The sequence below is a fragment of the Streptomyces albus subsp. albus genome, from assembly GCF_000719865.1.
GTDB classification, from domain to species: Bacteria; Actinomycetota; Actinomycetes; order Streptomycetales; family Streptomycetaceae; genus Streptomyces; species Streptomyces albus_E.
In genome coordinates this window covers 1-56,291 of record NZ_JOID01000023.1, presented here as the reverse complement: position 1 = coordinate 56,291, position 56,291 = coordinate 1, and the positions used below count along the sequence as shown (strand labels likewise).

The following is a 56,291-nucleotide window of genomic DNA, read 5'->3' as shown; positions in this document are numbered from 1 at the left end:
GCGTCCGCTCCGGGGTTGTGGTGTCCGCCGTCCCGGTGGCGGTCGACGGCGTCGTGGTCTTCTCGTCCCCGCCGTCGTCGCCGGAACCGCACGCGGCCGCGAACAGGAGAGCCGCGGCTGCCAGGAGCGCGGCCGGTCCCCGTGCCGCAGAAGTCATGATCGCCACCTTCCGGTTCCGCTTCTGGATGGGCCTACCCCTCGCCGGACGGCTCATTACCGTTCCGTGGGAGGGCAGTTGAACGCGGAACCGGACGGGCCGCGTTCGACGGAAGAGGCACGCTACCCGCCGCCCCGGGCAGCGACCCGGAACCGCGCCGGTCAGCACACTTCTCTCACCGGTCCTGCCCTCCCCGGCCGGGTCCACCGCCGCCGGCCCCCCGCCGCGTCCGGCGCGTCCCGGCGTGCGCGGCTCCGCCAACCGAGGCAGAACCGGCCGGGCCACTCCCGGCGGCCGGTGGAACGGGGTACGAAGGGGGGCGAGGCACAGCAGCGCCTCCCGTCACTCCCTGGAGGATGGTCATGGCTCCCTTCCCCGGCACCCGGCCGAGCCCCCCGCGCTTCCCCGGCACCCGGCCGGACCCCCGCGCGGGCGAAGCGGCGGCGGCCCCGGTCCGCGCCGGGGTCCGCGTCCACCGGGCCGTCCGCCGGGCCGTCCACCGGGCCTGAGCGATGACCGCGAAAGCCCGCAGCATCTCCCCGGGTGGTGACGGCGCCCCGGGCGCCCCGGAGGCGGCCGGCCCCGCCCTGGAGGCCCTGCCGCCCGCCGAGGTCTACGACGCCCTGGACTCCTCCCCGCGGGGCCTCTCCCCGGCCGCCGCCGAGGAGCGCCGGGCCCGGTACGGCGCCAACGAGCTGCCGCGCGCGGCCCGGGCGGGCCTGGGGCGGCAGGCGCTGGCGCAGCTCACCGACCTCTTCGCCGTCGTCCTGCTCATCGCGTCGGCGATCACCTTCCTCGCCTACTGGCTGAGCGAGCCCCGGGACGCGGGCCGGCTCCAGCTGGCCGTGGCCATCCTGTGCGTGGTGGCGCTCAACGCCGTCATCGGCTTCACCCAGGAGTACTCGGCGGAGCGCACGGCGGAGTCGCTGCAGGCCATGGTTCCGCACGTCTGCGGGGTCCTGCGGGACGGCAGACGGCAGGAGCTGCCGGCGCAGGAGCTGGTCCCGGGGGACGTGGTGGTGCTGGAGGCCGGTGACGCCGTACCCGCGGACTGCCGGCTCGTCGAGGCGCACGAGCTGTCCGTCAACAACGCGTCGCTGACCGGGGAGAGCGATCCGGTGCGCCGTGACAGCGCCCCGATGGCGGTCCCCGGTCCGCTGACGGACGCGCGCAACTGCGTCTTCATGGGTACCGACACGGTGGCCGGCGCGGGGAAGGCCGTGGTGTTCGCGACCGGGGCGGCCACCGAGTTCGGCCGCATCTACCGGCTGACCGCCTCCGCGTCCCGGCAGCGGACCCCGCTGCAACTCCAGGTCGCGGCCATGGCGCGGCGCGTGGCGGGGACCGCGCTGGCCATCGGCGCGCTGCTGTTCGCCGTCCGGCTCCCCGGCGACGACACGGTCGAGGCCTTCGTCTTCGCCCTCGGGGTGATGGTGGCCCTCGTCCCGGAGGGGCTGCCCGCGACGCTCTCGGTGTCGCTGGCGATCGGCGTGCGGCGGATGGCCCGCCGCAACGCCCTGGTGAAGCGGCTGCTGGCGGTGGAGGCGCTGGGCTCGACCACCGTGGTGCTGACCGACAAGACCGGGACGCTGACGCAGGCGGAGATGACCGTCACCCGGGTGTGGGCCGACGGGGCGCTCCACCCGGTGTCCGGCGTCGGCTACGCCCCGGAGGGAGAGGTGGCGGACCCGGCGCCGCAGGTACGGGAGCTGCTGCGGGTGGCGGCGCTCTGCTGCAACGCCAAGCTCGTGCCGCCGGGTGGCGGCGGAGACGGAGGAGGTACCGGGGGCGGCCGCGGGCGGGGCGGGCGGGACGGGAACTGGCGGGTGCTCGGCGACACCACCGAGGGGGCGCTGCTCGTGGCGGCGGCCAAGGCCGGGCTCGATCCGGCCGCCGAGGAGGCCGCCTCCCCGCGGGTCGCGGAGCATCCGTTCGACCCGGGCCGCAAGCTCATGAGCACCGTGCACCGCGCGCCGGGCGGCGGCTTCCTCGTCCACGCCAAGGGGGCCCCGCAGGAGTTGCTGGCCCGCTGTACGCACATCGGCCGGGCGGACGGGGCGCTGCCGCTCACCGAGGAGTCCCGGGCCGGTGTCGTCGCCGTCAACGACGAGCTGGCCGCTCAGGGGCTGCGGGTCCTCGCGGTCGCCGTCCGGCGGGCGGAGGGGCCCGGCGAGGACCGCGACACCGCCGAGTCCGGGCTGACCCTGCTCGGCCTCACCGGCATGCTCGACCCGCCACGGCCCGAGGTCAGCGAGGCCGTGGACGCCTGCCGACGAGCGGGCATCCGCATCGTCATGGCGACCGGCGACCATCCGCTCACCGCGGAGGCCGTGGCGCGCAAGGTGGGGATCGTCCGCGGGCGCGAGCCGGTCGTCGTCACCGGCAAGCGGCTGGACGCCCTCGGCGACGCGGCGCTGGACGAGCTGATGGCCGGCGTGCCGGAGCTGCTGCTGTGCCGGGTCAGCCCCGAGCACAAGACGCGGGCCGTGACCGCCCTTCGGCGGCGCGGCGAGGTCGTGGCCGTCACCGGCGACGGCGCGAACGACGCCCCGGCGCTGAAGCACGCCGACATCGGGGTGGCGATGGGCGCATCCGGCACCGACGTGGCCCGGGAGGCCGCGGTCATGGTGCTGCTGGACGACTCCTTCGCCTCCATCGCGACCGCCGTGCGGCTGGGCCGCTCCGTCTACCAGAACATCCGCAAGTTCCTGGTCTACGTCTTCAGCAGCAACATCGGCGAGCTGGGCCCCATCGTCGCGGCGACGTTCACCGGCTTCCCGCTCGTCCCGATCAGCGCGGTGCAGATCCTGGCCATCGACCTCGGCTCGGACGTGCTGCCGGCCCTGGCGCTCGGGGCGGAGCCGCCGGAGTCCGACGTCATGGACCGGCCGCCGCGCGCCCGCCGGGAACGCCTGTTCTCGCTGGTGGTGATGCGCCGGATCCTCTTCCTCGGCGGCATCCAGGCGCTGGGCGTGACCGGTGTCTTCTTCTGGCACATCCACGCCTCCGGCATCCCGTTCGCCGAGTTCACCGAGGACCACCCGGTGTACCGGGAGGCGGTGACGATGGTGCAGGCGGGCATCGTGCTCAGCCAGTTCTTCGTGGGCCTGGCCGTGCGCACCGACCGGCAGAGCCTGCTCCGGGCGGGCCTGTTCTCCAATCCGTGGCTGCTGGGCGCCGGTGCCGTCGGCATCGCCCTGATGGCCTGCGTCAGCTATGTGCCCGTGCTCCAGGGGGTGTTCAACACCGCACCGCTCGCGGCGGCCGACTGGGCGGTGCTGACCGGGCTCGGGGTGCTGCCGCTGGCCGCCGACGAGCTCCGCAAGGCGTGGCTGCGTCGCCGCCGTCCGGAGAGCGGCGAGCGGGCCGCCCGGGGCGGCGGGCGCGCGGACGGCGGCGGGCCGGCCGGACGCCGCGAGCCGGCGGACGGCGGGGTGGCCACCGCCCGGACTCCAGGAAGAGAAGAGGACCGATGAGAGTGATCATCGCGGGCTGCGGGCGGACGGGTTCCACCCTCGCCGCCCAGCTCGCCGCCGAGGGCCACGACGTACGGATCATCGATCCGCTGCCCGCGGCCCGGCGGCTGCTGCCGGCCGGCTTCTCCGGCGCCTTCCACACCGGCAGCGGCTTCGGCCGCCCCGCCCTGGAGGCCGCCGGGATCGAGCACGCCGACGCGTTCGTGGCCCTGACCTCCGGCGACAACCGCAATCTCGTCGCCGCCCGCACGGCCAAGGAGACCTACCGGGTCCCCATGGTCGTCGCCCGCATCCACGACCCGCGCCGCAAGGAGCTCTACCGGGCTTTCGGCATTCCCACGGTGGCCGGTGTCCGGTGGACCGTCCAGCAGATCCACCGCACCCTGCTCCACCGCCACCTCGACCCCGAACTGACCTTCGGCAACGGGGAGACGCTGCTCGTCCGCTCCGAGCTGCCCGGCTACCTCACGGGGCGGCGGCTGGCGGAGTTCGACGTGGACGGGGAGATCCGGGTCGTGGAGGTGACCCGGGGCGGCCACTCCCTCGTCCCGGCGCACAACACCGCGGCGGAACCGTCCGACATCGTCACGTTCGCCGTCGCCGCCACCGCCCTCGGCACGCTGCGCGGCTTCCTCGGCAAGGAGCTCGGAACATGAGAGCGATCATCGCGGGCGCCGGCCGGATGGGCGGGCGGATCGCGCGCGTCCTCGCCACCGAGCACGACGTCACCCTCGTCGACCTCGACGAACGCCGGCCGGCCGGCCCGGCGGACGGGGCGGGCCCCGGCGTCGTCCTGGGAGACGCGTGCGAGCCGGCCGTGCTCGAGCACGCCGGGGTCCACACCGCCGACGTCCTCATCGCCGCCACCGACCGGGACGAGGACAACCTCGTCATCAGCCATCTCGCCAAGAACCGGTTCGCCGTCCCCCGGGTCGCCGCCCGGGTCAACGACCCCGAGAACACCTGGCTGTTCGACGAGCACTGGGGCGTGGACATCGCGGTGCCCGCCGACATGCCGCTGGTCGCCCTGGTCGAGGAGGTCGCCGGCGCGGTGGACACCGTGTCCCTGCTCCGGCTGGGGCAGACGGGGGTGGGTGTCGTCGAGACCCTCGTCTCCGCCGGTTCCCGCGCGGACGGCCGCCGGATCGACGACCTGCGGCTGCCCGCCGGCACGCTCGTCGCCGCCGTCATCCGCGAGGGCGAACCCGTGTTCCCCACCCGTGATCTGCCGCTGCGGCCGGGGGACATCCTCTTCCTCGTCTCCCACACCGCCACCGAGCAGGAGATCCGCTCGGCCGTCCAGTGACGTCCCCGGGCCGGTCCCGCCGGCGGCGTCCCGCTGGCGGACGGTGCGGCGCGGTGCTGTTCTGGTACCGGGCCCCGGCCCCGGAGGGGACGGGCGGACGCGCGAGAGGAGCGGGACGGTGCGCCATCGCACGGTCGGAGAATTGATGACCCGGGACGTCGTGTCCGCCCGGCCGGACACCTCGTTCAAGGAACTCGCCGGGCTCCTGGCCGCCCACGGGGTCGCGGCCGTGCCGGTCGTCGACGCCACGGGCCGCCCCATCGGCGTCGTCTCCGAGAACGACCTGCTGCGGAAGGCCACCGACCGGCCGGAGACCGGGGACGGTCCTTCCCCCATGCCGCACCTGGAGGCCTGGGAGCGCGCCAAGGCCGAGGGGGCCCGGGCCGAGGAGATCATGTCGGCGCCGGCCGTGTGCGTCCGCCCGGAGTGGACGGTCGTGGAGGCCGCCCGGCTGATGGAGATCCACGGGGTCAAGCGGCTGCCCGTCGTGGACGCGGCCGACCGGCTGCTGGGCATCGTCAGCCGCCGCGACCTGCTGCGGGTCTTCCTCCGCACGGACGAGGCGATCCGCGAGGAGATCCGCCGGGACCTCCTGGCGGAGACCTTCGGGGACGCCGCCCGGGAGGTGACGGTCGAGGTGACGGACGGGCAGGTCCGGCTGGAGGGCGCGGTGGCGTCCCGGCGGCTGGTGCCCGTCCTCGTCCGGCTGTGCCGGAGCGTGGACGGTGTCGTGGACGTGCGCGAGCACCTCGCCCACGACGACGCGGGGCCGGTCCGCGAGGGCCCCGACATCTGACGGGGCCGGCACGGCGCGGGCACCGCCCGCCCGGCACGCGCCTCTCGTGCGGCGTGCCCGGCCGGGCCTCCGGCTCAGCGGCCCGCCCGTGCCCGGCTCTCCGTGGCCCCGGACGTCCCCGGAGTTCCGGAAGCCGAAGGGGCGTTCGGGGCCCCCGGGCCGGCCGCCCGCTCCCCGCCGGCCGACAGCCGCGTCTGCAGGCGCATCGCGGCGTAGCCGACCGCCGAGAGGGCGCAGCCGATGGCCAGGTCACCCGCGCTCAGCGCCTCCGTGCCGAGCAGCTTCTGCAGCGGCGGCAGATAGACGCCCGCGATCTGCAGCGCCAGCGCGACGGCGATCCCGACGAGCAGGAACGGGTTGGTGAAGGTGCCCGGCCGCGCCCGCGAGGCCAGGCCCACCCCGAGCTGGGTGGCGCCCAGCACCAGGAAGATCATGGTCTGCCACGGCCGTCCGGTCTCGTGGGCCCAGACGCCGGCTCCCAGCGAGGCCGCGGTGATCACCAGGCCCATGGCGAGGATGCGCGGCCACAGTCCCGCGCCGAGCACGCTCTCCTCCGGCGGCCTCGGCGGCTGCCGCATGGTGTCGGGGGCCACCGGCTCGGCGCCGAGGGCCACGCCCGGAAGGCCGTGGGTCAGCAGGTTGATCCAGAGGATCTGGGCGGGCAGCAGCGGCAGCGGCATGCCGAGGAGCGGGCCGGTCAGCATCACCAGGATCTCCGCCGTGCCGCCGGCCAGCCCGTACAGCAGGAACCGCCGCACGTTGGCGTAGACGCGGCGGCCCTCCTCGACGGCGGCGACCACGGTACCGAGATCGTCGTCGGCCAGCACCAGGTCCGCGGCCTGCCGGGCCACCTCGGTACCGCGGCGGCCCATGGCGACACCGATGTCGGCGCGGTGCAGCGCCGGCCCGTCGTTGACGCCGTCGCCCGTCATGGCGACGACGTGCCCGGCACCGCGCCAGGCCTGCACGATGTCGAGCTTCTGCTCGGGGCTGGTGCGGGCGAAGACCCGCGGCTTGGTGAGGTCGCCGGCGGAGCCGTCGCGGATGCGGTCTCCGGTGGTCACCTCCTCCGCCTCCTCCCCGGCCTCCACGATGCCGAGGCGCCGCGCCACCACCCCGGCCGTCAGCGGGTGGTCGCCGGTGATGAGGACCGGGATGATCCCGGCCCGGCGGCAGGCCGCCACGGTCACGGCCGCCGCCTCCCGCGGCGGGTCGAGGATGCCGATGAGCCCCAGCAGATTCAGCCCGGACTCCCAGTCCTCGCCGTCCTCCGGCGGTTCCGCACGGTCCGCTACGGCGACGGCCAGCACCCGGTAGCCCTCCGCGGCCAGCTCCCCGGCGGCCTCCGCGGCCTCGGCGAGCGCCCCGGCGCCGTCGGCCAGCACCTCAGGGACGAGCACCACCTCGGGCGCGCCCTTGCAGATGACGCGCAGCCCGCCGCCGGGGCGGCGGTGGACGGTGGTCATCCGCGCCCGGTCGCTGGTGAACGGGATCTCCTCCGTCCGGGGCCACTGCCGGGCCAGCGCCTCCCGGTCGAGGCCCAGCCGGGCCCCGGCGGTGAGCAGGGCGGCCTCCGTCGGGTCGCCCAGGGCGTGCCAGTCGGCCTCGTCCCCCTGGGCGCTCGAACGGGCCTCGTCGCCCCGGCCCTCCGCGCCCCGGCCGTCCTGCTCGTCGGGGGCCTGGAGCGCGGCGTCGTTGCAGAGCACGGCGGCGGTGAGCAGCTCCGTGACGTCCGGTGCCGTGTCCGGCCGCAGTTCGGTGTCCGCGCGCTCCACCCGCCCCTCGGGGGCGTAGCCGGTGCCCGAGACCGCGGCCGTGCCGTGCCGGGTCCACAGCCGCTGGGCCGACATCCGGCCCTCGGTCAGGGTGCCGGTCTTGTCGGTGGCGATGACGGTGACCGAGCCCAGGGTCTCCACGGCCGGCAGCCGCCGCACGATCGCGTTGCGCTCCGCCATGCGCCGGGCGCCCAGCGCCAGCCCGAGCGTGACCACGGCCGGCAGCGACTCGGGCACGGCGGCGACCACCAGGCTGATCGCCGTGACCGCCATCAGCTCCGCGTCCTGCCCCCGCAGCAGCCCGATGACCAGCACCACGAGGCAGAGCGCCACGGCGACGGCGGCCAGGACCCGGCCGAACGCGGCGAGCCGTCGCTGCAGCGGCGTCGCCGAGGGCCTCGTCGTCATCAGCGCCGCGATCCGGCCGGTGGCGCTGTCCGCGCCGGTCGCGGTGACGACGAAGCGGGCCCGGCCCCGGACGACGACGGTGCCCGCCGACACGACGGGCCGCGGCTCCCCGTCCGCGGGCAGCGGCTTGCCCACCGGCTCCGCCTCGCCCGTCAGCGAGGACTCGTCGACGAGCAGCGCGGCCTCCTCCAGCAGCTCCCCGTCGGCGGGCACGATGTCGCCCTCGCCGAGCAGCACCAGATCCCCCGGCACCACCTCCGAGGACGGCACATGGCGCTCCTCGCCGCCCCGCACCACCCGGGCGCCGGGCGCGCTCAGCGCGCGCAGCGCCATGACGGCCCGCTCCGCGCGGACCTCCTGGACCACGCCCACGGCCGAGTTGACCACGACGACGAAGGAGATGATCGCAGTGTCGAGGTAGTCGCCGGTCGCGACGGTCAGCGCGATGGCCACCAGCAGGACCAGGATCAGCGGATCGCGCAACTGCGCGGCGATCCGGTGCCACAGCGGCGTGGGGCGGGCCGCGCTGACGATGTTCGGACCGTACCGCTCCAGCCGCGCGGCGGCCTCCCCCGCGGACAGACCGGCCGCGGGCGGTGCCGCCACCGGAGCCTCCTCATCCCTCACCATGCTCGCAGCCTTCCCGCAACGCCCGGGCCCTGCAACAGGGCCCGCGGGGTACGGGCGGGGCCGGTGGGCCCTTGCGCGGCACCGGCCGTCGGGCCCGCTGCCCGGTTCACCCGCGCGGTTGCCGCCGGGGAGGCGGGGCCGCATCGTGGAGAGTGGCCCCGCACGGCGCGGGCAGGCGCGGGCAGGCGCGGGGCCGGGCGGGCTCCGGCTCACGGGTCCGTACGGACCCGCCTCGATCCCCCCGCGGACCACCGAGCGGCCGGTCCGCGGGGGCCGGAGCGGCGGCGGTGTGGGGCGGCGGCGGACGTCGTGTCACGTGATGCCCCGGTACCGGACGCCTCGCCATGTGATGTGTCGTTACGAGACAACTGCCGTACGGTGCCCGGCTGTACGTCCGGCGCCGCCCGGCCGTGCGTCCGCAACGGCCGTCCGGGGGCCGTCGGCCCGGCTCCCCGCTGCCGTGCGTTCCCGGCGCGGAGCCGGGCCGGCGGCCCCGTCGGCGCGGGACCGCGGGACCGCGGGACCGCGGGTCCGTCCGCCACACGTCAGGGCCGGTGGGCCCCGCCAAGTGGCCCGCCGGGCCCTGCTGTCCGGGCACCGGCGGTGGTGTGCTGGGAGGAGACCGGGACACCTGCCCGGTGACGAGGGCACGGCGTCCGGCCCGCGTCGCGCCGCCTCCGGCCCGCCGGAGCGGCACGGCCGTCCGGCCCGGCGGAGGTCCCCCGGTTTCCGTAACCGGCCCGGGGACGATGCGAGTGGAGAGGTGACCGGTGATGGCGAGGAACGGTCCTGTGGTGGTGGGCGTGGACGGATCACCGTCCGGTCTGGAGGCTGTCGAGGTCGCGGCCCGCGAGGCGGGGTACCGCAACCGCCCGCTGCGGGTGGTGCACGCCTTCGTCTGGCCCTCGACGCACATGCCGCTGGGGGCGGTCGAGGGCGACCTGCGGTACGAGGCGAACCGGATCGTGGCCGAGGCCGAGGAACGGGCCCGGGCGACCGCCCCGGACGCGGAGATCTCGGGCGAGGTCGTCACCGGCGAGGCGCTCACCGTCCTGGAGGAGCGGTCCCGCGAGGCCGCCCTGGTGGTGGTCGGCAGCCGGGGCCTGGGCGGTTTCGCCCGGCTGCTGATCGGCTCGGTAGCGGGGCAGCTGGCGGCGCACGGCCACTGCCCGGTGCTGGTGGTCCGCGGCCGGACGGACGGCACCGGACCGGTGCTCGTCGGCGTCGACGGCTCCCCGGCGGGCGAGGCGGCGATCGGCTTCGCCTTCGAGGCGGCGGCGGCCCAGGAGACGGGGGTGGTCGCCCTGCACGCCTGGTCGGAGTGGAGCGTGCCGGTGCCGCCGCCCGAGGACAAGTCGGCCCCGTACGCCTACGAGCCCGGCATGCTCAAGGCCGACGAGGAGCGGCTGCTGGCCGAGTCGCTGGCCGGCTGGCGCGATCGGTACCCCGACGTGCCGGTCGAGCACCGGCTGGTGCGGGGGCGTGCCCGGGAGGCCCTGGTGGAGGCGAGTGAGGAGGCCCGGCTGCTGGTCGTCGGCGCGCGGGGCCGCGGCGGCTTCGCCGGGCTGCTGCTCGGCTCGGTCAGCCAGGCCGCCACCCAGCACGCCGGCTGCCCCGTGGCGGTCGTCCGCGAGGAGTGACGGTTGCGGGGCGGCACCGGACGTTCCGGGGCGGCACCGGACAGTTCCGGGGGCGGCACCACCCCATCGGTGCCGCCCCGGCGGGCCCGGCACGGCCGGCCGCCGCCCGGCGCGGTCCGGCACAGCACCGCCCGTCCAGTCCGGCCGGCACGGCACAGCCCGACGCGGTCCGGCACAGCACGGCCCGGCAAGTCCAGCCGGAACGGCCAGCACGGCCCGGGCTCAGCACAGCCAGGCAGGAACCGGCCCGGCACGGCTCGGACCGGAAGGGCGCGGCACAGTCCGGCAAGGGCACGGGCACGGTCCGGCCTGGCACGTTCCGGCGGTTCCGGCCCGGCACGGCCGCCCGCCCGTGCCGGAGCACAGCCGGCGGGTCGTCGGCCGAGCGCGTCCACACCCGCTCCGGTCCCCGTTCCCGTGCCGGCCGGAAGGCGGCCCGTACGGCCCCGCGGGACCGGGACGAACGTGATCAGCGGCAGGTCTCACGGCCCTCCGGGCGGGGCCGATGGGCCCTGGGTCCGGTGCGGCCCCGGCTGAAGACTGAAGTCGTCAGGAAGAGCGACGAGGGAGTGGTCCGAATGACAGCCAGGGAAACCGGAGTCCGCGGCACCGAGGCCGTGCGGGTGCGGGCCGAGGGCAAGGTCGACGAGGGGGTGCTGGAGTACCTCCGGGCGAAGATCGGCGCGGTGCTGGACCGGCAGGGGCTGCCTCCCGTGACCGGCGGGGTGCGGATCGCCAGGGCGAACGCCCACCACGCCGAGCACCCCTGGACCGCGGCGGCCGAACTGCGGATCGGCCCGGACCTCGTGGTCGCCCACGCCCGGGAGGCCACCAGCCAGGAGGCCACCGACCGCCTGCAGGACCGGCTGCGCCGCCAGGTGGAGCGGGCCCTCGACAGCCGGCAGACCGCGCGCCGTTCGGCCGCTCCGCCGCCGTGGCGCGGCGGAGCGGAGGGGGACGGCCCGCGCGCCGCGGCGGCACCCGCCGAGGGCCGGACGGCCTGACCCCGCGGGTCCGCCCGGTGCCCGGCGGCGCCACCGCCGCACACGCCCCCGGGGCACCGGGCGGACCCGGCTCCCTCGGCCGCGTCCGCCGGCCGGCACCACGGCCGGCGGACGCGGCCCCCGCGCGGCGGCCCGGACCCACCGCGGACCGGGCCCAGAGCGGGGCAGAACTCACCGCGGGCCGGACCCAGAGCAGGCCGGACCCACAGCGGGCCTGGCCCACCGCGTGCCGCACGGAGCGGCACGCCGCGTCCGGACCGGTCGCGGCGTGGGGCGCGCCGGGCCGTTCCCGGCCGTGCGACCCGTCATCGTCCCGGTCGACCACGACGGGCGGCGGTCCCCGGACACACGGCGCCCGCGCCGGGCGGCCGTCCCGGACAGGCGAGCGGCGGCGTACCGGGCCAACCTGGTGACGCGGGACCTGGCGACGGGGACCCCGAGCCGTGAAGGAAGGAAGCGTGGCCGTGTCGGAGAACGCTAAGGCCCACCGGACCCCGGAGCCCGGTGACATCGGGCGCCGCATCACCCTCCAGCGCGAGCGGCTCGGGCTCAGCCGCGAGGAGGCCGCGGCCCGGGCCGGTATGGCGCCGGGTTATCTGGCGTATCTGGAGGAGCACTCCGCCGATCCCAGCGCACCCGGCCTCGTCAGACTGGCCGGCGCGCTCGGGACGTCCGCCGACGCGCTGCGCGGTGTCGGCGCGGAGAGACCGCCCGGCCGGGGCAGGGCCGCGGCGCACCCCCACCTGGAGCCTCTCGGCGCCGAGGAGTGCTGGACCCTGCTCTCCTCGCGCGGCGTGGGGCGCGTCGGGCTGTTCCTGGCCGACGACCCCGCCATCATCCCGATCAACTACGTGGTCGACCACGGCCGGCTCGGCTACCGCACGACGCCCGGGAGCGTGCCCGCGCGGGCGGCGGGCCACCGCGTCGCCTTCGAGGTCGACGCCGTCGACGAGGCCATGAGCCGCGGCTGGAGCGTGCTCCTCGTCGGACGGGCCCAGCACGTCACGGACCCGGACCTCGTCGGCCGCCTGGTGGAACTCACCCATTCGGAGCCCTGGGCGGGCGGTGTGCGGGATTTCTGGGTGCTCATCGAACCCGAGCGGCTGTCCGGCCGCCGCATCGAGACGGACTGACACCGAGGCGGGCCGGACGGGACGGGCGCGGACGGGCGCGGACAGACGGGATCCCGGACCTCGGGAGCCAGGACAGACGAGGTCCGGACCGCGCGAGCCCGGACAGACGCGGCCCGGTCGGGCGAGGGTGTACGGGCGGCCGGCGGGCGGGCCCCGTGCGGACGCCTCGCGTGACATGGGCATACTCGTGATCCAATGACCCCGTCGAGTCCGCCGCGGGCCCGTTCGGGGCCGCGTGCGGGAGCGACGGCAGCCGACGCGCGACCGGGAGCACCGGACCCATGGACCACGTGAACCAGCCCGCCCCCGGGCTCCCCCAGCAGCCGGAGGACATCCACCGGATCACCGAGCAGCTCCGGCAGCTCGCCGAGGCGCAGAACCGCCTCCGGGGTCTCCTGGACGCGGTCCTCGACGTCAGCCGCGAGCTGGACCTCCCCGTCGTCCTGCGGCGGATCGTCACCACCGCCATGGAGCTCGTCGGCGCGCGCTACGGCGCTCTGGGCGTGCTGGACGAGAAGGCCGAGGGCCTGTCGGAGTTCATCACGCTCGGCCTGGACGAGGCGGAGTACCGCGCCCTGGAAGGGGTCGAACTCCCGCACGGCCGCGGGTTGCTGGGGCATCTCATCCACCACCCCGAGCCGCTGCGGGTGGAGGACATCCCGGGCCATCCGGAGTCCGTCGGCTTCCCCGCCGGGCATCCGCCGATGCGCACCCTGCTCGGGGTGGCCATCAGCGTCCGGGGCCAGATCTACGGCAACCTCTACCTCTGCGACCGGCGCGACGGCCGGTCCTTCGACGACCACGACGAGGCGGTGGTCGTCGCCCTGGCCGGAGCGGCCGGTGTCGCCATCGAGAACGCCCGCCTCTTCGAGCGGACCCGCGGCACCGCCGAGCGGTTCCAGCGCCTGCTCCTCCCCCGGCTCCCCGATCTGACCCCGTTCACGGGCGCCGCGGTCTACCGGACCTCCACCGAGCAGGCCCTGGACCCGGGGCAGGTCGGCGGCGACTGGTACGACGCGCTGCTGCTGCCGGACGGCTCCTGCGCCATGGTCATCGGTGACGTCGTCGGCCACGACCTCATCGCCGCGGCCGCCATGGCGCAGACCCGCAACATGCTCCGCGCCCTGCTGTACGACCGCTGGACCCCGCCGAGCCGGGTCCTCACCCAGCTCGACCACACCCTGCACGCCATCACGGAGAACCCCGTGACCACCGCCTGCCTGGCCCGGATCGAACCGGCACCCGGCGGGACGGGGCCCTGGACGCTGCACTGGTCCACGGCGGGCCACCCCCCGCCGCTGGTCCTGGACGGGGACGGGACGCCCCACCTCCTGCCCGGCGAGCCGGGCCTGCCGCTCGGGGTGGACGCCCTGCTGCCGCGTCCCGACCACGCGTACCCACTCCCGCCCGGCGCCACGGTGATCCTCTTCACCGACGGACTGGTCGAGCACCGCGACCACCCCATCGACCAGGGCCTCGACGCCCTCGCCCGGCTCGCCGCCGCCCACGCCGCCGCGCCGCTGGACGAGCTCTGCCGGACCCTGGCCGACGAGCACCCCGGCGACGGGCACGACGACATGGCCGTCCTGGCGGTGCGCACCCCCGTGTGACAGGCCCGCGCACCGGGCGGAAACGCACGGGCCCGTGCGCGGGGCGGGCCCGCCCACCGGTTCCCGGGCCCCCGGGCCCCCGGGCGACGAACGGACGGTTCCCGGCCCGGCCTCCGTCCCACGGAGCCCGGCGTCCGCGGCGGGCCCGTGGCCGGTGGGCTGGGACGGGACCCGGGTCCGAGCCGGGGTCGGGGGCGGGGCGGAACCCGGGGCCCGAACCGGGGCCAGTGGGCTGGAACGGAACCCGACACCCGAACCGGGGCCCAGAGACCGGGACGGAACCCGACGCCCGAACCGAGGGCGGGGCGGGGCCAGGGTCCGAGCCGAGGGCCGGGACGGAACCCGGGGCCCGAACCGAGGGCGGGGCGGGGCCCGGGGCCGAGCGGAGGCCGGGGCGGGGGGGCCGAGCGGAGGCCGGGGCGGGGGGCCGAGCCGAGGGCTGGGACAGGCCCGGAGCCCGCGGGCCGGCCCGGGCTCATGAGACCGCCCCGGGGACCGTTCCCGCCGCTCCCGGGCCGTTCCGGGGCGGGGCGATCTACCGTGGAAGGAGAGGCCCGTTCGTCCGCGGCCGGTCAGCGGGACCGCCGAAGGGGGCCGGGCCCGCACGCCACCCGAGGAGGTGCGGTATGCCGCCGCGACCGCTCGACACCACACTCGTGACGGACCTGGTCCGGGAGGCCACGGCCGCCCCGTCCATGCACAACGCGCAGCCCTGGCGGTTCCGTCACCGCCCCGGCAGCCGCACGATCGAGCTGCGCCGGGACGCGGAGCGCGCCATGCCGCACGCCGACCCGGACCAGCGGGCGCTGCACATCGGCTGCGGCGCGGCGCTGTTCAACCTCCGGGTCGCGGCGGCCGGTGAGGGGCTGCGGCCCGAGGTCCGGCTGCTGCCGGACCCGGAGGACCCCGGCCTGCTGGCCACCGTGCGCCTGACCGGGACGGACGGCACCGGCCCCGGCCCACAGGGGCACGGCGGGGCGCAGGACGGCACGGGGCAGCCGGTTACGGAGCGGCCGGACACGGAGCGGACCGTGACGAAGCCGGACACGGAGCGGACGGCTGCGAAGCCGGACAGGACGCGGCCGGGCACGGGACGGCCCGTCGCGGACACCGACGGGCTGGCGGAGCTGCGGCCCGCCATTCCCCTCCGGCACACCAGCCGCTTCCCGTTCACCGCCCGGCGCGTCCCCGAGGAGCTGAAGGCCGCGCTGGCCGGGGCCGCCCGCGCCGAGGGGGCCGAGCTGGCCTTCCCCGGCATCTGGCATCTGCGGTCGGTGCTGTCCCTCGTCCGGGACGCCGAGGGCCGTTCCGGCGCGGACCCCGGCATCCGCGCCGATATCGAGCGCTGGATCCGCACCGGCGCCGACGTCTCCGGGAGAGCCGGCGACGGCGTCCCGGACTACGCCTTCGGGCCACGCCCGTACGGCGGGGCGGCCCCGGTCCGCGACTTCGCGGGCCGCGACGCCCCGCCGGACCGGGAACGGGCCCTCTTCGAGACCTCTCCGCAGCTCGCCCTGCTCGGCACGGCCGAGGACCGTCCCGCCGACTGGCTGCGGGCGGGCCAGGCGATGGAGCGCGTCCTGCTGCTGGCCACCCGGGAGGGGCTGGCCTCGTCGCTGACCTCGCAGGCCCTGGAGTGGCCGGATCTGCGCTGGATCGTGCGGGACCCGCAGACGTCCATGGGCGTGGTGCAGATGGTGATCCGCCTCGGCTACGGCCCGACGGGCCCGCGGACCCCGCGCCGCCCGGTGGAGGAGGTCCTCGACCTCACCTGAGGCCGGGCACGGACGGGCGGCCGGCCGGGCTCGGCGGCTCGGCCGGAGAAACCTTTGCCGGGCGGGACCGGGGCAACCGGGGCGCCTGCGCGCGGCCGGACCGAAAACCCACGGCCCGGTGTCCACCGAGCCGCTGCCCGGCACCGGGCCGGACCCGGCAAACCGCCCGGCCGGGCTCGGCGGCGCGGCTCCATGTTGGCGTCCCTCGCCGGCTTCCGCACCCCGGAACACCAGCCGCCCCGCCCGCGCCGGGCCGGCCGCCCGTCGTGCCGCCCGCGCCGGGCCGGCCCGCGTCACGCCGCGTGTTCGCCGTCCGGCTCCGCCGTTTCGCCGCTCGTTCCGGCTCCGCTCTCGGCGCCGGGCTCGCCGTCGTGGGGGATGACGGCCACCGGGCAGGCGGCGTGGTGCAGGACGCCGTGGGTGACGTGCCCGATCCGCGAACCGTGCCCGGGGTGCGCGAGCTGGTGACCGGTGACCAGCAGGTCGGCGCCGCCGGCGGCCTCGATCAGGACCCGGCCCGCGGCGCCGGACAGCACCCGCTCGGTGACGGCGACCTCCGCGTACGTGGCCCGCCACGGCCCGAGGACCGCGGCCAGGGAGCGTTCCTCCTGCTCCTGGAACTCCGTGGTCAGCTCGTCGTCCAGCGGCGCCGAGGCGTAGCCGTAGACCCGCTGCGGGTTCCAGGCGTGGACGACGGCGAGCCGCGCGCCCCGGGCCGCCGCCGTGCGGAAGGCGAAGTCGATGGGCGCGTCACCGTAGTGCCGCACGTCGAGCCCGAGGACGACGGTGCCGGACTCCTCCGACCGGCCGTCGTAGTCGGCCCGTACCAGCACCACCGGCCGCGCCGTGCGCGCGATGACGGACAGGCTCACCGAGCCGAGGAGGTGCCCGGACATGCCCGACAGTCCGCGGGAGCCGAGGACCAGCAGCTCCGCCTCCTCGGCGAGCAGCACCTTGACGGGTGCCTCCGCGACCCGCTCGACCTCGATCCGCAGGCCGGGCCAACGCTCGGCGAGCGTCTGGTGGACGGAGCTCAGCCGGTTCTCCACCCAGCGGTGGCGGGATTCGGCGTGGACGGGGTAGTCGGCGTCGCCGGCCAGCGGGTGCCAGGCGTGGACCAGGCGCAGCGGGCGGCTGGTCCGCCGGGCCTCACGGGCCGCCCAGTCCGCCGCGGCCATGCTCTGCGGGGAGCCGTCGATTCCCACGACGACCATGTCACTCGCCATCACGCCCTCCTCCTGTGCCGCTTCGCCGCCCCGTCGCGGTGTGCTCCGGTGCCGGTCCGGCGGAGTCCCGGCCCTTGCGTCCGGCCGCGGGCCCGGCGCCCGGTGGGAGCCGGGTGCCCGGCCCGGTCGCGTCCCGCCGCCCCGGCGAGCTCCGCCGGACCGGAGAGCTCCGCCGGACCGGATGCGCTCCCCCGGACCGGGGACGGGAAGCCGCCCGGGTACGGACCGGGCACCGGCCGGGTGCACCGGGTCGCCCCGGTCCTCCCTCCACCAGCACATCACCGGGCCCGGCCCGGGGACAGGGCCTGCCGGGTTCGGTACCGGGCCGACCGTCCCGGGCTCCGCCGGCTCACCCACTCCACGGACCGCACCCTCCACCGGCTCCACCGGTTGCCCCGGACTCCGCCGGGGCGCCCGCTCACGCCCGCGGCACCACGACCGCCGCGAGTCCGGCGCCGGGCCGCCCGTCCCGGGCCCCAGCCGCCCCAACGGCTCCAACGGCTCCAACGGCTCCAACGGCTCCAACGGCTCCACCAAATCCCCCGGCTCCACCCGCTCCACTGCTTTTACCGGTTGCTCCGGACCTGGCCAAGGCGCGCCCGCTCACGCCTGCGGTACCACGGCCACCGGGCAGGGAGAGTGGTGCAGCACGGCATGGTTCACCAGGCCGAGTTGGAGGCCGAAGTGGCCGTGGCGGGCATGGGCGCCGACGACGAGCAGGCTCGCCTCGCGGGCCGCGTTCAGCAGGGCCTGCCGGGCCGAGCCCGCGACCGCCCGCCGCCGGAGGACGACGTCCGGGTACCGCTCCCGGGCCGGTCCGACCGCTTCGTCGATGACCTTCCCGGCCCGTGCCCGGCACTGCTCGGCCATGTCCTCCTCGTCGGGGGTCCCGCCCGGCGCGGGCCCGCCGCCGGGGGTGTGCCAGGCGTGCACGGCGATCAGTTCGCAGCCCCGGCGCTGGGCCTCGCGGAAGGCGTACTCGGCCGCGCTCCGCCCCTCCGCGGTGTCCTCGATGCCCGGGACCGGGCTGGGGCCCTCGCCGGCGTCCTCGTCCTGGATGCCGAGGACGACGGGTTCCGTGCCGCTGTCCGGCTCACCGCGGACGACGACGACCGGGCAGTCGGCGCGTCCCGCGACGGCCAGTCCGACGGAGCCCAGCAGCATGCCCGTCACCCCGCCGCGGCCGCGGCTGCCGACCACCACGGTGAACGCGTTGCGGCCGGCGGAGAGCAGGGCCTCGGCGGCGTTCTCGGGGACGATCTCGCCGGTCACCTCGACGGAGGGGACCCGTTGGCGCGCGTGCTCGACGGCCAGGTCCCGGATGCGCTCGGCGTTCTCCGTCAGGTCCGGCACGGGTGTGCCGAGGGCCGGGCCGGTGGCGCACAGCACGCGCAGCGGGGTCTCGTGGCGCACGGCCGCGTCGGCGGCCCAGTCCACGGCCCGGAGGCTGGAATCGGAACCGTCCACGCCGGCCACGACGGGGAGCACCATGGGCTGACCACCTCTCCTCATCCGGGCGCGGACCGGCCAGGATCAAAGCGTGTCATACGCCCATGAACGCCGCATGCGGGGTCGGCCCCGTGGTGCGGTGTGCACGCACCGTCCGGGCCGGTGCCGTCCCCGCGCCGGGCCTCACGCGGCCTCGGCCGCCAGGAGGCGCTGTGCGATGCCGTCCGCCCAGGCCTCGATCTGCGCCCAGTCGCGGTGGTCGCCGTAGTGGCCGCCCATCGCCTTGAAGGCCGCGTGGCCCGCGGGCGGGAGGGCACCGCGCCGTACGGCTCCCGTGAAGACGCGGGTTTCCACCGGGCCGATCTCCTCCCGCAACCCGGCCATGTTCTTGGGTTCGTGCTGCTTCGCCAGACTCCGCAGCGGCCGTCCGAGGGCCGCGCCCATGCCCACGCTGAACAGCCACACCGGGCGTCTCCGCAGCTCCGCCTGGTGGCGGTGGGCGTAGCCGGACGCCTCGGGCATCCACTGCTGGTTGTGCACCGCGCTGCCGACGACCACCGCGTCGTAGCGGCCGGGGTCCGGGTCCTCCGTCCCGTCCACCGGGCGGGCCTCGGCGCGGTGCCCGGCCAGGGTCAGCCGGTGGGCGATCCGCTCCGCGATCCCGCGGGTGGAGCCGTGCTCGCTGGCGTACGCCACGAGGACGGCGGCGCCGTTCTCCCTGCCGCTCGGGTGCATGTCACTTTCCTCCTGTTATGTCCTGTGGTTCCCGGCCACGCCGGGTACCTCGCGCCACGGGGTGCAACCCCCGGCCGCTGCCGGGTTCCGTGACGCGAGAGCCGGGGGCGTGGAGGGTCCGCGCCACTCCGGGGCTTGCGGGGGCGGCCGGGGCGCCGGGCACCCCGGACCCGTACGGTCCGTCCCCTCCGGTCCCCGTCAGCTCTCCTCGGCGACGCTCGGGACGACGACCACCGAGCAGTGCGCGTGGTGCAGCAACGCGCGGGTGACGTGGCCGAGCTGGAAGCCGTGCCGGCCCTCCTCGCGGCTGCGGTGGGAGGCGATCACGGCGACGTCGGCCGTGCGGGTCGCGTTCAGCAGGGCGTGCACCGGCCCGGACCGGACCGTGCGGGTCTCGATCCCGACCCGCGGGTGCTTCTCCCGCAGACCCGCGACGGCGAAGGCGGGCACCGCCTCCTCGGCGGCGGCCTGCCGGTTGATGTCGTCCTGCACCGAGGTGGCGGGCACCGGGACCAGGGCGTCGGGGGCCGAGTAGCGGTAGGTCCAGGCGTGCACGATCCGCAGCCGGGCGTGGCGCCGCTCGGCCTCCTGGAAGGCGTACGCCGAGGCGTCGGCGTCCGCGTCGCTCTCGATGCCGAGCAGCACCTCGCCGTACGCGGTGGGGCGCGTGTCCCGGCGCACGACGAGCAGCGGGCTCTCGGTGGACGCGGCGAGCCGCAGGCTGACCGAGCCGAGCAGCAGTCCGGCGAAGCCGCCGAAGCCGCGGCTGCCGACGACGGTGAGGGCCGCGTCCCGGCCGAGTTCGGCGAGGGCGCGGGCCGGGTCACCGGCGAGCGGTACGGCGGTGACCTCCAGTCCGGGGTGGCGGGCCCGGGCCCGCGAGACGGCGCTCTGCAGGACCGGCCCGGCCACGTCGGGATCGGGCACCGCGTAGCCGATCTCCAGGGCGGCGCCGCGCAGCGCCGCCTCTTCCGCGGCCCGGTCCAGCGCCCGTACGGCGAGGAGCGAGCCATCCACACCGACGACCACGCGACGGGTTGTCATGACGAGTCCTTCCCTGACTTGCTTGTTCTGCTGGGGACTTGCTATTGGGGCTTGCTTGTTGTGCTGGGGCTTGCTTCGGCTTTCCGGTTCCGTCCCGTCCGCCTCCTCCGGTTTCGTCGGTCAGAGCGCCCGCAGCCCGTGCTCCCGGAACTGCTCCCGCACCCGGTCGGTGAGCTCCCGGTCCGGTACCGGGTTGTCGCGGAGCGGGAACGGGATGCCGAGGGCCTCGTACTTGGCGGCGCCCATCTTGTGGAACGGCAGGACGTCGACCCGGTCGACGTTGCCGAGCCCGGAGAGGAATTCCCCCAAGCCGTCCACGGAGTCCTTGTCGTCGGTCCAGCCGGGCACGAGGACGTAGCGGACCCACACCGGGACGCCGAGCCGGTCCAGCCGGGTGGCGAAGTTGAGCGTGGGCGCCAGCCGGCCGCCGGTGAGGCTGCGGTAGGTGCCGACGTCGAAGGCCTTGATGTCGAGCAGCACCAGATCCGTGTCCGCGAGCATCTCGTCGGTGGCGCGGGCGCCGAGAAGCCCCGAGGTGTCCACGGCGGTGTGGAGCCCGCGTTCCTTGCTGCGGCGCAGGATCTCGCCGGTGAAGGCCGGCTGGAGCAGCGGCTCGCCGCCGGTGACGGTCACCCCGCCGCGGGCGGCGGTGATGAAGCCCCGGTGCTTGTCGACCTGCTCCATGACCTCGTCGGCGGTGACCAGCCGCCCGTCGCGCATGCGCCAGGTGTCCGGGTTGGCGCAGTAGAGGCAGCGCAGCGGGCAGCCGTTCACGAAGAGGACGAACCGGGTCCCGGGCCCGTCCACGCCGGTGGACAGGTCCCAGGAGTGAATCCGGCCCATGCTGCTCACGGTGCTCACATCGCCCCGTGGAAGGTGCGGCTGATGACGTCGAGCTGCTGCTCGCGGGTGAGCCGTACGAAGTTGACGGCGTATCCGGAGACGCGGATGGTCAGCTCGGGGTACTTCTCCGGGTGTTCCATCGCGTCTTCGAGGGTGGCCCGGTCGAGGACGTTGACGTTCATGTGGAAGCCGCCGGACGCGGTGTAGGCGTCGAGGATTCCCGCCAGGTTCCCCGCCCGTTCGGCCGGGTCGTGGCCCAGGCCCTCCGGGGTGACCGTGGAGGTCAGGGAGATGCCGTCCCGCGCCGCCTCGTAGGGGATCTTGGCGACGGAGAGGGCGGAGGCGGCCATGCCGTGCTTGTCGCGGCCGTTCATCGGGTTGGCCCCGGGGGCGAAGGGCTGTCCGGCGCGGCGGCCGTCCGGGGTGTTGCCGGTGTGCTTGCCGTACACCACGTTGGAGGTGATGGTGAGCACCGACTGGGTGTGCTCGGCGTCCCGGTAGGTGGGGTGCCGGCGCACCTTCTCCATGAAGGAGCGGACGAGTTCGGCGGCGATGGTGTCGGCGCGGTCGTCGTTGTTGCCGTAGGCCGGGTAGTCGCCCTCGACCTCGTAGTCGACGGCCAGCCCGTCGGCGTCCCGGATGACCTTGACCCGGGCGTGCTTCACCGCGGACAGGCTGTCGGTGGCGACGGACAGGCCGGCGATGCCGCAGGCCATGGTGCGGTGCACGGGGTGGTCGTGGAGCGCCATCTCCAGGCGCTCGTAGGCGTACTTGTCGTGCATGTAGTGGATGACGTTGAGGGCGTCCACGTAGGTGGCGGCGAGCCAGTCGAGGGTCCGGTCGTACGCCTTGTACAGCTCGTCGTGGTCCAGGTACTCGCCGGTGAGCGGCTCGGACTCGGGGGCGATCTGCTCGCCCGTCATCTCGTCGCGGCCGCCGTTGATGGCGTAGAGCATGGCCTTGGCGAGGTTGACGCGGGCGCCGAAGAACTGCATCTGCTCGCCGACCGTCATCGCGGAGACGCAGCAGGCGATGGCGGTGTCGTCGCCGGTGCAGGGGCGCAGCAGCTCGTCCGACTCGTACTGCAGGGAGCTGGTGTCGATGGAGACCTGGGCGCAGAACGTCTTGAACCCTTCGGGCAGTCGCGGCGACCAGAGCACGGTGAGGTTGGGCTCGGGGGCCGGGCCGAGGTTGTAGAGGGTCTGCAGGTAGCGGAAGGAGGTGCGGGTGACGAGCGGGCGCCCGTCCCGGCCGATGCCGCCGATGGACTCGGTGACCCAGGTGGGGTCGCCGGAGAACAGCGCGTCGTACTCGGGGGTGCGCAGGAAGCGCACGATCCGCAGCTTGATGACGAAGTCGTCGATGAGTTCCTGGGCGCGGGTCTCGTCGATGCGGCCCTCGGCGAGGTCGCGTTCGAGGTAGACGTCGAGGAAGGTGGAGGTGCGGCCGAGGGACATCGCGGCGCCGTTCTGCTCCTTCACCGCGGCCAGGTAGCCCAGGTAGAGCCACTGCACGGCCTCGTGGGCGGTGGCGGCGGGGCGGGTGACGTCGCAGCCGTAGCCGGCGGCCATCTCCTCCAGTTCGCCCAATGCCCGGATCTGCTCGGCGAGTTCCTCGCGGTCCCGGATGACGTCCGGGGTGGAGGGCTTGGTGTCGAGCAGGGAGCGCTCGGCCTTCTTCTCCTTGATCAGGATCGCGGTGCCGTAGAGCGCGACGCGCCGGTAGTCGCCGATGATCCGGCCGCGCCCGTAGGAGTCGGGCAGGCCGGTGATGATGCCGGCCTTGCGGGCCCGGCGCATCTCCGGGGTGTAGGCGTCGAACACGCCCGCGTTGTGGGTCTTGCGGTAGGTGCCGAAGACCTTGGTGACGAACGGGTCGGGTTCGTAGCCGTAGGCGCGCAGGCCGTTCTCGACCATCCGCAGCCCGCCGTTCGGCATGATCGCCCGCTTCAGCGGGGCGTCGGTCTGCAGGCCGACGATCAGTTCGCGGTCCCGGTCGATGTAGCCGGGCGCGTGCGAGGTGATCGTGGACGGGACCGCCGTGTCGACGTCGAGGATGCCCTTGCGGCGCTCCTCCGGGAACAGGCCGCTGACCTTCTCCCAGACGGTACGGGTCCGTGTCGTCGGGCCGGCCAGGAAGGCCGCGTCCCCCTCGTAGGGGGTGTAGTTGGCCTGGATGAAGCCCCGGACGTCCACCCGGCGGCGCCAGTGCTCGCCCGTGAACCCGCGCCACGCCACACCGGGCGCCTCTGTGCCGGTCGGTGCCACCACCGTCATCACTGCCTCCGTGTCCTCGCGGCGCCGCTCGGGGGGTGTCCCTGCGGGCGCCTTGCATCGGTGTCCATCCTCCGGCCCGGCCCCCGCACCGGACAGGGCCGACGGGAGTCCCCCGGCACGCCGTACGGCCCCTGCCCGCGGGGGGTTACCGGGACCGAGCGGCCCGGGCCGGTGAGGCCGTTCGGCCCTGCTTCCGCGTGCCGGTTCCGCAGGGCCCGGGAGGCGGCCGCGCACCGGGGCCGAACGGCCCTGACGCCGTGCCCCCACCAGCCCCTGCGGGCGTCCCGGAGCGGCCGGATGCTGGGAGGAAGCCGAGGCCGCCCCAGGGGAGTTGGACACCATGACGACGAGGAACGCGCACCGCGCCGAGATGACGCACGCGCTGCTGGCGGACGGCAGGACGGTGGAGATCCGGCAGGCCCGCCCCGAGGACCTCCACCAGGTCCTGTGGCTGTACGAGGAGATGTCGCCGGAGAACCGGCGGCTGCGCTTCTTCGCGGCGAGCCGGCTCTCCGGGCGGCGGGCCGCCGAGCGGTTCTGCGGCCCGCCACGCCCCGGCTTCCTGCCGCTGATCGCCTTCTGCGAGGACCAGATCGTCGGCGTCGCCGAGTACGAGACGGACACCGCCGACCCGGCCACGGCGGAGGTCGCCCTGGCCGTCGCCGACGACTTCCACCACCGCGGCGTCGGCACCCTGCTGCTGGAGCACCTGGTGCACGCGGCCCGCGCCAACGGTGTCGCCACCTTCACCGCCGACGCCCTCGCCGACAACCACGCGATGCTGAAGGTCTTCGCCGACCTCGGCCTGAGCACCGCCCGCCGGTTCGAGAACTCCGAGGTCCACTGCACCGTCGGCCTGGAGCCGGACGAGCGCTACCTGGCCGCCTGCGACGAGCGCGGCCGGACCGCCGACGCCGCCAGCCTGCGGCCGCTGCTGCGGCCCCGTTCCATCGCCGTCGTCGGGGCGGGCACCAAGCCCGGCTCCGTGGGCCGCGCCGTGCTGCGCAACATCCGCCGGGCCGGCTTCACCGGCGCGCTGCACGCCGTCAACCCGCACACCCACACCGTCGAGCACACCCCCTCGTATCCGTCCGTCACCGCGATCCCCGAGCCGCCAGAGCTGGCGGTGCTCGCCGTCCCCGCGCGCGCCGTGCCCCAAGTGGCGGAGGAATGCGGCAAGTCGGGGGTCCGCGCGCTGGTGGTGCTGACCTCCGGGCTGGACGGCGCGGAGGCGGAGGCGCTGCTGGTGACGGTCCGCCGCTACGGGATGCGGCTGGTCGGCCCGAACTGCCTGGGCGTCGCCAACACCGAGGAGCCGGTACGGCTGGACGCCACCTTCGCCGCCCACCGGCCGCTGCCGGGCACCGCCGGGGTGGCCGTGCAGTCCGGCGGGGTCGGCATCGCGCTGCTGGGCGGGCTGTCCCGGCTCGGCGTCGGCGTCTCCAGCTTCGTCTCGCTCGGCGACAAGTACGACGTGAGCGGCAACGACCTGCTGCAGTGGTGGGAGGAGGACGGCCGCACCGACCTGGCCCTGCTGCACCTGGAGTCCTTCGGCAACCCGCGCGCCTTCTCCCGCACCGCCCGCCGCGTCACCCGGAAGATGCCGCTGCTGACCGTGGACGCGGGCCGCTCCGACGCCGGCCGGCGCGCCGCCGCCTCGCACACCGCCGCGGCCGCGACACCGACCATGACCCGGCAGGCCCTCTTCACCCAGGCCGGGATCATCGCCACCCGCACCGTCGGCGAACTCCTCGACACAGCCGCCCTGTTGCACGCCCAGCCGCTGCCGGCCGGGTCGCGGGTGGCCGTGGTGTCGAACGCGGGCGGCGCGGGCGTCCTCGCCGCCGACGCCTGCGTCGAGGCGGGCCTGAGCGTGCCGGAGCTCCCCGCCGACCTCGTCGCGGACCTGCTGGAGTGGCTGCCGCCCGGCGCGAGCGCGACGAACCCCGTCGACGCCACCGCGGCCGTCGGCGACCAGTCGCTGAGCGCCGTCCTGGACCGGCTGGCCGCGCACGGCGCCGTGGACGCGGTGCTGCTCGCCCTCGTCCCCACGGCGCTGGCCGCGGCCACCGGCGACGACCCGCTGCGGGCCCTCACCCACGCCGCCCCCGGGCGCCGGCCGCGCACCATCGCGGCGGTCCTGCTCGACCAGGCCGAGTCCGTGCGGCTGCTGCACACCCGGGGCGGCGGCGCCGTCCCCGCCTACGCGGACCCGCAGTCCGCCGCCCGCGCCCTGGCGCACGCCGCGGAACGGGCCCGGTTCCTGGCCCGGCCGACGGGCACCTTCCCGGAACTGCGCGGCACCGACACCGGGGCCGCCCGCGCCCTGGTGGACGCCTTCCTCGCCGAGCACCCGGACGGCGGCTGGCTCGACCCGCGCCGCTGCGCCGAACTGCTGGACCACTACGCGATCCCGCAGCTCCCCTGGGCCTGGGCGGAGGACGAGCGGAGCGCGGTCGAGGCCGCCGCCCGGCTCGCCCCCGGGCCGGAGGACCGCGTCGTGCTCAAGGCGTACTGGCCCGGTCTGGTGCACAAGACCGAGGAGGGCGCGGTGCTGCTCGACCTGGCCGGCGAGGAGAAGGTGCGGCAGGCGTACCGCTCGCTGGCCGGGCGCTTCGGGGAGGTGATGACCGGGGTGCTGGTCCAGCCGATGGCGGAGCGCGGCACCGAGCTGGTCACCGGAGTCGTCCAGGACCAGGTCTTCGGGCCGCTGGTGCTCTTCGGCCTCGGCGGCACCGCCACCGAGCTGCTGGCCGACCACGCGGCGCGGCTCGCCCCGCTGTCCGACCGCGACGTGCACGACCTGATCACCGCGCCGCGCTCCGCGCCGCTGCTCTTCGGCTACCGCGGCGGCGGGCCCGTCGATCTCGAAGGACTCGAACAACTGCTGCTGCGGGTCTCGACGATGGCCTGCGACCTGCCGCAGCTCGCGGAGGCCGACCTCAACCCGGTCGTCGCCCGGCCCGACGGCGTCACCGCGCTCGACGTCCGCATCCGCCTGCTGCCCCGGCAGGCGCGCGACCCCTATCTGCGCCGGCTGCGCTGAGCCCCCACCGCCCGAGGAGGAGAGAACCATGAAGCACCGCGAGGTCGGCACCGTGATGACGAGCGAGGTGGTCCGCGCGGTCGCCGCCACCCCCTTCAAGGACATCGCGAGGTGGCTGGACGAACACGGGATCAGCGGGATGCCGGTGGTGGACGACGACGAGAAGGTCATCGGGGTCGTCTCCGTCTCCGACCTGATGGATGCTCACATCAGCGGGGAGGGAGCGGTCCTGGAGACGGGACCGGAGACGGGAGGCGCGCCGGCTGCCGGGGAGCTGATGACCTCGCCGGCCGTCACCGTCCGCGCCCTGGACTCCATCGCGCACGCGGCCCGCACCATGGCACGCCACCAGGTGGAGCGGCTGCCGGTGGTCGACGAGGAGGACCGGCTGGTCGGCATCGTCACCCGGCGCGACCTGCTCCAGATCTTCCTGCGGCCGGACGCCGACATCCGCCGGGAGATCATCGACGAGGTGCTGGTCGACGCCCTGTGGCTGACCCCGCACGCCGTCGGCGTCACCGTCGTGGGCGGCGTGGTCGTGCTGGAGGGCTGTCTGGAGCGGCGCAGCGAGGTGCCGATCGCCGAGCACATGGCCGGGCAAGTGGACGGTGTGGTGGGCGTGGTCAGCCATCTGACGTACCGCTACGACGACTCGAAGATCCGCCGGGTGGAACCGGCCCTGCACGGCATCGACGGAGTGGACGGCCGGCTCCGCAGGTTCTGACCCCGCCGCAGTACGGCAAACGGAACGCCAACGGCAGCGGCAACGGCAACGGCAACGGCAACGGCAACGGCAACGGCAACGGCAAGCGGAACAGAGGAGAGGGTGGACGGACATGGCCGCAGCACAGCGCGTACTCGTCACCTACGGAAGCAAGCACGGTTCCACCGCCGGCATCGCCCAGTGGATCGGGGACGCCCTGCGCGCCCGGGAGATCGACGTCGTCGTCCTCCCGGCCTCCGGCATCGTGGACCTCGAACCGTACGACGCCGTGGTGATCGGCGGCGGGCTCTACTCCGGCCGCTGGCAGCGGGACGCGGCCCGGTTCGCCCGCCGGAACCGCAAGGCACTCGACCGGCGCCCCGTCTGGCTGTTCAGCAGCGGCCCGCTCGACGACTCCGCCTCCGAGAAGGAGATCCCACCGCCGAAATCCGTCGCCCGGATCGCCGAACGGGTCCACGCCCGCGAGCACATGACCTTCGGCGGCCGGCTCGCGGAGGACTCCGACGGCTTCCTCACCCGCCGGCTCGTGGCGGAGGGCAGGGGCGGCGACTTCCGCGACCGTGAGCGGATACGGGCCTGGGGCGAGCACATCGCGGCGGAGGTGAACCACACCGGGCAGCCCGGCTGAGGCCGCCGCCGGGACCGGAGCCGGCGAGCGCCACACCCGGACAGGTCGCCGGCCCCGCGGCCGTCACCGCTGAGAATGGGTCCATGACCCCCACCATCACCCTCCTCCGGGGCGACATCACGGAGCAGGACACCGACGTCATCGTGAACGCGGCGAACTCCTCCCTCCTCGGCGGCGGTGGCGTGGACGGCGCCATCCACCGCCGGGGCGGGCCGGAGATCCTCGCCGCCTGCCGCGAGCTGCGGGCCTCCCGGTACCAGGACGGCCTGCCCACGGGGCAGGCCGTGGCGACGACGGCGGGCCGGCTGAAGGCCCGCTGGGTCGTGCACACCGTCGGCCCGGTGTGGTCCGCCACGGAGGACCGGTCGGAACTGCTCGCCTCCTGCTACCGCGAGTCGCTCCGCGAGGCCGACGCGCTGGGGGCGAGGACCGTCGCCTTCCCCGCGATCTCCACCGGCGTCTACCGCTGGCCGATCGACGACGGCGCACGCATCGCCGTGGAGACGGTCCGGGGCGCGGACACCGCCGTGGAGGAGGTCCGCTTCGTCCTGTTCGACGACCTGGCCTACGCGGCCTTCGCCCGCTGGACGGACTGAGGGCGCGGCGGCCCGGGCGCCCCGCGCAGGGTGGCACGGCGCAGCCTCCTGAGCCAGGATGGCGAAATGTGACTGCCTACCACGAGACCACCCGGCGCGATCCGAGCGGCCGGTCGGGAGAGATCACGGACGCAGTCCGGAACGGCCCGCCCTCCGCCCACGCGCAGGACGGGAACAAGACCGGCGGCCCGATCCCTGCGCGCCGGCGCAGGCGCTTCGTTCCACGTGCCGAGTTCACCGCGACGGCGCGCACCGCCCCCGACTTGTGCCGGGACACGTGGCGGGCGGATCAGGACGCCACCGCCGAGCAGGAAGCGGACGACCCCTACGCACGCTGAGTACCCACAGGCCTGCTCGACACCAACGGCTGCAGCGCAGGTGGGGGCACCACCGGTGGCGGAGATCCGGTGGTGCCCCCACGTGTACCCGGCACACCGGGGCGGTTGCCCGGGCGGGCGCGCCCCGGGGCCCGGCCCCGGCGGCCCGGACCGCCGACCGGTTCGCCCGTTACGGGCCGATCCGTCCGGTCTCAGTCCACGTCGATGACGACGTGCGGCGGCTGCCGGATCGAGTTGTGCACGGTGCAGTGGCCGACCACGGCCGCCAGGGCCTTGCGGCGCTGCTCGGGCAGATCACCGGGGACGACGAGGCGCATCCGCACCTCCGCGACCCGGGCCGGGCGGTCCCCCGCCATGGCGAACTCCGTCTCCACCCGCAGGCCCTCGCGCGGCAGGTCGTGCCGGGCCAGGTAGCGGCCGGCGTAGTAGCCGACGCAGGTGGCCAGCGAGGCGGTGAACAACTCGACGGGGGTGGGGCCGAGGTCGTCGCCCCCGGCGTCCAGGGGCTGGTCCACGGTGAACTCGTGGCCGCGTACCGCGACCGAGTAGGACTCCCCGTCCAGGAAGTTCACGGTCATCTTCTGCATCACGTACCTCCTCGATACGTCTCCAGCCAACCGGAACCGGACAAGGCCGCACAGGGCCGAACGTCCGCAGCCCGGAGGGCCGCCCGGGCCCCGCCCCTGGGGACGAGGGTCCGGGCGGCCGGGCGGGTTCCGCGCGGGCGGGGAGCCGCCGGAGCCGTCCGGGCGGGCCGGCGGGGTGACCGTCACACGAGCCGCTTACGCCCCCACAGCAGGATGAAGGCCACGACGCCGGCGGTGAGGGCCAGCAGGATCGAGGCTCCGAGCCACTGCATGCCGGCCATCTGCGAGAGGGGCAAGTAGTCCACCGACCAGCCCACGACCTCCGCCTTCTCCAGGCAGTCCTGGACCGCCCGGTCCGAGGCCTCCTGGCTGCACGTGCTCCAGCCCAGGAGGTCCCCGGAAGAGGTGAGATAGGACTGGTCGAGCTGGTACGCGCCACGGGGCAGGTCCGGAAAGACGATCTCGGCGCCGGCTTCCCGCGGGGTGGTGGCCGTGACCACCGAGCCCAGGTCCAGCCGGAAGTGACTCCAGACGAGCTGGACCGCGACGGCGAAACCGAAGGTGACCACCATGGCCGGCAGGCCGCGGCGCAGCAGCATGCCGATCGCCACGCCGCCGACGACGGTGAAGAGAGTCAGCGCCACGGGCACCGGGCCCGTGGTGTCGAACACGCTGCCGGAAGGCCACTCGCTGATGATGTCGGTGCCCCTTGTGGCCGCCGCTCCCCACCACCAGTCGTACGCGATGCCGAGCAGGGCCGTGCTCACCGTGACCACGAGCAGGCTCGCCCCGAGCTTCGTCGTCAGCCAGCGGGCGGGGCTCACGGACTGCGCGGCGACGAGCTTGGCCGTGCCGGTCTCCAGGTCGGCCGCGAGCAGCGGGGCTCCGATGAAGACGCCGAGGAGGATGGGCAGGGCGGCCATCGCCACGGCGATGTAGTCGAGTTGGGCCCGGTAGGGGGCGAAACCCGCGGCCAGGTCCTCGGCCTTCGAGCCGGGCCCGCCCCGCCCGGTGAGGTGGTCCGTCATCCCGGCGCGCTGGTAGGCGATCCAGGCCAGCAGCACGGCGGTGGCGGCGAGGACGGTCCAGAACGCGGCGCGGTGCTGGCGCCAGACCAGCCAGGTCATGCCGCTGAGCCGGGGGCCGCGGCGGGCGGACGTGCCGGACGGGACGGCGGGCGCGTTGGTCAGGGTGCTCATGCCGCCGCCTCCCGCCCGTAGCCGGCCGGCTGTCCGGAGACGCGGGCGCCGGGGGTTATCAGGGGTGGCGCGTCCGGGGTGCGGAGATAGGCGAGCACGAGTTCCTCCAGGTTCGGGGTCGCGGTCTCCCAGCGGCCGCCGAGCGGCCCGTCGGGCCGGACGAGGGCGGTGAACTGCCGTCCGCTGCTGCGGGACTCGACGACGGTGTGCCGGGCCAGGCCGGCGGGAACGCCCTCGCCGCCCTCCGTGACCCCGGTGACGAACGAGTGGGCGGACCGCAGTTCGTCCACGTCGCCGGCGAGCCGCAGGCCGCCCGAGGAGATGACGAGGAGGTAGTCGCAGACGGTCTCCAGCTCGCCGAGCATGTGGGAGGACATGAGCACGGTGGTGCCGTGCTCGGCGGCCTCGGCCATCAGCGTGCCCATGAGTTCGTGGCGCACCAGGGGGTCGAGGTCGGACATCGGCTCGTCCAGCAGCAGCAGACCGGGGCGCCGGCCGAAGGTGAGGGCGAACGCGACCCGGGTGCGCTGCCCGCCGGAGAGGGTGCCGATCCTCGCGTCCATGGGCACCTGGCCCGCGCGGACGATCGCCTCGGCGGCCCGCTGGTCCCAGTCCGGGTTCAGCTCCCTGCCCATGCGCAGGGTCTCGGCCACGGTGAAGCGCCGGAACAGCGGCTTCTCCTGGGCGAGGAAGGCGGAACGCCGGCCGGCCTCCGCGGAGTCCGGGACGGCGCCGAACACCTTGAGGGTGCCGGCCGTCGGCTCCATCAGATTGGCGGCGATGCCCATCAGGGTCGTCTTGCCCGCCCCGTTGGGGCCGACGAGGCCGCAGATCCGGCCGGCCGGCAGCCGGAACGAGCAGTCCCGCAGGGCCCAGCCCCGCCGGTATTTCCTGCCCACCCCGTGGGCCTCGATCGCCGGCGTGTCCGCCGGTCCCCCGTAGGTCGTGTCACTCACGTGTGCTCCTCGATTCCCCTGATGCCGCTTCCGTGGTGCCGGCCGCTGCGGCGGCCGGCGGGGCTCCCCCTGCCGCGGTGGCCGTTACGGGTTCCGCCACCGGCTCCGCCACCGGCTCCGTCACCGGTGCCGCCGCCGGTGCCGCCGCCGGCCGGGCGTCGCCGTACCGCTCCTCCAGGACGGAGGCGACCAGCGCGGCCACGTCCTCCCGTTCGAGTCCCGCCTCGCGCGCCCGCGTCATCCACGCCGCCAGTTCCCCGCGCAGCGGGGAGTCCGCGCCCGCCTGGGGGCGGGCCAGCGACCGGCGCACGAAGGTGCCCAGACCCGGCCGTGGCTCGACCAGACCCTCGCGTTCCAGCTCCCGGTAGGCCTTGAGCGTGGTGTTCGGGTTGACCGCGCAGGTCTGGGAGACCTCCTTGGCGGTCGGGAGCCGGTCTCCCGGCACCAGCACGCCCAGCCGCAGCGCCTGCTTGGTCTGCTGGACGATCTGCTGGTAGGCGGCGGTCCCGCTCCGCCTGTCGATGCGGAACTCCACGACCATCACCACCCTTTAACTACTTGATTAGTGGAATGATGATGAAGGCGCGGACACGCCTGTGTCAAACGGCGGGTTACCGCCAACGCGCCGACGGGCAACGAACGTTGGCCGGCGCGGGACCGCACCGGACCGCACCGGAAGCGCAGCCCCGCACACCGGCGCCCCGCCGGGGACCGCCCCTCCCCCTCCCGCCCCGGAACCCCCCGCTCCGCGCTGCGCCACTCGTCGTACGGGCACGGCCCCGGCGCCCGATACGGTTACCGCAGTACGGCGGCGCCCGCGCCCGCGCCGCCGGCGGCCCGCCGGAAAGCGGACGGGCCACACCGAAGCCCGCGATGGGGAACTCCGCCCGAAAGGCCCTGGACCGACGTGAACGAGCACCACGACCTGCTGACTGCCGCCGAGGAAGCCGTCGAGGCGGGAGTCGCGTGGCTAGGGCGGGCCGGAGACGAGTGGTCGGAGAAGAGATTCAAGGAGTCCGGCGAGGAGGTCACGGACGCCGACGTCGAGGTCGAACGGCGGGTGACCCGGGTGCTGCGCGAGCGCACCCCGGACATCCCCGTCATCGGCGAGGAGTCCGCCGAGGGCGGCCCGCTGCCGGAGCGCTGCTGGCTGCTGGACCCCATCGACGGCACGATGAACTACACGCGGGGCGCGCCGCTGCACGCCGTCTCCCTCGCCTACGCGGAGGCCGGGGAACCGTCCGTGGGCGTGCTCCACGCCCCGGCCCTGCACCGCCGCTGGACCGTCGGGCCGCAGAGCGCCCCGTCGACGGAACCGTCCGGGGTGCGCGAGGTCTCCCGGGCCATCGTCTCCGTCACGGGCACCGGCTCGCCCCGGTCCCGGTCCGGCACCTTCCTCTCCGGCCTGCTGGGCGGCGTCGCGTACCGGGTGCGGATGCACGGCTGCATGAGCCTGGACCTGGCCGCGGTGGCCGAGGGCTGGCTCGACGCCTGCGTCTGCTTCGGCCCCGCCCCGTGGGACGTGGCCGCCGGCGTCGCCCTGCTCCGCCGCAACGGCGTGGCCGTGCTGGGCGCGGAGGGGCGCGACTTCACCTTCGGGTCCCCGATCCTGGCCGCCGGCCACCCGGACCTCGCCAAGGAGCTGATCGAGCTCTGGGAGTCCCTCCCGGCGAACGACGGGGCGGGAACCGAGCGTTCCTCCTGAACGCGCGCCCCGCCCGGGCTTGCCGGCCGGTGCGGTGGGTGCGTCCCGGCCGCGCCCGGCCCGGCCGGTGATCAGCAGGGGCCGGTGCTCGGCCCGGCGATCATCGGGGCACGGTGATCAGCGCGGCCGGCTGAGCCCCGCGATGAGGAGTTCGACCATGCGGCGGGCGTCGTAGCGGGGATCGTCCGCGCCGACGCAGAGATTGCCGACGCCGCGCATGAGTTCGAGGGCCCGCACATCGGACCGGATCTCGCCGGAGTCGGCCGCGGCGTCGAGCAGTTCGGTGCACACGGGCACGAGGCGGTCCAGGAAATAGTCGTGCAGCGCCTCGAAGCCGGTGCTGTCGGACCGCAGCGCGGCGGCGAGTCCGTGCTTGGTGACCAGGAAGTCGGCGAAGAGGTCGATCCACCTCCCCAGCGCGGCATAGGGAGTCGGGCCCGCCGCGAGCAGGGCCGGACCGGCCTCGGCGCACGCCTCCACCTGATGCCGGAAGACGGCGATGACGAGATCCGCCCGCTTCGGGAAGTGGCGGTAGATCGTGCCCACCCCGATGCCGGCCTCCGCCGCGATGTCGCGAACCGGCGCCTCCACGCCCGACCGGACGAAGACCGCGGCGGCCGCTTCGAGCAGCGCCTCCCGGTTGCGACGGGCGTCCGCCCGCTCCCGCTTGGGCGGGGCCGGGCGCCCGGCGGCTCCCTCGTGACGGTCGTTCACCGCGCCACCTCCTCTTCCCCTGCACGCTTGCCAAAACGGAACGCTGTTCCGTATCGTCTCTTCCGGAACGGCGTTCCGCTTTGCGCATCATGCCAGAGCAGGGGCCCGGCCACCAAGCCATGCCATGCCCTGCCCTGCCCTGCCTTGCCCCGCGCTGCTTCACGCTGTACCGCGCCGCGCAACCGCGCCGCCCCACGCTCATCCGCGATCACGCGATGAAGCGATCACTCACCGAGGAGACAGCTCATGCAGTACCGCACCCTGGGCCGCACCGGTGTCCAGGTCAGCACCCTCGCACTCGGCGCCATGAACTTCGGCGCCATCGGGCGTACCACCCAGGAGGAGGCCACCGCCATCGTCGACGCCGCCTTGGAGGCGGGGATCAACCTCATCGACACCGCCGACATGTACAGCCGGGGCGAGTCGGAGGAGATGGTCGGCAAGGCCATCGCCGGCCGCCGTGACGACATCGTGCTGGCCACGAAGGCCAACATGCCGATGAGCGAGGAGCGCAACCACCGGGGCAGCTCGCGCCGCTGGCTGGTCACCGCGCTGGACGACAGCCTGCGCCGCCTCGGCGTCGACCACGTCGACCTCTACCAGATCCACCGGTGGGACCCCACCACCAGCGACGAGGAGACCCTGTCGGCGCTGACCGACCTCCAACGCGCCGGAAAAATCCGCTACTTCGGCTCCTCCACCTTCCCCGCGCACCGCATCGTGGAGGCCCAGTGGGCGGCCCGCGAGCACCGGCTGAGCCGGTACGTCACCGAGCAGCCCGGCTATTCGGTCCTGCAGCGCGGCATCGAGACGCACGTCCTGCCCGTGACCGAGCGGTACGGGCTCGGGGTGCTGGCGTGGAGCCCGCTGGCCTCCGGCTGGCTGTCGGGCGCGGTCCGCGCGGGACGGGAGATCACGACCAGCCGCGCGGCGGTCATGCCGGAACGCTTCGACACAAGCCTCCCCGTCAACCGGGCCCGGCTCGACGCCGTCGAGCAGCTCGCCGAGGTCGCCGACGAGGCCGGCCTGACGATGGTTCAGCTCGCCCTCGGCTTCGTGACCGCGCACCCGGCCGTGACCAGCGCGCTCATCGGCCCGCGCACACTGGACCACCTGCACTCCCAGACCGCAGCGGCCGACACCGTGCTCTCCGCCGACGTCCTCGACGCGATCGACGCGATCGTCGCCCCCGGTACGGACCTCGCCCCGCACGAGAAGTTCGACACCCCGCCCTCGCTGCTCGACGCGTCCCTGCGGCGCCGCTGACCCTCCGGGAGGGCCGGCCCCCACCGGCCCTCCCGCCGCCCTGCGGCCTACCGGGTGCCCGCCTGTCCGACCGGCGGGCACCCGGAAAGCACACGGAGTCCGGTGAGAAGGCGGCTTTCCTCCCTCTCACCGGCCCCCGCCGGGACCCGGGCGCGCGCAGGGACCCGCGCGCAGACGGCGCGTCCCCGCCGCCAACGGCTCTGCGGTGTTCCCGGTTCCTGCCGCCCCGCACGCACGTCCCCTTGAGTCCCTCCCCCGAAGCCAACGCCCTCGCGCCCGAACGCCCGGCCCGCCGCCGGTGCCCGTGCCCGCGCCCGCGCCGAAAGGACCCACGCCTCCATGCCGCACACACCCCGCCCGCCCCGCCCGAGCTTCGGCATCATGACCGCCCCGATGCAGGTCCACTACCACGACGTCCTACGCGTCTGGCGCGAGGCGGACGCGATCCCGGAGATCGAGCACGCCTGGCTGTTCGACCACCTCATGCCGATCGGCGGCGACCCGGACGGACCGGCCTACGAGGGCTGGACGCTGCTCGCCGCCCTGGCCGCCCGGACCGAACGCCTGCGACTCGGCGTCATGGTGACCAGCAACCGGTTCCGGCCGCCCGCGATGCTGGCCAAGATCGCCACGACCGTCGACGTCGTCTCCGGCGGACGGCTCGACCTCGGCATCGGTGTCGGCTCCCGCCCCCACCCTCCCGCGGCCCGGCGCGAGTACGCGGCCCACGGCCTGCCCTTCCAGGACCCCGCGCACGCCGTCGAAAGCCTCGCCGAAGCCTGCACGGTGATCCGGCGGCTCTGGACCGAGGAGAAACCGTTCGACTTCCACGGCACCCACCACCAGCTCACCGGAGCGTTCGGCAACCCGAAACCGGTCCAGCGCCCGCACCCGCCGATCCTCATCGGCGGACGCTCCTCCGCGACACTCCGCGTTGTCGCCGAGCACGCCGACCTGTGGAACATCCCCGGCGGCGACATCGACGACGCCGTCAGCCGCAGCGCACTGCTGGACCGCTACTGCGCCCAGATCGGCCGCGACCCCGCGTCCGTCACCCGCTCGATCCACTTGGCCGTCGACTACGACCGGCCGGAGGCCACGCGGGACGCGATCGCCGAGGCGACCGACGCCGGTTTCCGGCACATCGTCCTCGGACTGCCGGCCCCCTTCCCCCCCGGTGTCGCACGGTGGGCCGCCGACGAACTCATCGGCGGGGCGGCCCGGTAGCCACCGGCCGCCTGCTGCTCCGCACCAACGGCCCGCGCTGAAGACGCCCGTTTCCCCGCTTTGGCCGTGGCGGAATGGCGTCCCCGGCCGGTTTTCGGAGAGGGCCATGCGACGAGTCCCTCAGGCGGGGGGTTTCGCGTGCGAGGCGGACGAACACACCGATCGGCGCCCATCTGCTCACGACACCGGGAAGGGTGTCGCCCACGTGGTGGGTGTCCGCGAAGAGCAACCAGGGGGCGGGCGATGTGCAGGTTCCCGGCAGCGACCGGAGCTGTGTCCGAGCGTCGGGTGCGAGGCTCACAGGCCGAGCGGCACCGGTCTGGCCGGGACTCCCTCGGCGATTAGCGCCGCCAACAGTGTGGCGAGGTCGCGGGGTGAGAACAGCTCGGAACCGCAGTAGTCAGCGATATCCCGAAGGCGCCACCACCGGAAGCCATCGATGTTCTCGGCGGCGAGTTCGTTGTCGGACATCGCGCCGCGTGGAGGGAACGATGCGGTGCGGACAAGGAAGTAGTCGTTGACCACCCCGTCGTACCCTGCGGCGTGTCCGGGTGCGACAACCTGCTGGTGCCACACATGTGGCGGGTCGGTATCGACGGCCAGCCCCACCTCTTCGTGCAACTCGCGACGTAGCGCGGCAAGCGGCGTCTCGCCGCGCTCGACACCGCCACCGGGAGCCGCCCACACGACGACCGTGCCGGTCGGCTTGGAAATGGCGAAGCGGCACAGCAGGATACGGTCGCCCTCATCGAGGACGACCGCGCGGACCGAGTGACGCAGGTTCACCGAGGACACCCCGGCAGGCTATCCATCTGCCGGCGAACTGCACGATCCCTTGGAATCGATCATCTGGCCAAGTTATTCCGAATGCTGACGGCTTATCCCTTCCCGTCGGCCGGTACTTGCGCTGTGGATTAGGGCCCGTTCCGGGTTTGCATCGTGTAGGGACAGGCCGGGCCGCGAGTGTCGGCTGCCGTGAGGTAGACCGGTCCCATGACTCGTGATGACCTGCCCGACAGAGAAGGGGAACCGGTGCCCCTGGCGCCCTACCGGCTCGTCTGGCTGGCCCTTTGGGCCGAAGCCACGCCCCAGGAAGAGGCGAAACTCACCGAATACCTTCGCAAGGCACTCGCGCCTCACGGCACGATGGTTGTGCATGCTCGGGGGCCGTTCCGCCGCACCCCGGAGATGCTGCACTTCGAGGTCGGCCTCACGCCACACGGGTCCGCGCCCGACTGCCTGCGGGCTCTCGGCTTCACCTGGAAGGACGACTTCGGCCGGAACGACGAATGGGAGCGGCCGGTCAATGGCGGGGTGTTCCTGCACCCCGCTGTGTACGGCGCCCAGGCCGGCGAAATGGAAGCGGCTGCCGCTCCCCGGTTCCAAACGGGTGACGTCGTGCGGGTCCGTGACTCCGCCGAGGCCCGTCGGCTCGGTCTGGTAGGCGCGGAGGTGACCGTCGGGGGGCCGGATTACGACGACGACACTCTTCCCGCCCGGAGAACGTGGTACTACTCCGTACTCATCGAGGGGCAGGACGAGTCGGAGATCCTTGACGAGGCCTACCTGGAGCCGACCGGCCGGCACGTGCAGCTCTACGGTGAGCGGATAAGCGTCAGCACGAACGGTGTTCTGATCTCGCCGTCCAACCAGCACCCGCCAGTCGGTCACACGATCGCTGATCGCCTGTGATCATTGATCATTCGGAATGACTCGTCCAGGGTCCGCCCGGCGCATCCGGCGACCGTCCCGGGTGACGGGGAGCGAAGGCCAGGGGTCCCGGCGCAGAGCGATTACCTGCGTACCTGCGGAAATGCCGTGGTGCCCCGGAACGGCCCTCCCCTAGGGTTCGACAGCATGAACGAAGTACCGCGCCACGCCGTCCGCCCCATCCGTGCCGAGGAGTGGCGCGAGGTGAAGGAGCTGCGGCTCCTGGCACTGAAGGACCCGGCCGCTCCGATCGCCTTTCTCGACACGTACGAGCAGGCGGCCGCGAAGCCGGACTCCTTCTGGCAGGAACGGGCCAGGGGCTCGTCGGCCGGCGGGACGCGGGTGCGCCAGTTCGTGGCCGAGGACGGCCGGAACGGAGCCTGGACCGGCACGGTGACCGTGCTGATCGAGGACGCGGGCGGCGTCGACCCGTTCGGCACGACCGTCGAGCGGCGCCAGGCGCACGTCGTCGGTGTCTTCGTGCGCCCCGAACACCGCGGCAGCGGTGTGATCGACGCGCTCTTCGAGGCGGCCGTCGCGTGGGCGTGGTCGGTCGAGGACGTGACGAGGGCGCGCCTGTACGTCCACGAGGACAACGCGCGGGCCGAGCGCTTCTACCGCCGGTACGGATTCACACCCTCCGGGCAGACCGTTCCCGTGAAGGGCGACCCCGCGAAGGTGGAGCGCGAGCTGGTCCTCGACAGGCCCCGGGCTCCGTCCGGCGTTTCGTGAGCCCGGCGGAACCAGTGACGACCGCGGTGAACGCGCCGAGGAGTCGTTGCAGACCACCGGAGCTTCCCCTTGACTTCAGGGGACGCCGTTCTCATGCACACGACTCCCGGCAGGAGCAAAAGCACAGGCATGGACTTGCTGACGACGCTCGACGGCTACTTCGGAGGCTGGTGCCTCACCTTCACCGCTCTGCCGCCCCGCGAGGCGCTGCAGGCCATGGAAGCAGGCCACCTGAGCGGGGTCGCCGGCCCTGTCGATGCGCTACGAGAGGAAGCCGATGAGGGGATTGCGGAAGACCGGATCCTCCTCGTGGCCGGCCGTATCAGTCCAACGTGGAGCATGGTGATCGAGACCAACGGCAGCACCGGCCTGATCGGCGCCGGCCGCTGTGTCCTCCTCGAGTTGTGCACACCCGAGCAGCCCGCGACGACCGTGTTCAAGAACCCCGACGGGCTCGAGTTGCTGTACGCCGATCTCAACGACAACCGGGCCGGTCTGGACATCACCAGTGGTCGCAGGTGGGGCGCGTTCGGCCACGTGTCCGGGGCGCTGCACGCGGCAGGCTTCACCGCGCACGGCAGCCTGCACGACACGCTCAGCGACCGCTCCTACAACGACTTGGCGCGCCGCGCCATCACCGCTGTCACAGACCTGCGCACGCTCAAGGCAGGCACCACGGGATGGGTTTCCGGCGTCGTCCCCACCGGGACGGCCCTGCAGCAGACCGACCGAAGCCGCGCCCTCTCGCGATAGGTCCATCAGCGCCCGTTGCCTCGGTAGGGGTCTGACACGAAAATGACATGTGGTTCGCGGGTCAAGCGGCTGGGACCGGGCCGAATCCTTTGGTTGTCGGGTCGGCCTGCCCCCGGTGACCTGGCCGTGGTTCGCGGTGGCCCGTGGAGCAGAGTGGGCCCATGTCTGCATACAAGACGATGTCGTTCCACCTGGAGATCGAGCGGTTGATACTGCGGCCGTGGGCCGAATCGGACGCCGCCGAGTTCTGTGCCCTCCTCTCCGAACGCGGCAAGGGGACGCCGACGGTCGAGCACATCCGGACGGCCATCACGAAGCTGCTCACCGAGACGGCGGCGACGGGGATCGCCACGCTGCCCGTCCAGCGCCGCGACGAAGGGGACTTCATCGGCTACTGCGGGCTGATCATCGGCCGCACCACCCTGGAAGAGCCCGAGATCGCGTATGAGTTGTTCCAGCGGGTGCACGGGCACGGCTACGCCACCGAGGCCGCCGGCGCGGTGCTCGACGCCGCTGTCGCGACCGGGCGGAAACGGCTCTGGTCGACCGTCGGAACGTGGAACACACCGTCGTTGCGTGTCCTGGAGAAGCTCGGGTTCGAACGGGACCACGTCTCCACGGAGGACAGCGGTGAAGTGGCTTGGCTCACCCGCTTGTTGCCGTGACGCGGGACCGCGCCCGCCCCCGGGACTTGATGCTCACGTGATCGAGTGCGCTCGGGCCGAGCGGCCGGTTTGACGACAGCGACGGCCGGCTTGGAGTCGGGCGGGAGTGGGGCTGGTCGCGGCGACGCCCAGCACGGGCACGGGCACGGGCACGGGGATGGGATCGGGGCCGGCGTCCGGGCTCAGGCCGGATGCCGGTGGCGGCGCTCATCCCCCGCGATTCGGTAGTGGTAGCGGCAGACTTCCCGGAACCCCGCCCGCTCGTACAGCCGGACAGCGGGGGCGTTGTCCCGCTCGACTTGGAGGTACATGCGCTCGGCACCGTGGGCGCGGGCCCAGCCGGCCAGCGCGGACAGCACTCCGCGTGCCGCGCCCCGGCCGCGCGCCAGGGGCAGCGTGGCCATGCCGAACACGCCCGCCCAGCCCGTGTCCGCGACCGCACGGCCCACCGCCACGGCCTCGTCCCCGAGCATCGCGGTGGCGTAGGCGGACGGCACCTCCACGCGAGCGAGCAACTCCCGCTCGGCACCGGGGTCGACGCCGTGGCCCTGTACCGCGTGCCAGACCTCGAACCACGCCGGTGACGGGAGACCGTCCAGCCGCACACGCAGCGGCGGCTCAGCGGACACCGGCATCCGTTCCAGAACCCGCGCGGCCGACGCCGCTTGCAGGGACACCGGGCTCTCACGCCGGTAGCCGCGCTCCGCCAGCAGCGTGTCCAGGCCCTCCGGGCACGCGGATGGGGTGATCTGGAACCGGGCCTTCCCGCCCCGGCCGGCGCAGAACCTCTCGGCCTCGCCGACCCTGCGCACCAGTTCGCCGGGGTGCCCGGCGGCTCCGTGGGGCAGCACCGTCCCCACCCACCAGGGAGAACGGGGGGCATGGCGCAGCCACCACCCCCCGGTCCTCTCCACCCGCTCCGCCGGAAGGGCCCGGGCCGCCCTCTCCTGCAGCCCGCGCACCTCTTCCGGGCCCAGCACGGCAAACTCGGACACCATAGGCACGCACACTCCCTCCAGAACCGGCAGCGGACGACGGACGCCGTGACGGGTCCGTATCCTGACGTTGCGGAGCCCCCGGGGCAACGGCACACGGGCGCCTGCCGGCTCACCCCCCGGCTCGGCCCGCGCATGGCCCTCGCAGGCGTACAGGCGCACCCGCGACGGGGAGGACCGGGCAGACACGGTGATCTCAGCGGCCCCGCAGGACACGGTCCGCGAACTTCTCGACGGCGTCCACCACCGCCTCGAAGCGCACTGAGGGGAACAGGTCGAAAGCGTGTTGCGCGCCCGGGAGTTCGGCGTGGACGACAGGGCTCGCGGACGCGGCGCGCAGCGTCTCGGCGAACCGGCGGGCCTCCGCCGCCGGCACGACCGTGTCCCGGTCACCGTGGACGATGAGGAACGGCGGCGCGTCGGCGCGGACGTGGGCCACCGGTGACGAGGACTCGTCTCCGTCGTCGTACGGGCCGAAGTAGCCGCCCAGGCAGACGGCCGCGGTGACCGAGGTGTCCGCCTCCTCGAACCCCGGTTGGAAGGCGGCGTCGTTCGGGGTGAGCGCGGCCAGCGCCGCCATGTGCCCGCCCGCCGAACTGCCCGCGACGAACAGCCGGGACGGATCGGCGCCGTACTCCGGCCCATGGGCACGGACCCAGGCGATCACCCGCTTCAGGTCGACGAGATGGTCGGGGTGGCGCGCGGCCGGCTTCAAGCGGTAGTTGGCGCTCACGCAGACCCATCCCCGGCTCGCGAGGCGGTACAGCAGAGGGAGCGACTGGGTGTTCTTGCGGCCCTGCCTGTATCCCCCGCCGTGCAGATGGATCAGCACCGGGCCACCCACCGGACGGGAGCGATGGCGGTAGACGTCGAGCAGATTGCGGCGGCCGGCGTCACCGTAGCGGAGGTCCGGTATCCGCTCGACGTCGCGGCGGCGCGGGAACACCGGTGCGAACAGCGTCCGGACGAGCCGGCGGCGCCGGCCGGGCCTCGGCTCCGGCCCGGCACCGGGGGCCGCCCGCCGGTCCGGCCCCAGCCCTTCGGCGAGGGCCCGCTCGAGCACCGGGGCGGCCCGCAGACCGCGCCGCGCGAGGACCACGAGACCCGTGCCCGTGAGAGCCGCCGCCCCAACCACCGCCCAGGCACCCGGAGTCCTGATGTGCCCCTGAGCGAACGCCGGCACCGTCGACGCCAGCAGCCAGTAGCCGCCCAGAACCGGCGCCTCGGTGAGCAGCAGCCCGAGGCGGAAGCTCAGCCCGGCGAGCGGCCGCGGCCGCCGAGGCGGCGCCAGCGCGCAGAGCGTCACGGCCGCGATGACGGCCACACTGATCAGATATCCGACTGGCACACAGTCCCCCGTCCCCTTGATGACCCGGCCCTTCGGCCTCTGTGACGCCGCGTGCGGTGCGCCGGGGGCCGGGCCGGAAACCTTCCGTTCAGCGTGCAGCCCGGCCCGCCCGCCACTCCGGGGCGAGCACCGACCAGATCTCCGTGTCGAACCGTTCTCCCCGGCGCGGGTAGTTCTGGCGCAGCACACCGTCCCTCGTCATCCCCAGCCGCCGCGCGACGGCGATGCTGGGCTCGTTCGCCGCCGCGGCCCGCCACTCCACGCGGTGGATGCCCCGCTCCTCGACGGCCCAGTCGATGATGACGCGCGCCGCCCTGGTGACCAGGCCACGCCCCACCGCCGACGGCTCCAGCCAGCACCCCGCCTCGGCGGTGCCGTGCCGGGCGTCGAAGGTCCGGAAGAGCACGCCGCCGACCAGCTCGCCGTCCGTCCGGATGCCGTAGATGCGTCCGGTGTCTGCGGCGGCCTTGTCCGCGTACGACTGGAGGAACGCCCGGCTCGACTCCGGATCCGTGACCACGTCGGCCAGGCCGATGTACTGCCCGATGAACTCCCGCCCCCGGTCCATGTGGGCGAGGAACTCCCCGGCGTGCCAGGGCTCCAGCGGCCCCAGCTCCGCACCGTCCTCGCCCAGGGATACCGCGAACACCGCTGCCTCCCCGTCTTGTTGACTTCGCGCCTGCGCGCAGCGGCGGCATCCTCCCACGGCGGGGCACCCGCGCCCCAGCGGATTGTCCGCGCCCCGTCCGCTCCGGTGTCCCGCACCTCTCGCACCGTTGTCCGCGCACGGTGCGAGAGGCCGGGCGGGAGCGCGGCCGGAGCAGTGGGCTGTATGCGCCGTGCGCGCACCGCTCGCGGCGTTGTACGCGCTGTGCGGCGTTACCGGCCCCCTGCCCGTCCGGTTGGGCAGGGCTGGAGCATACGGCCGGCTGGAAGGACGGTGGGGCAGTGCACGAGGGGGACGACAGGGACATGCGCGAGGAACCGAGGGGACAGGAGACGACGGCCGCGGCCCAGCCCCAAGGGCACACGGCGGACGACGACTCGGAGTTGCGGGACGGCGGGTCCGGAACGGGCATCGTGACGGCGTTCGGCCGCCAGTTGAAGCTGCTGCGCACACGAGCGGGCCTGGAGCGCCCGGAGTTCGGCTCCCTGCTGAACTACTCGGGGTCCACCATCGCGGCCTTCGAGCAGGGCAGGCGCGTCCCGCTGCCCACGTTCATCGACAGGGCGGACGAAATCCTGGAGGCGGGCGGACTCCTCAAGGCGCTCAAGAAGGAAGTCGAACGGGCCCAGTACCCGAGCTTCTTCCGCGACGCCGCGCGCCTTGAGGCGGGCGCGACGGCCCTGTACGTCTACGCCGTCTACGCGGTACCCGGGCTGCTGCAGACCGAGGAATACGCGCGGGCCGGGTTCCGTCTCCAACGGCCGCTGCTTGACGAGGACATCATCGAGCAGCGCCTGAGCGCGCGCATGGCACGCCAGGGGATCCACGACCGACGGCCCGCGCCACTGCTCAGTTTCATCGTCGAGGAGGCGGCCCTTCGCAGGCCCATCGGCGGGCGCGCGGCTCTGCGGGAGCAGTGGGAGAAGATGCTTCGCCTCGGGCACCTTCGCAATGTGGAGATCCAGGTCATGCCGACCGAGCGGGAGGATCACGCGGCTCTGGGAGGGCCGTTCACACTGATCGACGCATCGACGGGGCGGCGCATCGCCTATACCGAGGTGCAGGACGACAGCCGCCTGTACACGGAGCAGGCAAAGATCCGCGAACTCGAAACCCGCTATGGCATCCTCCGGTCTCAGGCACTCACACCGCGTGAGTCATCGACTTTCGTCGAGAGACTGTTGGGAGAGTCATGAACGCTGAGCGCTCGGAGTCGGCCGTGCCCGAAGCCGCATGGTTCAAGAGCAGTTACAGCACCGGCGGAGGCGGTGAGTGCGTGGAGGTGGCCGCCCTGACGGAGACCGTCCACGTCCGGGACTCCAAGGACCGCAGCGGGCCGGTGCTGGCCGTGTCCCCGGACGCCTGGTCGTCGTTCGTCGGGCTCGTCACCGGCCCGTCCGCCTGACCGCAGCACGGCGAGAGCGAGGGAGCCCTGCCGCGCGCCTGTCGGCGCGGCAGGGCTCCTGTACTCCGGTGTACTCCGGCCCGCCGCTCTGTCGCCGCGACCCTGCACGATCAAGGAGAAGCTTCAGAAGCGGTTGCCTGGGAGTGTTTGGGCCAGGCTCAGCAGACGCCGGGTGGCTAGGCTCGAAGCATGTTGGAGAGCAACAACCTCGGAGCGATGCTGCGTCAGTGGCGCGATCGAACGACGCCTGGGCAGGCGGGCGTTCAAAGCATTGGCCGCCGCCGGGTTCCCGGCCTGCGGCGCGAGGAGCTGGGCCGGCTGGCAGGGGTCTCAGCCGACTACATCAAGCGCCTGGAGCAGGGGCAGGGCCATCCGTCCCGGGAGGTTCTGGAGGCACTTGCCCGGGCTCTGCGGCTGGGCCGCGAAGACTACGAGTATCTCTGCGTGCTCGCCGGCTACTCCCTGACTGGTGACGGCTGCGTACCGCAACACATCGGTGGTGGCGCCCAACGCCTGCTCGACCGGCTGAACGACGTTCCGGTGTGTGTCTGCGATGCGACCTGGACAGTGATCGCGTGGAACGACGTCTGGGGGTCCGTGATGGGTTGCGGGCCGGTGCCCGGCCCAGGACGTGAACGGAACGTGGCCTGGCGCCTGTTCGTGGGCACACCTGGCTCGATCTTCCGTTCCTCCGGACGGACAGCCCGCTTTGAGTCCACCGTCGTCGCCGATCTGCGCAGAGCGGTCGTCCGCTATCCGGCGGACGCGCGCCTGAGCACTCTGGTGGGCGACCTCATCTCCGCCAGCAGCCGCTTCCGCTCACTGTGGGAAGGGCGGGCTGACGCGCCGGTCCGTGAGGAGCGCGTTACAGTACGTCACCCCGACATGGGCGACATCCTCGTCGACTGCGACACGCTGTCCATCGATGACGGCGACTTGCGCTTCATCCTCTTCACCGCCGAACCCGGCTCGGCCGAGGCCCAGCGCCTCGCACTGGCGGGAACCGTCCGGGACCTTCCCTGGTCGGCACACGAAAAGACCGACTGACATCGTCCGCCCGCGGCGAGCCCCCGGCGAAACCCACCGATCCACAGGAGATGCAATCCCTCGTGTCCATTGACGCTGTCGACATGCGCCCGGCGGGCGTGGACCCCGTAGCGCGCGCTGCCGCCCTCGCGCCCTCGCTCGCGGAGCACGCCGCCGAGACCGAGCAGTCCGGCCGCCTGGCGCCCGCCTCCGTGGCAGCCGTGCGGGAGGCGGGGCTCCTCGCCCTGACGGTACCCCCCGAACTCGGTGGTCTCGGTGCCGATCTGCGCACTCTGGCGCAGGTGGCCATGGCTCTGGGGGCCGCCTGCCCTTCCACCGCGTGGGTGACGTCCTTGTCGTGCTTCTCGAAGAAGTCGGTCGGTACCGGTCTGCGTGGTCCGGTCCGTTCGGCGTACTTCGCCGACCCTCACGCGCTGGTGTGTGCCACCGCGGTCGCCGAGGGACATGGACAGCAGAGCGCGGACGGCCTACGGCTGTCGGGGCGCTGGCGGATGGCGTCCGGGTGCGAGGACGCGGCATGGGCCTTCCTCATCGTGCCCGTCCTGCGCCAGGAGACTCCGATAGGGGTGGGCACCGCGCTGGTGCCGGTGGAAGGCCTGGTTGTCGAGCGATCGTGGCGCAGTGTCGGGCTGGCGGGCACGGGAAGCCACACGCTCCTCGCTGAGGACGTCGTGGTGCCGCCCGAGTACACGACCTCACCGGCTGACCGGCGCACGCCCCCGCCCGCTGCCGTCACGGTCGGCGCCGTGGTGGCGCACCTGGCTCCCATGATCGGCGCGGCCCACGGTGCTCTCGCCGTACTTCAGGGGGTGCTGGCCGGCACGCGGGCACCGTCGCAGACCACCTACTCCCGGCTCGCGGACTCACCCTTGGCCCGACACCGCTTCGGCCAGGCCAGTCACCTGCTCGACACCGCGACCCGGCGCGTCCTCGATGTCGCCGGACAACTGGACGCGACGGATCCCGGCCACCCCATGCCGAGCCTGGAACGCGCGCAGCTGCGCATGCGGCTGGTTTCCGCAGCCACGGAATGCCGGCAGGCCGTGGAGTGGCTCCTCGACCTGCATGGCGCCGGCGGCTTCGACCCCGGCAACCCCCTGCAGCGTTTCTGGCGAGACGTGTCCGTGGGGACTCGCTATGCCGGGCTCAACCCTTATGTCACCGAGGAGGACCACGACCGTCTTCTGCTCGGCATCGAGCCCCCCGTCTCTCTGGCGCTCTGAGCGAGCATGTAGGGCGGGCGTGTTCGGTGAGCGGGTCCTCAGCAGGATTCCCGGCAGCCGGAGCCCGGCCGGAGCGGTACCCGCCCCGGCGTCGCCCGCGATGGCCGCCATCGCCCTGCCTCCGTCCCGTCGGCACCGGTGGTCGCGTCCTCGGCTGTACGGGTTTCCCGCCGGGGCGCCCGTGCTTGGGCGCGGCACAGCCCGTTCCCTGTCACGGTCCACCGAAGCCGTCCTCACCTTGGAGAACAACGCTGAGAAGGCTCAGTCATCCAGGCGCCCCCGCCCCCGGGGCGATCAGCCCCGACTCGTAGGCGAGGACGACGGCCTGGACGCGGTCGCGCAGGTCCAGCTTCGCCAGGATGCGGCCGACGTGGCTCTTGACCGTGGCCTGGCTGAGGAACAGCCGGGAGGCGAGTTCGGCGTTGCTGAGGCCCGTCGCGAGGAGCCGGAGCACCTCGAGTTCGCGCGGGGTCAGGCCGGACAGATCGCGGTGCGGGGCAGTGGTCCGCGGTTGGTCCTGACGGGCGAAGCGCTCGATCAGCCGCCGGGTGATCGTGGGTGCGAGGAGGGCGTCGCCGGTCCGCACCAGGCGCAGGGCGGAGACCAGGTGTTCGGGGCTGACGTCCTTGAGCAGGAAGCCGCTGGCGCCGGCGGTGAGCGCGGCGTAGACGTAGTGGTCGAGGTCGTAGGTGGTGAGGATGACGACCCGCGTTGCGGCCGGGCCGGCGTCGCCGGTGATGCGCCGGGTGGCCTCGATGCCGTCCATCTCCGGCATTCGGATGTCCATGAGGACGACGTCGGGCCGCGTACGGCGGACCGCCGCGACGGCCTCGGCCCCGTCGGCGGCCTCGGCCGTCACGTCGATGCCGTCCGCGGCCAGGATCATCTTGAAACCGGTGCGGACGAGGGCTTGATCGTCGGCGATGACGGCGCGCAGAGGCGGCTGGTCCCCGGTCATACCGCGCTCCGCGGGATGCGGGCCGTCACCCGGTAGCCGCCGGCCGGCGTCGGTCCGGCTGTCAGCTCGCCCCCGTAGACGGCCAGCCGCTCGCGCAGCCCCATGTGGCCTCGGCCGTTGCCCGGCACCGGCGGGGGTCCCCCGGCGCCGCCGGTGTCCGTGATCTCGATCTCCAGACAGGCGTCGGTGTGGCCGATGGCGACGGACGCCCGCGCGCCGCGCGCGTGTTTGACCGTGTTGGTCAGTGCCTCCTGTACGACGCGATACGCCGCGAGGTCCACTCCCGGTGGCAGCGGATCCGGCGGCAGCGACACCCCGACGCTCACGGGCGTACCGGCGGCGCGTACGCGTGCGACGAGCGCGTCGAGCTGCGCCAGCCCCGGCTGGGGTTCCAGGCCGTCGGCCCTCTCGTGGTCCGGGGCGGCCAGCAGGCCCATCACGTGGCGGAGTTCGGCCATGGCGGCCCGGCCGCCCGCCTCGACGGCCAGCAGGGCCTCCTTCGACTGCTCGGGCGCCTTGTCCATCACGGTGCGGGCCGCGCCGGCCTGAATCACCATCACGCTCACATTGTGGGTCACCACGTCGTGCAGCTCGGCGGCGATGCGGGCACGCTCCTCCTCGACGGCGCGGCGCGTGGCCTCCTCCTGAGCGGCCCGCAGTTCCGCCACCCGGTCCCGGCTGGCGGCCAGCCGCAGGTGCAGAAAGCGGACGAGGGCGGCCAGCATCCCCGCCACCAGCAGAACGAATCCCGGGCTGGACCATCCCGGGAGCACGGGTTCCGCGTTGCGGAAAGCGAAACCGGACAGCGCGGCGGCGAGCACCAGGGCGGCGATCGCCGTGATCCGGTAAGGGCTGTACACCACGGCGCTGTAGGCGCCGATGACACAGGCCAGGACGGTGATCCAGGAGGCGGAGCCGGCGATGGCCAGTGCCGCGCCCAGCACCACCGCGAACACGGCCAGCGGATACCGGCGCCGGGCGGCCAGCGGCAGCGTCGCCAGGACGACGAGGGCCCAGGGCACGGGGGTGGGTTCTTCCTCCGCGGGCACGTCACCCGGGCCGGGCGGCGGGGGCGGGGCCGGGACACCGGTCCCGGCGTCCACCGCAGGGGGGTTGATGTCCACCAGCCCGTCACCGGGATGGCGCACCGCCACGAACAGGGCGATGACGGTCAGGACGACCGCCAGCACCACATCGGCGCGCACCGCTCGCCGGGGCAGCGGGGCGGCCTTCCCCTCCGGGCGCAGCGCGTCGATGAGTCGCCGATGCCGGCTGTGCCGGTCTTCCGTCTCCACCCGTGCATTGTGCTGCGCTCTCCGCCCGGTCCGCGTCCGCCTGTCCGGCCGGGGCCTTACCCCCGGAGGCCTAGTTCTCAGGGATGACCCCGCGGCCGGACCCTCCGCAGGAAGGACCTGATGTCGGTTCCGTGGCCGACGCGCCCCCCTGCGCGGCACTCCTAGGTTCACAGGACCGGCAATGGCCTGTGCCTCTCGCGACCGCAAGGACGGACAACTCGCATGCGTCAAGTGATCGAACTGGAGGGTGTGGTGAAGCGCTACGACAGCGCCGCCGCACCGGCGCTCGGACCGCTCACGCTGAGCGTCGCCCAGGGCGAGGCCCTTGCCGTGACGGGCCCCTCCGGCAGCGGCAAGTCCACGCTGCTGAACCTCGTCGCCGGCCTGGACAAGCCGACCGAGGGCGCCGTGACCGTGGCCGGGCGGCGGATCGACCGGTTGAGCGAGCACGCCCTCGCCCGGTTCCGTCGCGAGCACATCGGCATGGCCTTCCAGTTCTTCAATCTTCTCGACGACCTCACCGTCACCGACAACATCCGGCTCCCGGCCCAGCTGGCCGGGGCCGGCCGGCGGAAGGCCGCGGCCCGCGCGGATGAGCTCATGGAGGCGCTGGGCATCCAGAAGCATGCCCGCGCCTACCCGGGCCGGCTGTCCGGAGGCGAACGCCAACGGGTCGCGGTCGCACGGGCGTTGGTCAATCGGCCCGCGCTGCTGCTCGCCGACGAGCCCACCGGTGCGCTCGACACCGCCTCGGGCCACGACGTCCGCACGCTGCTGATGGATCTGCACCGCGCCGGACAGACCATCGTGCTGGTGACGCACGACCTGACGCTGGCGGAGGCCTGCGCGAGCCGCACGATTCACCTGGTCGACGGTCGCCTCGCCCTCGACTCCTCCGCGGAGGCCGTGCGATGAGCCTGTTCGGTACCGGTGCGCTGGGCCGGGTCGTACGCTCCGGTGTCGGCCGGCGGCGGACGCAGACCGTGGTGATCGCCGTGGCGACGATGATGGCCGTGGCCTCGGCCGTGGTCGCCGGGTCGCTGATGGTCGCCGCGGCCGCTCCGTTCGACCACGCCTTCGGGAAGCAGCGGGGTCCGCATCTCACCGCCCAGTTCGATCCGGCGAAGGTGAGTGCGGAGCGGCTGGCGGAAACCGGCCGGCTGGCCGGCGTCACCGCGAGCTCGGGGCCGTATCCCTCCACGGCGTTCCGCCCGGTGGACCGGACGGGTTTCCCCTTGCCGAGGCTGACCCTGGTCGGGCGGTCCGGTCCGGGCGGCGACGTGGACCGCGTCGATCTGAAGTCCGGCCGGTGGGCGCGGAAGCCGGGCGAGATCGTGCTCGACGCGTCGTTCGAGGGGCCCGCCCTCGGGATCGGCACCCCCCTGAAGGCCTCGGACGCCACGGGCGCGCCGGCCCTCTCGATCGTCGGCTTCGCCGTGTCGGCCGGCGAGACCGCCGACTCCTGGGCGACTCCCGCGCAGGTCGAGGCGCTGGTGTCGGAGGGCGGCCCGGTGACGCGTCAGATGCTCTACCGCTTCGACTCCGCGAGCACGAAGGAGCAGATCCTCGCCGGCCGGAAGAAGCTCACCGCCTCCACGGGGCCCGGGGCGCTGCTGGGTACCCAGTCCTGGCTGGATACCCAACGCGCCGCTGATCAGGGTGCGGCGGCGACCGTCCCGTTCGTGATGGCTTTCGGCGTGCTCGGCGTCATGATGTCGGTGATCATCGTCAGCAGTGTGATCAGTGGCGCGGTCGGCACGGGCCTGCGCAGGATCGGCATCCTCAAGGCCATCGGCTTCACCCCGCGCGAGGTCGTCCGCGCCTACGTGGCTCAGGCGCTGATTCCGGCCGGTGCCGGCATCGCCCTGGGGGCCGTCCTGGGAAACCTCCTGGCGGTGCCGCTGCTCTCGGACACCGAGGCGGTGTACGGAGCCGTCTCGCTCTCGGTGGCCTGGTGGGTGAACGTCGCGGTGCCGGCCGCCGCCCTGGCCGTCGTGGGGCTCGCGGCGCTGGTTCCCGCGCTGCGGGCCGGAAGACTGCGCACGGTCGAAGCCATCGCGGTCGGGCGGTCGCCGCGCACCGGGCGCGGCCAGTGGGCGCACCGGGCGACGGGGCGGCTGCCGCTGCCGCGACCGGTGACCTACGGTCTCGCCACCCCCTTCACGCATCCGGTCCGTGCCCTCGCCATGCTGCTCGCGGTGGCGTTCGGTACGGTCGCGGCGACCTTCGCGGTGGGGCTGACCTCCTCCCTCACCGCGATCGGCGTCTCGCAGGACCCCGAGAGCCGTGCGGCGGTCACGGTCACGACCACCGGGCTGAGCCACGTCGCTCCCCCTCCGCCGCCTCCTCCTGCCGGGGGCGGCGCGGCAAGCCCGGCCCCCGTGGGCGGCGGCGTGGCCGGCACGTCCCCGCCGGGGGCCGCCGACCCGGCGAAGGTGCGGTCCGCCATCACGGCACAGGCCGGCACCGGGTCGTACTACGGCAAGACCCGGATCGAGGCCACCGTGGCCGGGATCTCCGGTTCGGTCCGGGCCAGTCTCTACGAGGGCGCTGCGCGCTCCGGCAGCCACGAGATGCTGTCCGGGCACTGGATCACCGGTACGGGGCAGGTCGTGGTACCCACGCGCTTCCTGGACAGGACCAGCACCAGGATCGGTGACACGGTGCGGGTGACCTACGAGAAGGAGACCGCGAACCTGCGGATCGTGGGCGAGTCCTTCGACACCTCCGGCAGCGAGTTCGAGATCCACGCGCACATGGGCGACTTCGCGTCGGCCGAGCCCAGCACCTTCCTCGCCGAGGTGAAGTCCGGCGTCTCCGCCGACGAGTACGCCCGGAAGCTCGCCGCGGTCGTACAGCCGCTGGGCGGCGACGCCACGACCAACGCCCCCTCGGGGCAGGAAGGCGTCATCCTCCTCATGTCCGCGATGGCGGTGCTGCTCACCCTGATGCTGGTCTCCGTGGCCGGGCTCGGCGTCCTCAACTCCGTGGTCCTGGACACCCGGGAACGCATCCACGACCTCGGCGTCTGCAAGGCGATCGGCATGTCGCCGCGGCAGACCCTGAGCCTCGTGCTCTCCTCGGTGGCCGCGGTCGGCGTGCTCGGCGGGCTGCTCGGCGTGCCGGCCGGGTACGCGCTGCACGGCCTCGTCATGCCGCTGATGGGGCGTGCCGTGGGCACCGGTCTGCCGTCGCCGGTCCTCGATGTGTACGAGCCTCTCCATCTGCTCCTGCTGGGGCTGGGCGGGGTCGTGATCGCGGTGCTGGGCGCGCTGGTCCCGGCCGGCTGGGCGGCCCGGGCACGCACGGCCACGGCGCTGCGCACCGAGTAGCGTCCGGGCGGAGCACGAGCCGCTACCGCGGATCCGCGCGCCGGGACGGCGGGGCCGCGACACGGCCCTCGTCAACTACTGACCTCACGACAGATCGACGGATCGACAGGTCAATGTAGTTGAGGAGTTGGGGAGTTGGGGAGTTGGGGAGTTGGGGAGTTGGGGGATGTGCGACACACGCCGGGAAGGCAGCGGCCAACCAAATCCGATCCGCTGTCAGCGAAGCCGCTTGGGCATCCCGCTCGCGTCCTGCTTGTGTTGCGGGATGGAGATTCTGGTGCTGGGCGGAACGGCGTGGGTGGGCCGGGAGGTGGCGCGGCTGGCGATGGAGCGCGGCCACCGGGTGACGTGTCTCGCGCGCGGGGAGAGCGGCGAAGTCGCGGACGGGGCGCGGCTCGTGGCTGCCGACCGGCGCGAACCCGGTGCGTACGAGCCGCTGCTCGACCGCGAGTGGGACGCCGTGGTCGAGGTGTCGTGGCAGCCGGGGTTCGTCCGCGGGGCGCTCGACGCCCTGGGCGGCAGGGCCGGGCACTGGACCTATGTCTCCTCCTGCAACGCCTACGCCTCCCAGGGCACGCCCGGCGCGGACGAGTCGGCGGCCCTGCTCGCCCCGACCGACCGGAACGAGGTGGACCGCTCGCTGTACGGGGAGGCGAAGGTCGCCTGCGAGCAGGCGTCGGCGGCGGCCGTGGGCGACCGCCTGCTCATCGCGCGCGCCGGCCTCATCGGCGGCCCCGGCGACCACACCGGGCGCTCCGGCTACTGGGTGGCCCGCGCCGCGCGCGACCGGCACGGGCCGATGCTGGTGCCCGCCACCCCGGACCTGCCGACTCAGGTGATCGACGTACGGGACCTCACCACCTGGCTGCTCGACAGCGCGGAGACGGGGCTCACCGGCACGTACAACGCCGTCGGTCCGGTTCTCCCGTTCGCCGAGTGGATCGAGCTGTGCCGCACGGTCGGCGGGCACGTCGGTCCGGTGGTCGCGGCCGACTCGGCCTGGCTGCTCGCGAACGGCGTGGCCGAGTACATGGGGGAGGAGTCCCTGCCGATGTGGCTGGTCGAGCCGGGCTGGGAGGGCTGGTCGGACCGGGACGGCTCGGCGGCGCGCGCCGCGGGCCTCCGCCACCGCCTCCAGGCGGAGCTGCTGGTCGACACCCTGCGCTGGGAACGCGAGCAGGGCCTGGACCGGCCCCGGCGCTCCGGCCTCAGCGCCTCCCGCGAGCGCGAACTGCTGGACGCCTGGCGGACGAAGACGCAGCCGTGACCCGGGCGGCGGACGGGGTCGGCGCGGCCACGCCCGTTCCGCCGGCCCGGCCGGTCCCGACCGCGCACCGCCGCCGCGCCCCGGTTCGGAAGCGGTGCGGTCCGGCTCTCGGCCCGGCGGCCGCAGACCTCGGTCACCGCCCCGCTCAGAGCCCCGGGTCCGGCGCTTCCAGGTGGGCGATCTCCCGGGGAAAGTAGGTCTCCACCCCCTCCCCCATCGCGTACAACTCGCGCAGGAAAGCACGGGATCGCGCCACGACGTCGGGTTGAGTGAAGCGCGTGGCGCCGTCCGGCACGCCCGCAGGGGTGTAGTCGAGGACGTAGACGGCCTCGGAGCCCAGCACGCACAGTTCGGGCAGCTGTTCCTCCCGCCGCCGCCGGCACCACGCCCGCCTCGGCCGAGCCGGGCTCCTTCGACCTCATCAACAAGAAGGACGGCTCGCGTCTCGCCCTGGTGGACAACAACACCGTGGCCGAGGGCGCCTTCGCGAACAGCCTGCGGGACCCGGGCTGGAAGTACAGCACGGAGGAATGGACGTCACAGGTCGTCAGCGACCGTCAGCACGACGACACGTACAACCGTGTCCTCAGGAACGTGGCGGCGAACAAGTGCCTCCAGCCGCTGACCGATTCGCCGACACGCGGGATGCGAGTCGTCGTGAAGACCTGCAAAGGGTCGGAGCTCCAGAAGTGGAACCTCCGGCACGAGACGGTGTCCGGCACGAACTCGCGCTGGCAGATCTGGCGTCCCGTCGCCAACAAGCGTCTCGCGCTGACGCTCGACAAGTACGGGAACGGCAGCTGGAACACGCGCTACCTCGACACCTCCTACCCGTCGTCCGACCGGCTCTGGGTTCTCCGGCCGAACGACCAGCCCTGGCGTTACTGACGCCCCGCAGGCCGCCCGTCGGACACGGCGTTCCGCAGAAAGCGCGAGGCCGGCACTCCGGCGTAGAGGCCGATCCGGCTGGTTGCGTCACAGCACGGCAGTTGTCGCGTGCGCAGACTTGCCGCCCGGGAAAAGACCCCTCAGCCCAGTCCGATCCCGGCGATGACCGGGAGGTGGTCGCTGCCGGTCATGGGCAGGGTCCCGATGGGACCGACGGTCGCGGAGCGGGCCATGATCTGGTCGATCCGGGCCACGGGGAAGGCGGCGGGGAAGCTGAAGGCGAAGCCCCGGGCCGGCACGTTCATCTGCGAGGTCAGCGGGGCCAGCCCGCGGTCGTCGACCGTGCTGTTGAGGTCGCCGAGGAGTATCACCGTGCTGAGCTTCTCGGCCGCGACGGCCTTGCCCAGCAGGTCGGCGCTTTCGTCGCGCCGGGAGGAGGCCAGGCCGGCCGCGTGGAGGCGGACCGAGGGCAGGTGCGCGACGTACACCGCGATCTCACGGTGCGGAGTGCGGACGGCGGCCCGTAGTCCGCGGCTCCAGGGCTCGGTGATACCGGCGGGTTTGATGTCCAGTTCTTCGACATCGGTGAGCGGGTGTTGCGACCAGAGCCCGACGGTGCCCACCACCGCGTGGTACGGGTAGTGTGGGGCGAGGGTCTTCTCGTAGACCGGCAGCGCCGCGGGGAGCAGTTCCTCCAGGGCGATGAGGCCGGGCTCGGCATCGGCCAGGGTGCGGGCCGTGCCCGCGGGGTCGGTGTTCTCGTCGCTGACGTTGTGCTGCACCACGACCAGGTTGTGTCCACCGGGCTCATCCCCGGGCAGCAGCAGTCCGCCGAAGAGGTACGTCCAGGCCGCCACCGGCAGGAGCAGGGCCAGCAGTGCGACAGCCGAGCGGCGCAGCAGCGCCAGGCCGAGCAGCACCGCGATCACCAGGCCGGACCAGGGCAGGAAGGATTCGAGCAGGCTCCCCAGGCGGCCGGGGGTGTTCGGGACCAGCCGGTGGGACGCCAGCAGCACTGCTGTCAGCACGGCCGGTACGGCGAGCATCCGCCCCCGCGTCCGGGACGACCGGTTGCCCGCGTTCGCGACCGCCGACCACCACCTGGCCCTCTCGGTTGGGGGAATCGAATCCTTGGGCCGGAGCCGCGCAGCGGCGGAGCACGCTGCGTTGTCAGTGGGGGTCGGTAGCGTGAACCCGTCAATGTCGGCCGGGGGAGGCAGGGGGGTGGGGTCGTGTGAAGCGGGCGTACAAGTTTCTGCTGCGTCCCACGGTCCGCCAGGAGCGGGCGCTGGCGGAGATGCTGCGGGATCACTGTTCCCTGTACAACGGTGCGTTGCAGGAGCGTCGTGATGCCTATCGGCACAGTTCCCGGACGTCGGTGCGGTATGGGGATCAGTCGGCGCAGTTGAGGGAGATCCGGGCGTTTGATCCGGAGCGTCAGGGCCGGTGGTCGTTCTCGAGCCGGCAGGCGACCCTGCGCCGTCTGGACCGGGCCTTCCAGGCCTTCTTCCGGCGGGTGAAGGCCGGTGGCACCCCCGGATACCCGCGCTTCAAAGGGGTCGGGCACTTCGACACCGTGACGTTCCCGAAGGACGGGGACGGCTGCCGGTGGAACTCCACCCCCCACGACACGCAGGCCCGGGTCCGCCTGCAAGGCGTCGGACACGTCCGCGTCCACCGGCACCGGAGCGTGAAGGGCCGGGTGAAGGCGGTCAGTGTCAAGCGGGAGGGGCGCCG

51 protein-coding genes (1 of these 51 running past the window's edge) are annotated in these 56,291 nt (G+C 74.0%); 30 read left to right on the top strand and 21 right to left on the bottom strand.

Features of this window, described 5'->3' with window-relative positions:
- Positions 1 to 157, bottom strand: partial view of a hypothetical protein gene (locus IF83_RS33855; RefSeq protein ID WP_051723174.1) — the 5' end (the start) only. Its footprint begins 398 nt before the window's first position; 157 of the gene's 555 nt are visible here — the first part of the coding sequence; the start codon lies at positions 155 to 157; the stop codon falls past the left edge of the window.
- 512 nt (positions 158 to 669) lie between these two features.
- On the opposite strand from IF83_RS33855, the gene IF83_RS0122595 reads away from it, so the two are divergent.
- The 4 genes from IF83_RS0122595 to IF83_RS0122580 all read left to right on the top strand — a co-directional run bounded on the left by IF83_RS0122595 (position 670) and on the right by IF83_RS0122580 (position 5,735).
- Positions 670 to 3,633: a cation-translocating P-type ATPase gene (locus IF83_RS0122595; protein WP_078843753.1), complete on the top strand. Its 2,964-nt coding sequence runs from the start codon at positions 670 to 672 to the stop codon at positions 3,631 to 3,633.
- On the top strand, positions 3,630 to 4,289 hold the full coding sequence (locus tag IF83_RS0122590; protein ID WP_030546986.1) for a potassium channel family protein: 660 nt from the start codon (positions 3,630 to 3,632) through the stop codon (positions 4,287 to 4,289). The genes IF83_RS0122595 and IF83_RS0122590 overlap by 4 nt, the downstream gene beginning before the upstream one ends.
- A complete protein-coding gene (locus IF83_RS0122585) occupies positions 4,286 to 4,939 on the top strand; it encodes a potassium channel family protein (RefSeq protein ID WP_030546984.1) in 654 nt (217 codons plus the stop codon). Before IF83_RS0122590 ends, IF83_RS0122585 begins: the two co-directional genes overlap by 4 nt.
- Positions 4,940 to 5,057: 118 nt before the next feature.
- The gene (locus IF83_RS0122580; protein ID WP_030546982.1) at positions 5,058 to 5,735 is read left to right on the top strand and encodes a CBS domain-containing protein; all 678 of its coding nucleotides are present in this window, start codon (positions 5,058 to 5,060) and stop codon (positions 5,733 to 5,735) included.
- 74 nt (positions 5,736 to 5,809) lie between these two features.
- Here IF83_RS0122580 and IF83_RS0122575 read toward each other — a convergent pair whose 3' ends face one another.
- Positions 5,810 to 8,548, bottom strand: coding sequence for a cation-translocating P-type ATPase (locus IF83_RS0122575; RefSeq protein ID WP_078843752.1), 2,739 nt, complete (start codon positions 8,546 to 8,548; stop codon positions 5,810 to 5,812).
- A 773-nt stretch (positions 8,549 to 9,321) separates the two neighbouring features.
- Between IF83_RS0122575 and IF83_RS0122570 the strand changes: the two genes are divergently transcribed.
- From IF83_RS0122570 to IF83_RS0122550, 5 genes are all read left to right on the top strand, one after another.
- Positions 9,322 to 10,188, top strand: a complete 867-nt coding sequence (locus IF83_RS0122570) for a universal stress protein (protein WP_030546978.1) — start codon at positions 9,322 to 9,324, stop codon at positions 10,186 to 10,188.
- Positions 10,189 to 10,766: 578 nt separating this feature from the next.
- Complete coding sequence (locus IF83_RS0122565; RefSeq protein ID WP_030546977.1) at positions 10,767 to 11,192, top strand: hypothetical protein; 426 nt, start codon at positions 10,767 to 10,769, stop codon at positions 11,190 to 11,192.
- 464 nt (positions 11,193 to 11,656) lie between these two features.
- Positions 11,657 to 12,325, top strand: a complete 669-nt coding sequence (locus IF83_RS0122560) for a helix-turn-helix domain-containing protein (protein ID WP_244177174.1) — start codon at positions 11,657 to 11,659, stop codon at positions 12,323 to 12,325.
- A 281-nt stretch (positions 12,326 to 12,606) separates the two neighbouring features.
- A complete protein-coding gene (locus IF83_RS0122555) occupies positions 12,607 to 13,935 on the top strand; it encodes a PP2C family protein-serine/threonine phosphatase (protein ID WP_051723171.1) in 1,329 nt (442 codons plus the stop codon).
- Between the two features lie 626 nt (positions 13,936 to 14,561).
- On the top strand, positions 14,562 to 15,710 hold the full coding sequence (locus IF83_RS0122550; RefSeq protein ID WP_030546971.1) for an Acg family FMN-binding oxidoreductase: 1,149 nt from the start codon (positions 14,562 to 14,564) through the stop codon (positions 15,708 to 15,710).
- A 293-nt stretch (positions 15,711 to 16,003) separates the two neighbouring features.
- On the opposite strand, the gene IF83_RS0122545 is transcribed toward IF83_RS0122550, so the two are convergent.
- The 6 genes from IF83_RS0122545 to pflB all read right to left on the bottom strand — a co-directional run bounded on the left by IF83_RS0122545 (position 16,004) and on the right by pflB (position 23,283).
- On the bottom strand, positions 16,004 to 16,936 hold the full coding sequence (locus tag IF83_RS0122545; RefSeq protein ID WP_051723169.1) for a universal stress protein: 933 nt from the start codon (positions 16,934 to 16,936) through the stop codon (positions 16,004 to 16,006).
- 603 nt (positions 16,937 to 17,539) lie between these two features.
- Positions 17,540 to 18,427: a universal stress protein gene (locus tag IF83_RS0122540; RefSeq protein WP_030546968.1), complete on the bottom strand. Its 888-nt coding sequence runs from the start codon at positions 18,425 to 18,427 to the stop codon at positions 17,540 to 17,542.
- A gap of 141 nt (positions 18,428 to 18,568) precedes the next feature.
- A complete protein-coding gene (locus tag IF83_RS0122535) occupies positions 18,569 to 19,120 on the bottom strand; it encodes a flavodoxin domain-containing protein (RefSeq protein ID WP_030546966.1) in 552 nt (183 codons plus the stop codon).
- A gap of 198 nt (positions 19,121 to 19,318) precedes the next feature.
- Positions 19,319 to 20,164 (bottom strand): universal stress protein, encoded by an 846-nt coding sequence (locus tag IF83_RS0122530; protein ID WP_030546964.1) that lies wholly within the window; start codon positions 20,162 to 20,164, stop codon positions 19,319 to 19,321.
- Positions 20,165 to 20,284: 120 nt separating this feature from the next.
- The gene (gene pflA, locus IF83_RS0122525; protein ID WP_030546962.1) at positions 20,285 to 21,007 is read right to left on the bottom strand and encodes a pyruvate formate-lyase-activating protein; all 723 of its coding nucleotides are present in this window, start codon (positions 21,005 to 21,007) and stop codon (positions 20,285 to 20,287) included.
- A 14-nt stretch (positions 21,008 to 21,021) separates the two neighbouring features.
- Positions 21,022 to 23,283 (bottom strand): formate C-acetyltransferase, encoded by a 2,262-nt coding sequence (gene pflB / locus IF83_RS0122520; protein WP_030546961.1) that lies wholly within the window; start codon positions 23,281 to 23,283, stop codon positions 21,022 to 21,024.
- A 340-nt stretch (positions 23,284 to 23,623) separates the two neighbouring features.
- On the opposite strand from pflB, the gene IF83_RS0122515 reads away from it, so the two are divergent.
- The 5 genes from IF83_RS0122515 to IF83_RS0122495 all read left to right on the top strand — a co-directional run bounded on the left by IF83_RS0122515 (position 23,624) and on the right by IF83_RS0122495 (position 28,615).
- Positions 23,624 to 26,329: a bifunctional acetate--CoA ligase family protein/GNAT family N-acetyltransferase gene (locus IF83_RS0122515; protein ID WP_051723167.1), complete on the top strand. Its 2,706-nt coding sequence runs from the start codon at positions 23,624 to 23,626 to the stop codon at positions 26,327 to 26,329.
- A 28-nt stretch (positions 26,330 to 26,357) separates the two neighbouring features.
- Entirely contained in the window at positions 26,358 to 27,053 is a 696-nt protein-coding gene (locus IF83_RS0122510; RefSeq protein ID WP_030546954.1) for a CBS domain-containing protein, read from the top strand.
- Positions 27,054 to 27,165: 112 nt separating this feature from the next.
- Positions 27,166 to 27,681: a flavodoxin domain-containing protein gene (locus IF83_RS0122505; RefSeq protein ID WP_030546952.1), complete on the top strand. Its 516-nt coding sequence runs from the start codon at positions 27,166 to 27,168 to the stop codon at positions 27,679 to 27,681.
- 83 nt (positions 27,682 to 27,764) lie between these two features.
- Complete coding sequence (locus IF83_RS0122500) at positions 27,765 to 28,277, top strand: O-acetyl-ADP-ribose deacetylase (RefSeq protein ID WP_030546951.1); 513 nt, start codon at positions 27,765 to 27,767, stop codon at positions 28,275 to 28,277.
- A 68-nt stretch (positions 28,278 to 28,345) separates the two neighbouring features.
- Positions 28,346 to 28,615: a hypothetical protein gene (locus IF83_RS0122495; protein ID WP_030546949.1), complete on the top strand. Its 270-nt coding sequence runs from the start codon at positions 28,346 to 28,348 to the stop codon at positions 28,613 to 28,615.
- Positions 28,616 to 28,806: 191 nt separating this feature from the next.
- On the opposite strand, the gene IF83_RS0122490 is transcribed toward IF83_RS0122495, so the two are convergent.
- From IF83_RS0122490 to IF83_RS0122475, 4 genes are all read right to left on the bottom strand, one after another.
- Positions 28,807 to 29,202: an OsmC family protein gene (locus IF83_RS0122490; protein ID WP_030546947.1), complete on the bottom strand. Its 396-nt coding sequence runs from the start codon at positions 29,200 to 29,202 to the stop codon at positions 28,807 to 28,809.
- A 182-nt stretch (positions 29,203 to 29,384) separates the two neighbouring features.
- Complete coding sequence (locus tag IF83_RS0122485; RefSeq protein ID WP_030546945.1) at positions 29,385 to 30,401, bottom strand: ABC transporter permease; 1,017 nt, start codon at positions 30,399 to 30,401, stop codon at positions 29,385 to 29,387.
- Positions 30,398 to 31,357: an ABC transporter ATP-binding protein gene (locus IF83_RS0122480; protein WP_030546943.1), complete on the bottom strand. Its 960-nt coding sequence runs from the start codon at positions 31,355 to 31,357 to the stop codon at positions 30,398 to 30,400. Before IF83_RS0122480 ends, IF83_RS0122485 begins: the two co-directional genes overlap by 4 nt.
- Complete coding sequence (locus tag IF83_RS0122475; RefSeq protein WP_078843750.1) at positions 31,350 to 31,898, bottom strand: GntR family transcriptional regulator; 549 nt, start codon at positions 31,896 to 31,898, stop codon at positions 31,350 to 31,352. The genes IF83_RS0122480 and IF83_RS0122475 overlap by 8 nt, the downstream gene beginning before the upstream one ends.
- Positions 31,899 to 32,264: 366 nt before the next feature.
- Here IF83_RS0122475 and IF83_RS0122470 point away from each other — a divergent pair, with 366 nt between their 5' ends.
- Positions 32,265 to 33,062, top strand: a complete 798-nt coding sequence (locus tag IF83_RS0122470) for an inositol monophosphatase family protein (RefSeq protein ID WP_030546939.1) — start codon at positions 32,265 to 32,267, stop codon at positions 33,060 to 33,062.
- A 117-nt stretch (positions 33,063 to 33,179) separates the two neighbouring features.
- Here IF83_RS0122470 and IF83_RS0122465 read toward each other — a convergent pair whose 3' ends face one another.
- A complete protein-coding gene (locus tag IF83_RS0122465) occupies positions 33,180 to 33,776 on the bottom strand; it encodes a TetR/AcrR family transcriptional regulator (protein WP_030546937.1) in 597 nt (198 codons plus the stop codon).
- A 246-nt stretch (positions 33,777 to 34,022) separates the two neighbouring features.
- Between IF83_RS0122465 and IF83_RS0122460 the strand changes: the two genes are divergently transcribed.
- Entirely contained in the window at positions 34,023 to 35,042 is a 1,020-nt protein-coding gene (locus IF83_RS0122460) for an aldo/keto reductase (RefSeq protein ID WP_030546936.1), read from the top strand.
- A 339-nt stretch (positions 35,043 to 35,381) separates the two neighbouring features.
- Complete coding sequence (locus IF83_RS0122455; RefSeq protein WP_030546934.1) at positions 35,382 to 36,269, top strand: LLM class flavin-dependent oxidoreductase; 888 nt, start codon at positions 35,382 to 35,384, stop codon at positions 36,267 to 36,269.
- Positions 36,270 to 36,566: 297 nt separating this feature from the next.
- On the opposite strand, the gene IF83_RS0122450 is transcribed toward IF83_RS0122455, so the two are convergent.
- Entirely contained in the window at positions 36,567 to 37,064 is a 498-nt protein-coding gene (locus tag IF83_RS0122450) for an NUDIX domain-containing protein (RefSeq protein ID WP_030546932.1), read from the bottom strand.
- 198 nt (positions 37,065 to 37,262) lie between these two features.
- Here IF83_RS0122450 and IF83_RS33340 point away from each other — a divergent pair, with 198 nt between their 5' ends.
- The 4 genes from IF83_RS33340 (at position 37,263) to IF83_RS0122430 (ending at position 40,129) form a co-directional block, all read left to right on the top strand.
- A complete protein-coding gene (locus IF83_RS33340; RefSeq protein WP_158711095.1) occupies positions 37,263 to 37,961 on the top strand; it encodes a hypothetical protein in 699 nt (232 codons plus the stop codon).
- 165 nt (positions 37,962 to 38,126) lie between these two features.
- Positions 38,127 to 38,711: a GNAT family N-acetyltransferase gene (locus IF83_RS0122440; protein WP_030546929.1), complete on the top strand. Its 585-nt coding sequence runs from the start codon at positions 38,127 to 38,129 to the stop codon at positions 38,709 to 38,711.
- A 129-nt stretch (positions 38,712 to 38,840) separates the two neighbouring features.
- Positions 38,841 to 39,464 carry a hypothetical protein gene (locus IF83_RS0122435; RefSeq protein ID WP_030546927.1) on the top strand — a complete coding sequence of 208 codons (624 nt, stop codon included), beginning with the start codon at positions 38,841 to 38,843 and terminating at the stop codon, positions 39,462 to 39,464.
- Between the two features lie 161 nt (positions 39,465 to 39,625).
- Positions 39,626 to 40,129, top strand: coding sequence for a GNAT family N-acetyltransferase (locus IF83_RS0122430; RefSeq protein WP_030546925.1), 504 nt, complete (start codon positions 39,626 to 39,628; stop codon positions 40,127 to 40,129).
- Between the two features lie 182 nt (positions 40,130 to 40,311).
- Here the strand turns inward: IF83_RS0122430 and IF83_RS0122425 are convergent, their stop codons facing one another.
- The 3 genes from IF83_RS0122425 to IF83_RS0122415 all read right to left on the bottom strand — a co-directional run bounded on the left by IF83_RS0122425 (position 40,312) and on the right by IF83_RS0122415 (position 43,121).
- Positions 40,312 to 41,127 (bottom strand): GNAT family N-acetyltransferase, encoded by an 816-nt coding sequence (locus IF83_RS0122425; RefSeq protein ID WP_030546923.1) that lies wholly within the window; start codon positions 41,125 to 41,127, stop codon positions 40,312 to 40,314.
- 193 nt (positions 41,128 to 41,320) lie between these two features.
- Positions 41,321 to 42,472 (bottom strand): alpha/beta hydrolase, encoded by a 1,152-nt coding sequence (locus IF83_RS0122420; RefSeq protein WP_030546921.1) that lies wholly within the window; start codon positions 42,470 to 42,472, stop codon positions 41,321 to 41,323.
- An 88-nt stretch (positions 42,473 to 42,560) separates the two neighbouring features.
- Positions 42,561 to 43,121 carry a GNAT family N-acetyltransferase gene (locus IF83_RS0122415; protein WP_030546919.1) on the bottom strand — a complete coding sequence of 187 codons (561 nt, stop codon included), beginning with the start codon at positions 43,119 to 43,121 and terminating at the stop codon, positions 42,561 to 42,563.
- Between the two features lie 323 nt (positions 43,122 to 43,444).
- Here IF83_RS0122415 and IF83_RS0122410 point away from each other — a divergent pair, with 323 nt between their 5' ends.
- The 4 genes from IF83_RS0122410 (at position 43,445) to IF83_RS0122395 (ending at position 46,814) form a co-directional block, all read left to right on the top strand.
- Entirely contained in the window at positions 43,445 to 44,335 is an 891-nt protein-coding gene (locus tag IF83_RS0122410) for a helix-turn-helix domain-containing protein (protein WP_078843757.1), read from the top strand.
- Positions 44,332 to 44,544, top strand: a complete 213-nt coding sequence (locus IF83_RS0122405) for a DUF397 domain-containing protein (RefSeq protein ID WP_051723164.1) — start codon at positions 44,332 to 44,334, stop codon at positions 44,542 to 44,544. Before IF83_RS0122410 ends, IF83_RS0122405 begins: the two co-directional genes overlap by 4 nt.
- Positions 44,545 to 44,733: 189 nt before the next feature.
- Positions 44,734 to 45,591, top strand: a complete 858-nt coding sequence (locus tag IF83_RS0122400) for a helix-turn-helix domain-containing protein (RefSeq protein ID WP_030546913.1) — start codon at positions 44,734 to 44,736, stop codon at positions 45,589 to 45,591.
- Positions 45,592 to 45,653: 62 nt separating this feature from the next.
- Entirely contained in the window at positions 45,654 to 46,814 is a 1,161-nt protein-coding gene (locus IF83_RS0122395) for an acyl-CoA dehydrogenase family protein (protein ID WP_158711094.1), read from the top strand.
- A 265-nt stretch (positions 46,815 to 47,079) separates the two neighbouring features.
- Here the strand turns inward: IF83_RS0122395 and IF83_RS0122390 are convergent, their stop codons facing one another.
- Positions 47,080 to 47,772, bottom strand: coding sequence for a response regulator (locus IF83_RS0122390; RefSeq protein WP_030546909.1), 693 nt, complete (start codon positions 47,770 to 47,772; stop codon positions 47,080 to 47,082).
- Positions 47,769 to 49,067 carry a sensor histidine kinase gene (locus IF83_RS0122385; RefSeq protein ID WP_030546907.1) on the bottom strand — a complete coding sequence of 433 codons (1,299 nt, stop codon included), beginning with the start codon at positions 49,065 to 49,067 and terminating at the stop codon, positions 47,769 to 47,771. Before IF83_RS0122385 ends, IF83_RS0122390 begins: the two co-directional genes overlap by 4 nt.
- A 222-nt stretch (positions 49,068 to 49,289) precedes the next feature.
- Between IF83_RS0122385 and IF83_RS0122380 the strand changes: the two genes are divergently transcribed.
- From IF83_RS0122380 to IF83_RS0122370, 3 genes are all read left to right on the top strand, one after another.
- Entirely contained in the window at positions 49,290 to 49,982 is a 693-nt protein-coding gene (locus tag IF83_RS0122380; RefSeq protein WP_030546904.1) for an ABC transporter ATP-binding protein, read from the top strand.
- Positions 49,979 to 52,399, top strand: coding sequence for an ABC transporter permease (locus IF83_RS0122375; protein WP_030546902.1), 2,421 nt, complete (start codon positions 49,979 to 49,981; stop codon positions 52,397 to 52,399). Before IF83_RS0122380 ends, IF83_RS0122375 begins: the two co-directional genes overlap by 4 nt.
- Before the next feature lie 265 nt (positions 52,400 to 52,664).
- A complete protein-coding gene (locus IF83_RS0122370) occupies positions 52,665 to 53,666 on the top strand; it encodes an NAD-dependent epimerase/dehydratase family protein (RefSeq protein ID WP_030546901.1) in 1,002 nt (333 codons plus the stop codon).
- Positions 53,667 to 53,811: 145 nt separating this feature from the next.
- Here the strand turns inward: IF83_RS0122370 and IF83_RS0122365 are convergent, their stop codons facing one another.
- Positions 53,812 to 54,009, bottom strand: coding sequence for a DUF6879 family protein (locus IF83_RS0122365; protein ID WP_030546899.1), 198 nt, complete (start codon positions 54,007 to 54,009; stop codon positions 53,812 to 53,814).
- A gap of 110 nt (positions 54,010 to 54,119) precedes the next feature.
- On the opposite strand from IF83_RS0122365, the gene IF83_RS0122360 reads away from it, so the two are divergent.
- Entirely contained in the window at positions 54,120 to 54,554 is a 435-nt protein-coding gene (locus tag IF83_RS0122360) for a hypothetical protein (RefSeq protein WP_107046849.1), read from the top strand.
- A 140-nt stretch (positions 54,555 to 54,694) separates the two neighbouring features.
- Here the strand turns inward: IF83_RS0122360 and IF83_RS0122355 are convergent, their stop codons facing one another.
- A complete protein-coding gene (locus IF83_RS0122355) occupies positions 54,695 to 55,600 on the bottom strand; it encodes an endonuclease/exonuclease/phosphatase family protein (protein WP_030546895.1) in 906 nt (301 codons plus the stop codon).
- 188 nt (positions 55,601 to 55,788) lie between these two features.
- Here IF83_RS0122355 and IF83_RS0122350 point away from each other — a divergent pair.
- Positions 55,789 to 56,291: RNA-guided endonuclease InsQ/TnpB family protein (locus IF83_RS0122350; RefSeq protein WP_030546893.1), on the top strand; the 503-nt coding region annotated here is incomplete at its 3' end.

What these genes read in the sequence shown, in the direction of transcription:
- IF83_RS0122595 (WP_078843753.1), top strand. Translation starts at nt 670, where the DNA reads ATGACCGCGAAAGCCCGCAGCATCTCCCCGGGTGGTGACGGCGCCCCG.
- IF83_RS0122590 (WP_030546986.1), top strand. Translation starts at nt 3,630, where the DNA reads ATGAGAGTGATCATCGCGGGCTGCGGGCGGACGGGTTCCACCCTCGCC.
- IF83_RS0122585 (WP_030546984.1), top strand. Translation starts at nt 4,286, where the DNA reads ATGAGAGCGATCATCGCGGGCGCCGGCCGGATGGGCGGGCGGATCGCG.
- IF83_RS0122575 (WP_078843752.1), bottom strand. Translation starts at nt 8,548, where the DNA reads ATGGTGAGGGATGAGGAGGCTCCGGTGGCGGCACCGCCCGCGGCCGGT.
- IF83_RS0122570 (WP_030546978.1), top strand. Translation starts at nt 9,322, where the DNA reads ATGGCGAGGAACGGTCCTGTGGTGGTGGGCGTGGACGGATCACCGTCC.
- IF83_RS0122565 (WP_030546977.1), top strand. Translation starts at nt 10,767, where the DNA reads ATGACAGCCAGGGAAACCGGAGTCCGCGGCACCGAGGCCGTGCGGGTG.
- IF83_RS0122555 (WP_051723171.1), top strand. Translation starts at nt 12,607, where the DNA reads ATGGACCACGTGAACCAGCCCGCCCCCGGGCTCCCCCAGCAGCCGGAG.
- IF83_RS0122550 (WP_030546971.1), top strand. Translation starts at nt 14,562, where the DNA reads ATGCCGCCGCGACCGCTCGACACCACACTCGTGACGGACCTGGTCCGG.
- IF83_RS0122545 (WP_051723169.1), bottom strand. Translation starts at nt 16,936, where the DNA reads ATGGCGAGTGACATGGTCGTCGTGGGAATCGACGGCTCCCCGCAGAGC.
- IF83_RS0122540 (WP_030546968.1), bottom strand. Translation starts at nt 18,427, where the DNA reads ATGGTGCTCCCCGTCGTGGCCGGCGTGGACGGTTCCGATTCCAGCCTC.
- IF83_RS0122535 (WP_030546966.1), bottom strand. Translation starts at nt 19,120, where the DNA reads ATGCACCCGAGCGGCAGGGAGAACGGCGCCGCCGTCCTCGTGGCGTAC.
- IF83_RS0122530 (WP_030546964.1), bottom strand. Translation starts at nt 20,164, where the DNA reads ATGACAACCCGTCGCGTGGTCGTCGGTGTGGATGGCTCGCTCCTCGCC.
- pflA (WP_030546962.1), bottom strand. Translation starts at nt 21,007, where the DNA reads ATGGGCCGGATTCACTCCTGGGACCTGTCCACCGGCGTGGACGGGCCC.
- pflB (WP_030546961.1), bottom strand. Translation starts at nt 23,283, where the DNA reads ATGACGGTGGTGGCACCGACCGGCACAGAGGCGCCCGGTGTGGCGTGG.
- IF83_RS0122515 (WP_051723167.1), top strand. Translation starts at nt 23,624, where the DNA reads ATGACGACGAGGAACGCGCACCGCGCCGAGATGACGCACGCGCTGCTG.
- IF83_RS0122510 (WP_030546954.1), top strand. Translation starts at nt 26,358, where the DNA reads ATGAAGCACCGCGAGGTCGGCACCGTGATGACGAGCGAGGTGGTCCGC.
- IF83_RS0122505 (WP_030546952.1), top strand. Translation starts at nt 27,166, where the DNA reads ATGGCCGCAGCACAGCGCGTACTCGTCACCTACGGAAGCAAGCACGGT.
- IF83_RS0122500 (WP_030546951.1), top strand. Translation starts at nt 27,765, where the DNA reads ATGACCCCCACCATCACCCTCCTCCGGGGCGACATCACGGAGCAGGAC.
- IF83_RS0122490 (WP_030546947.1), bottom strand. Translation starts at nt 29,202, where the DNA reads ATGCAGAAGATGACCGTGAACTTCCTGGACGGGGAGTCCTACTCGGTC.
- IF83_RS0122485 (WP_030546945.1), bottom strand. Translation starts at nt 30,401, where the DNA reads ATGAGCACCCTGACCAACGCGCCCGCCGTCCCGTCCGGCACGTCCGCC.
- IF83_RS0122475 (WP_078843750.1), bottom strand. Translation starts at nt 31,898, where the DNA reads ATGGTCGTGGAGTTCCGCATCGACAGGCGGAGCGGGACCGCCGCCTAC.
- IF83_RS0122460 (WP_030546936.1), top strand. Translation starts at nt 34,023, where the DNA reads ATGCAGTACCGCACCCTGGGCCGCACCGGTGTCCAGGTCAGCACCCTC.
- IF83_RS0122455 (WP_030546934.1), top strand. Translation starts at nt 35,382, where the DNA reads ATGCCGCACACACCCCGCCCGCCCCGCCCGAGCTTCGGCATCATGACC.
- IF83_RS33340 (WP_158711095.1), top strand. Translation starts at nt 37,263, where the DNA reads ATGACTCGTGATGACCTGCCCGACAGAGAAGGGGAACCGGTGCCCCTG.
- IF83_RS0122440 (WP_030546929.1), top strand. Translation starts at nt 38,127, where the DNA reads ATGAACGAAGTACCGCGCCACGCCGTCCGCCCCATCCGTGCCGAGGAG.
- IF83_RS0122435 (WP_030546927.1), top strand. Translation starts at nt 38,841, where the DNA reads ATGGACTTGCTGACGACGCTCGACGGCTACTTCGGAGGCTGGTGCCTC.
- IF83_RS0122430 (WP_030546925.1), top strand. Translation starts at nt 39,626, where the DNA reads ATGTCTGCATACAAGACGATGTCGTTCCACCTGGAGATCGAGCGGTTG.
- IF83_RS0122425 (WP_030546923.1), bottom strand. Translation starts at nt 41,127, where the DNA reads ATGGTGTCCGAGTTTGCCGTGCTGGGCCCGGAAGAGGTGCGCGGGCTG.
- IF83_RS0122410 (WP_078843757.1), top strand. Translation starts at nt 43,445, where the DNA reads ATGCGCGAGGAACCGAGGGGACAGGAGACGACGGCCGCGGCCCAGCCC.
- IF83_RS0122405 (WP_051723164.1), top strand. Translation starts at nt 44,332, where the DNA reads ATGAACGCTGAGCGCTCGGAGTCGGCCGTGCCCGAAGCCGCATGGTTC.
- IF83_RS0122400 (WP_030546913.1), top strand. Translation starts at nt 44,734, where the DNA reads ATGTTGGAGAGCAACAACCTCGGAGCGATGCTGCGTCAGTGGCGCGAT.
- IF83_RS0122390 (WP_030546909.1), bottom strand. Translation starts at nt 47,772, where the DNA reads ATGACCGGGGACCAGCCGCCTCTGCGCGCCGTCATCGCCGACGATCAA.
- IF83_RS0122380 (WP_030546904.1), top strand. Translation starts at nt 49,290, where the DNA reads ATGCGTCAAGTGATCGAACTGGAGGGTGTGGTGAAGCGCTACGACAGC.
- IF83_RS0122375 (WP_030546902.1), top strand. Translation starts at nt 49,979, where the DNA reads ATGAGCCTGTTCGGTACCGGTGCGCTGGGCCGGGTCGTACGCTCCGGT.
- IF83_RS0122370 (WP_030546901.1), top strand. Translation starts at nt 52,665, where the DNA reads ATGGAGATTCTGGTGCTGGGCGGAACGGCGTGGGTGGGCCGGGAGGTG.
- IF83_RS0122355 (WP_030546895.1), bottom strand. Translation starts at nt 55,600, where the DNA reads ATGCTCGCCGTACCGGCCGTGCTGACAGCAGTGCTGCTGGCGTCCCAC.